This window comes from Streptomyces sp. NPDC005574 (assembly GCF_040605435.1).
Lineage (GTDB): Bacteria > Actinomycetota > Actinomycetes > Streptomycetales > Streptomycetaceae > Streptomyces.
The window spans coordinates 115,344-159,491 of sequence record NZ_JBEXCW010000010.1; the positions used below are offsets into that span (position 1 = coordinate 115,344).

A 44,148-nucleotide genomic window follows, 5' to 3' on the forward strand; every position below is an offset into this window, starting at 1 on the left:
GCCCGCCTGCGCGGCGTCGGAGCCGACGAACGCCTTCGGGTCGAGGTTGTCGATCGCCTTCATGGCGTCCAGACCGCCCTTCTTGGCGATCATGTCCATGATGGCGACGTTGATGTAGTACGGGTACTTGCCCTGGTGGGCGAGGCCGCCGATGCCCTGGGACTTGGCGTCCTTGCAGATGGTGAGGAAGTCGGCCCAGGTCTTGGGTTCCTCCCAGCCCTTGTCCTTGAAGAGCTTGCCGGAGTACCACAGGCCCCACACCGTGTAGATGTAGTTGAGGGCGACGACCTTGCCCTCCTGCAGGCCCGGGTCGAGGGTGCCGGTGATCAGGGTGTCGCGGACCTTCTTGGAGGGGTCGTCGACGGACGGCGAGTCGAGGACCGCGGCCAGGTCGAGCAACTGGCCGTTCTTGTAGAGGACGTCGACCTTGATCTGCTGGGCGCCTGAGTCGTCGACGATGTCCGGCGGGTTGCCGGCGTTGAAGCGCGGCTGGAGCTTGCCGGTGATCTCCTGGGTGCCGGTGTGGGTGGAGGTGACGCCGAGCTTCTTGTGGAAGTCGGCCTCCCACGCCTTGGCGTAGGAGTCGCCGTAGCCGCCCTTGAAGATGACGACGTCGAGCTTGCCGCCCTTCTCCACGCCGAAGGGGTTGTCCTTGGTCGCCTTGCCCTTGGGCGTGTCGCCGCCGGAGTCGTCGTCCCCGCCGCCGCTGGCACACGCGGACAGGAAGCTCATCGTCGGTACGGCGATCAGCCCGAGGGCGGCCGACCGCTTGATCAGATCTCGGCGGCCGACACCTGACCAGCCGTTGTTCTCGAAGCTGTCGTGCTCGGAGGTGGATCCCATGCTCAAGTCCTCGCCTTCTCCAGGACTCAGGCGGTGAACCGGATCTCCGGGCACCGCGAACGGGTCGAGCTGGGTCGTGCAGGAAATGCGAATCGGGTGAATTGCCGACAGGTATAGTCCACTTCCCGCCGACGGAGCAAGATCGAATGCAAGGTTGGCCGTTTGTCTTATCCGAGTTGAGACCTCGCGGAAATATGAGCCGACTGTGGGCGTCCTGTCGGACATATCCCGGACATTGGGCCCGAATGCCGCAGCCAACACCCTTGACACAACTGAGTACTTGGGCCACAACTGATCCTTGCGCCACGAAGCTGACAACGTTGTCCCGCGCAGGAGGGTGCTCCCAGATGCAGCACGGAGCTCGGCACAGATCGGTGGTCGTGTTCGCGGCCGCCTTCGCTTTGACGATGGGCTCGACCGGGGCGGCGATCGCGCTGCCGGAGGCCGGCGCGACCGCGGACCGGGGGTTCGCCTCCTCGTTCGAGGCGGGTGATCCCGCACCCGACTGGCTCAGCACCGTCGATACCGCGCCGGACGGCGGCAAGGCCGCCTCGGGCGTCGACGGCGGCTACAGCAGCGGTATCCCGGGCAACGTCACCGACCACGTCACCGACGTACGGGCCGAGGGCGAGAACACGGCCGGCGGGGAGGTGAAGGAGAACCTCGTCGACAGCGAACCGGGCACCAAGTGGCTGATCTTCGCTCCCACCGGGTGGGCCGAATTCGACCTGGACAAACCCGTCAAACTAGCGACATACGCACTCACTTCGGCCAACGATCACGACGAACGCGACCCGGCGGACTGGACGCTCCAGGGCTCCACCGACGGCAAGGACTGGAAGAGCCTGGACACCCGCTCCGGGGAGACCTTCGCCGAACGCTTCCAGACCCGGTCCTACGACCTCGCCGAGCCGGCCGAGTACCAGCACTTCCGGCTCGACATCACGAAGAACAACGGCGCCCCGGACATCCTCCAGCTCGCGGACATCCAGTTCTCCACGGGCGGCGGCAACGGCCCCGTACCCGAGGACATGCTGTCCCTGGTGGACCGGGGACCGAGCGGCTCGCCCACCGCGAAGTCGGGCGCCGGCTTCACCGGGAAGCGCGCCCTGCGCTACGCCGGCCGGCACACCGCGGACGGCCGGGCCTACTCGTACAACAAGGTCTTCGACGTCAACGTGGCGGTGACCGGGGACACCGAACTGTCGTACCGGATCTACCCGTCGATGGCCGACGGCGACCGGGACTACGACGCCACGAACGTGGCGGTGGACCTCGCCTTCACCGACGGCACCCGGCTGAGCGACCTCGGCGCGAGGGACCAGCACGGCTTCGGGCTGAGCCCGCGCGGCCAGGGCGATTCCAAGGCGCTCTACGTCAACCAGTGGAACAACGTGGTCGCGCGGATCGGGTCGGTCGCGGCCGGCCGGACCGTCGACCGCGTCCTGGTCGCCTACGACTCCCCCGGCGGCCCGGCGAAGTTCCGCGGCTGGCTGGACGACGTGACGCTGAAGGCGGCCCCGCCCCAGAAGCCGAAGGCCCACCTGTCGGACTACGCGCTCACCACCCGCGGCACCAACTCCAGCGGCAGCTTCTCGCGCGGCAACGACTTCCCCGCGACCGCCGTGCCGCACGGCTTCAACTTCTGGACGCCGGTCACCAACGCCTCCTCGCTGAGCTGGCTCTACGACTACGCGCGCGGCAACAACGCGGACAACCTGCCCACCATCCAGGCGTTCAGCGCCAGCCACGAGCCCAGCCCCTGGATGGGCGACCGGCAGACCTTCCAGGTCATGCCGTCCGCCGCGGCCGGCACCCCGCCCACCGGCCGGGAGGCGCGGGAACTCGCCTTCCGGCACGAGAACGAGACCGCCCGGCCGTACTACTACGGCGTGCGCTTCGAGAACGGTCTGCGGGCGGAGATGGCGCCGACCGACCACGCGGCCGCCCTGCGCTTCACCTTCCCCGGTGACGACGCGAGCGTCCTGTTCGACAACGTGACGGACCAGGCGGGTCTGACCCTCGACAAGTCGGCCGGCGTGGTCACCGGCTACTCGGACGTGAAGTCGGGACTGTCGACCGGAGCCACCCGGCTCTTCGTGTACGGGGTGTTCGACAAGCCCGTGACGGACGGTGACTCCGCCGGGGTCAAGGGGTATCTGCGGTTCGACGCCGGCAAGGACCGCACGGTCACCCTGCGGCTGGCGACCTCCCTCATCAGCCTGGACCAGGCGAAGGACAACCTGCGCCAGGAGATCCCGGACGGCGCCTCCTTCGACTCGGTGCGCTCGCAGGCGCAGCGGGCCTGGGACCGCGTCCTCGGCAAGGTCGAGGTGAAGGGCGCCACCCCGGACCAGCTGACGACCCTGTACTCCAGCATGTACCGGTTGTACCTGTACCCCAACTCCGGTTTCGAGAAGGTGGGTTCGAAGTACCAGTACGCGTCCCCGTTCTCACCGATGCCGGGCCCCGACACCCCGACGCACACCGGCGCGAAGATCGTGGACGGCAAGGTGTACGTCAACAACGGTTTCTGGGACACCTATCGGACCACCTGGCCGGCGTACTCACTGCTGACGCCCTCTCAGGCGGGCACCATGGTCGACGGGTTCGTGCAGCAGTACAAGGACGGCGGCTGGACCTCCCGCTGGTCCTCCCCCGGGTACGCGGACCTGATGACGGGCACCTCCTCCGACGTCGCCTTCGCGGACGCGTACGTCAAGGGCGTCGGATTCGACGCCAGGTCGGCGTACGAGGCGGCCCTGAAGAACGCCACCGTCGTCCCGCCCATGTCGGGAGTCGGCCGCAAGGGCATGGCGACCTCGCCCTTCCTCGGCTACACCAGCACGGACACCCATGAGGGCCTGTCCTGGGCACTGGAGGGCTACCTCAACGACTACGGCATCTCCCGGATGGGCAAGGCCCTCTACGAGAAGACCGGCGAGCGGCGCTACAAGGAGGAGTCGCAGTACTTCCTCAACCGCGCCCAGGACTACGTCAACCTCTTCGACCCGAAGGCCGGCTTCTTCCAGGGTCGCGACGCGAAGGGCGACTGGCGGGTCGACTCGGCCAAGTTCGACCCGCGCGTGTGGGGTTACGACTACACGGAGACCAACGGCTGGGGCTACGCCTTCACCGCGCCGCAGGACTCGCGGGGTCTGGCGAACCTGTACGGCGGCCGCAAGGGCCTCGCGGACAAGCTCGACGCGTACTTCGGGACGCCCGAGACCGCCTCGCCCGACTTCGTCGGCTCCTACGGCGGCGTCATCCACGAGATGACGGAGGCCCGGGACGTACGGATGGGCATGTACGGCCACTCCAACCAGGTCGCGCACCACGTCACCTACATGTACGACGCGGCCGGCCAGCCCTGGAAGACGCAGGCCGACGTCCGCGAGGTCCTGTCGCGGCTGTACTCCGGCAGCGAGATCGGGCAGGGCTACCACGGCGACGAGGACAACGGCGAGCAGTCGGCCTGGTACCTGTTCTCCGCGCTGGGCTTCTACCCGCTGGTGCTGGGCAGCGGTGACTACGCCGTGGGCTCGCCGCTGTTCACCCAGGCGACGGTCCATCTGGAGAACGGCCGGGACCTGGTCGTCCGGGCGCCGAAGAACAGCACGCGCAACGTCTACGTGCAGGGCCTGAAGGTCAACGGCCGTACCTGGACGTCGACCTCGCTGCCCCACTCGCTGCTCGCTAAGGGCGGGGTGCTGGACTTCGACATGGGCTCCAAGCCCTCCTCGTGGGGCACCGGCCGGAACGCGGCGCCCCCGTCCATCACCACGGACGACCGGGTGCCGACGCCCCGGGCGGACGTCCTGAAGGGCGACGGACCGCTCTTCGACAACACCTCGGCGACGGACGCCGAGGTCACCTCGGTGGACCTGCCGGTCGGAGGCCGCACCAAGGCCGTCCAGTACACGCTGACGTCGCCCTCGGACCACACGAAGGCGCCGACGGGCTGGATCCTTCAGGGCTCGCCGGACGGCACCGACTGGAAGACCCTGGACCGGCGCACCGCCGAGTCGTTCCCGTGGGACCGGCAGACGCGGGCGTTCTCGGTCGGCAAGGCGGGGTCGTACGCGCACTACCGGCTGGTCCTCGACACCCCGGGCACGCTGGCGGAGGTGGAGTTGCTGGGCTGAGGCGGACGCCGTCGTGAACGAGGGGCGGGCGCGGAGATGATCTCCGCACCCGCCCTTTTCCGTCGCCCGGAGGCCGGGTGCGCTCAGTCCACCGCGACCGTGAACACGTGCAGGTCCGCGTCGTCCGACAGGGTCACGGCGGAGACCGTCCGCCCGGCCGGGGCCGTGAACGGCTTCGTGGCGAAGACGTACGTCGCCACCGGATCCTTGTCGGCGCCCGCGACGTTGCGGTACGCCGTCCTGGCGACGACCTCGTTGCCGTACTGCACGGTGCCGCCGCCTCCGCCCACCGTCCAGTCGGTGAACGACAGGTCGACGACCTCGGTCGAGCCGTCGGAGTACGTCACCGTCGCCTTGGTCTGCTGGTTGCCGTTGACCGCGCTGCCGACGAAGCTCAACCGGCGTGTGGGCGCGTCCAGTTGAATGGTCTGGCCGGTCGCCGAGGCGTTGTCGGGGCGGCCCGCGGGAGAGTCCGGCCAGGTGAAGGAGAGACCGCCGGCCGTGGTGCGCCGACCTGGGGTGAGGCCGGCGTCCGCGAGTGCCTGGCGCGAGTAACTCCAGCCGCCGCCGTCGAAGTCGGCCTCGTCGTGGTCGCCGGAGTCGTCGGAGATCCCGGTGCTGTTGTAGGCCGCGAGGAGGGATCCGGGCGCGGCGACCGTCAGGGCCACCGGCTGTTCGTACGACGTGCCGTCCGAGGTGACCGTGACGGTGACGTCGTGGAAGCCCTGCTCGATGTCGTCGGCCGCGGACAGGGTGATCTCCCGCGACCCGTCGGTGACCGTCCCGGAGGCGGGGGTCGCCCGGATCCCGGCGGGGGTGTCGACCCGGAAGCGGACCTCGGGCCCCGGGCCGTCACCGCTCAGCGCCAGCGCCCGGATGCCGACCTCCGTCGACTCCCCCGGCGCCAGGGTGGCCGTGGTCGGGCCCACGCCGATCTGGTACGGCTGCTCGCCGGCCCGGAAGGACGGCGGCGCGTCCGTGGCGCCCCAGGCGGGGTCGGGCGTGCCGGAGAGCGTGTAGTCGAGCCGGCCGCCGTCCCGCACGAAGGAGGCGGGCAACCAGGCCCGGTCGCTCGACCGGCCGTCGACCTTCAGGGAGTGCACGTAGGGGGCGTCGGCCGCGGCGCCCCGGGCCCGCACGGAGATGTCGTCGCCGTGCGGCCGGTCGATCTCGATCCTCGGGAACAGCGGTGAGGCGAGGACCAGTTCGGCACGCGAGGGCACCTGCGGGTACATGCCGAGCGCGGAGAAGACGTACCAGGACGACATCGCGCCGAGGTCGTCGTTGCCGGGGATGCCGCCCGGCTCGGTGGACCACAGCCGGGTCATCGCGGCCCGGACCGTCTCCTGCGTCCGGTAGGGCGCGCCCGCGTAGGCGTACAGGTAGGGCACGTTGGTGGACGGCTCGTTGTCCAGCTCCGACTTGTCGCCGCCGCTGCCGGTGAACGCCCAGCTGCCGTCCGCGTTGTGGAAGAAGGCGTCCAGGCGCTTCAGGGCCTTGTCCCGGCCGCCCATCGCCGCGAACAGCCCGGCCGGGTCGTGCTGCACCATCCAGGTGTACTGGGCTGCCGTGCCCTCCACGAAGCCGTTGCCGGTGGCCGGGGTGAAGCCGGTGACCCAACTGCCGTCGGCCTTGCGGTTGGCGACGTAGCCGCCGGTCTCGTCGGCCGCGATGTTGAAGTTGTTCTGCCACCACTGGGAGCGGTGCGCGAAGATGTCGGCTGTCTTCTTCTCCCCCGCCGCCGAAGCGAGTTGGGACAGCGCGAAGTCCGCGCCCGACATCTCCAGCGTCTCGGCCGCGCCGCCCCAGGCGTTGGAGACGGACGGCATGTAGTGCCGGTCCAGGTACTTGTCCAGGGAGGGTCGCTGTCCCACGGACAGCACGGGCTTGCCGGCCGCCGACAGGTCGCCCTCGGTGGGCACGGTCGCCGCCTCGACCAGGGAGCGCAGTGCGCCGCGGAGGTCGAAGTCGGTGCCGCCGAACGCGCGGATGCCGGCCAGGGCGGCGGGCGAGGGGTCCCCGTTCATGACGTGCGTGCCGCTCGCCCCGTGCAGCCAGCGGTCCCACACCCCGCCGTTCTGGCGGGCGAGTTCGTACAGCGACTGGGCGATGTCCGAGCCGGTGCGGGGGTTGAGCAGCGTGAGCAGCTGGACCTGCGAGCGGTAGACGTCCCAGCCGGAGAAGGTGCCGTACTGGGCCTGGTGACCGGCCCGCACGGTGTGCACCTCGCCGTCGCTCCCCCGGTATCTGCGGTCGGCGTCACTGATGACGTTCGGGTGCAGCAGGGCGTGGTAGAGCGCGGTGTAGAAGGTGGTGCGCTCCGCGTCGGTGCCGCCGCCGACCCGGACGGCGTCGAGCCGGTCGCTCCAGGCCCGGCGGGCCGCGTCGCGCACGGAGTCGAAGGAACGGCGGCCGGGGTTCTCCGTCCGGAGGTTGGCCTCGGCGCCCGCCCTGCTGACGTAGGAGATGCCGACCTTGACGTTCACCGGGTCCGTGCCGGGCGCGAACTCGACGTAGCCGCCGGCGCCCTTGCCCGCGGTGGGCCGTCCACCGTCGGAGAAGCCACCGGTGCCGCCGGACGCCGAGGTGGAGCCGGGGCTGAGCCGGTCGTCCTGCCAGGTCCCGGTCTGCTGGAACGCGCGGTCGAAGTGGGCGGTGAAGTGCAGCGTGTAGTAGGCCCGTCGGCCCTCGGGGTCGAGGTAGCCGCAGAAGTTGCCGGAGGTGACCGAACCGGAGATCGTGCGGGTGGCCGGGTCGATCTCGATCGACGAGTCGGTGGAGCCCACCTCGGAGTTGGCGGTGCGGATCAGCAGCGAGGCGGGCTTGCCGGCCGGGAAGGTGAAGCGGCCCGAGCCGGTACGGGCGGTGGCCGCGAGGTCGGCCGTGACGCCGGAGGCGAGACCCACCTTGTAGTGGCCGGGCTCGGCGGTCTCGTCGGTGTGGCTGAAGTCGGACGCGTACACGGCGTCCTTGGTGTCGCTCGCCGGGGACGAGGTGACCTCTCCGGCGTACGGGAGGAACGGGATGTCGCCGCTGCCGCCGGCGCAGCCCGTGCCGGACATGTGGGTGAGGCTGAAGCCCCGGATGCGGGTGGCGCCGTACTGGTAACCGCCGGGCGCGGCGGTGCGGGTGGCGTCGCCGCGGGTGTTCTCGGGGCTCCAGGAGAGCATGCCGAACGGGACGACGGCACCCGGGAAGACGTTGCCGCCGTTGCTGGTGCCGATGAGCGGGTCCACGTAGGCGGCGGGATCGTCGACGAGACCGGGCGGGGCGGCCGAGGCCGCCAGGGCGGGGGTGGCGCCGGTGGCCGCGAGAACGGCCGCCAGCAGCAGGGACACAGGACGGAAACGCATGACGCGGCCCCTCCTCCTTCGGACGGGTCGCGCACCACAGGTCGCACAAGCCGCAGGGACAGTAGCGTGCGCCAGCGGTACCACGGAAGGGCGCCTGCGGGGCGGAGGGCTCGCGGGGGGGCGCGCGGGGGCCGGACGGGCGAGCGGGGGGCGGGTACGTGGGCGGCGGGGCGCGGCTGTCCGTGGCTCCGGCTGTCCGGTGGTCCGGTGGTCCGGTGGTGGGCGAGGGGCTTCCGTCTCCGTCCACGCCACCGGTGCTGGCGCTGTCGGCGACCCCTGTCGTCACCCAACAGGGTTGACATCGTTGTCGGTTGACGCGGTAGAGTCATGTACAGACCATTAGACAACGTTGTCGCACCGCCGATCGCCACAAGCCATGCACTCCCTCGGGCCGGCACCCCCCTTTGCCGGCCCGCTCGCGGACCCGGTGGCCCACCCCCCACCGGGTCCGCCCCGAGCGACGGTTCAGCCGACCCGGCAGGGCAGGGCCGTCGCCGTGTCACCTCCGGAGCCCGAGACGACATAGCCGAACGTGGCGCTCTGCCCCGGACTCAGCGAACCGTTCCAGTCCGCGTTGTGCACCATCACGTCCTGCCCGCTGTAGGTCGCGTTGCCGCTCCAGAGGCTGTCGACCTTCTGGCCGCCCGGCAGCGTCCAGTCGACCATCCAGCCCAGCATCGGGACGTCACCGGAGTTGGTGACGGTCACCTCGGACTGGTAGCCGCCCGACCAGCTGTTGGTCGTACGGCGGGTGGCGGAGCACGTGCCCGGCACCGGGTCGGTCGGGTTGCCCGGGTCGTGGATCCCCGTCACCTCGCCGTTGCCGCCGTCGAAGGTGACGTCCGAGCAGGAGTAGAAGGTCTCGGCGCTGTCCGAGCGCTGCCAGACCATGTAGATGATGTTGCGCCCCGACTTGTTCGCCGGCAGCTTGCCGGACCAGGAGTAGTTGGCCTCGACCGTGCCCGGGGAGCCGTTGAGCGGCGGGTGGTCGACGCTCAGGAACGGCTGCGCCTCCATGTCGTTCCAGGTGAGCGTCCTGGTCGGGTCGAAGCCGTCCTTCGTGACGTAGACGTAGAACCAACCCGGGTGCGCCGCCCAGGCGTTGTACGAGAAGTCGACGGTCGCGCCCGAGGTCAGGTGGGTCAGCGGCCAGTCGGCGCGGGCCGCGTCGAAGCCGGTGAAGTTCGGGTTGCCGCCGCTGCACAGACTGCCGTCGGGCACGAAGCCGCGGGTGCGGCCGGCACCGTCCGAGCGGAGCACCGAGAACCAGTTGTAGAACGGTGTGGTGCCACTGACCTGCCGCGCGTTCCGGCACGCCGGATTGACCGGCTTGATCTCACCGGTGTCGGTCAGCGCGTCCCGCCAGCACAGGAAGGTACGGCTGGCGGGCTTCATGGGGGTGCCGTGGGCCTCGGCCGGGCCACCGGCCGTCACGACCAGGCCGACGGCCGGGATCGTGGCGAGCAGGGACACCAGCACGAGGAGGAGGGCCCGGGTGCGGGTGGGGGCGGTTAATCGGGCGAGGAGGTTGGGTGGGCTGTCGGTCGCTGTTGCGGTTGCGGTCGAGGTCGAGGTCGCTTCCGTTTCTGGAGTGGTCATGACGGGTTGATCCATCCTTTCGGGTAGGGCCGCGCGGATGGGGTGTGCGGGGGTGCCGGGGGTGGGGGGCGCTAGGTGCGGGGTGCCGGGACTTGGGGGCGCGAGATGCGGGGGTGCGAAATGCGGTGTTCTTTGCGCGGTGTTCGTTACACGATGTCGGGTATGCAGTGTTCGGTATGCGATGTGCTGCATGTGGTCCGGTTGCGGCGCGGCGCATCGCACTGACGTGCTCCGTGCCCGGGTCGCCGCGCCCGGCGCCTCAATTGCCATGTGCGGTTCGCGATAAGCGGGGTGCGATACACCGTGTGCGGTATGCAATGTGCGGTGGACAGTGTGCGCTGCGCGCTGCGCGTTGTGCGATCTACCGGCGGGGCGGCCGGCCGAACCGGGTACGCAGGCTGTCGCGGAAGTGCTCCCCCCGCGAGCGCGCGTACTCGGGGGCGTGCGGAGGTGCGGACGTGCCGGCCGAGCACCGCGGCGTGGCGCGGCCCGGGCCGTGTGGACGGCGGGATGGGAGCGTCGTGACAGGCGGGTTCCGGTCCGCCCGAATGGGAGCGCTCCCATCCCACCTCTGTCGGAAGGTAGCGTCGAGCGGCCCAGTTGTAAACGCCTGGCGCGTCACACAGACGCCGGCCGGCCCCTCGGCTCCCTCGGCGAACGAGGTTCCACTTGCGTCAACGAGGGCGTCGCGGACGGCAGTTCGACGCTGAACTCGGTGCACCCCGGGACGCTGCTCACGTCGATCCGGCCCCCGTGCGCCCGCGTGATCGCCGCCACGACGGCCAGGCCCAGCCCGGAACCTCCTGGGCTGCCGTGGGCGCGGGCGCGGGAGGCGTCCGCCCGGGTGAAGCGTTCGAAGACGGTGGGGAGAAGGGCCGGCGGGATGCCGGGGCCGTCGTCGCGGACGCGGATGACGCAGGAGGCCGGCCCGGTCTCCAGCGCGGCGACCACACGGGTTCCGGCGGGTGTGTGCGCACGCGCGTTGGCCAGCAGGTTGGCGAACGCCTGACGCAGGCGGGTCTCGTCGCCGGTGACCAGCGCGGGGGCGTCGAGGCGCAGTTCCAGCTGCCAGTCGTGGCCGCCGGCCGCCGCTCGCGCTTCCCACACCGCCTCGGCGACCAGGGCGGCGAGGTCCACCTCGGCCGACGGCAACGGGCGGCCCTCGTCGAGCCGGGCCAGCAGGAGCAGGTCCTCGACCAGGGCGGTCATACGGGCCGACTCGGCCGAGACGCGGCGCCAGGCCAGCATCGGTTCGACCCGGTCGGCACCCCGGTTCATCAGCTCGGCGTATCCGGCGATCGAGGCGAGCGGGGTGCGCAGTTCGTGGCCGGCGTCGGCGAGGAAGCGCCGCATGCGTTCCTCGCTGTGCCGGACCCGCTCCTCGCTGCGCCGGCCTTCGGCGTGCGCGGACTCGACGTGGTCGATCATCCGGTTGAGCGCGGCGCCGAACCGGCCCGCCTCGGTGCCGGGGTCGGCGTCGCGTTCGGGCACCCGGGTCAGCGCGGTGACCTCGCCGGGGTCGAGGGGGGCGCTGGAGACCTCGGCGGCGGTGGCGGCGACACGGCCCAGGGGGCGCAGTTGCCGTCGTATGAACACGGCGCACACGCAGCCCGCCACGGCCAGGCCGGCCGCCGTGGCCGCCGCCTCGACCAGGACCAGGCCGCCGATCATGCCCTGGACGCCGCCCATGGGGAGTCCGGTGAGGATCCGTGTCCCGTCGCTGTCCAGCGCCATGACCCGGTAGGCGCCCAGCCCGGGGACGTCCCGGGTGTGCGGTGTGCCGTCGTCCGCGACGCCCCGCAGCGCGGCGCGCTGGGCGGGGCCGAGGGCCCGCGGTGTGGAGCCCTGGAGCGTCGCCGCGGCGAGGACGCCTCCACCGGCGTCGACGCGGGCGCCGAGCAGGCCGGCGGGGTGTCCGTTCCCGGTGAGGAACGACAGGTCGCTGTCGTCGTCCGGGTGGAGCCCGGCGCCGCTCAGGCTGCCCTCGGCGGCGTCGGCGACCCGGTTGTCGAGGTCGTCCATCACGTAGGCGCGCTGGACGAGGGCGGTGGTCAGCGCCGTCGCGGTGCAGACCGCGACGAGTGTGGCACTGACGAACAGCAGCAGACGGCCCCGCAGGGAGCGCGTGCGCGGCAACCGCGGCCAGGACCGAGGGCCGTGGGAGGTGGCCGGGGTGTGGGCTCGGGTGGCCGGCGAGGAAGACCGCGCGGTCGGGGCGGGGGTGGGGGTCCGGGTGGTCATCTGCCGTCCTCCACAGACCCGTTGACCTGCACCTTCGTCCGGGTGGCGTGGCCCGGCGACGCCGGACCGCGGGTCCGCGTGCGGCGGGCGGTCGCGCGTTCGGCGGCCCCGGTGGGGTCCTGGTGGCGCCGTCGGTGGGCCACCGGGGCGGCTGAGGACGGCACTTGGGCGGGGACGGCGTGGACGCCGGCGTCGATGTCGATGTCGGCGTCGATGTCGATGTCGGCGTCGATGTCGGCGTCGGTGGTCGCCACGCGGAGGCGGCCGGTGCGGGTCCCGGGGGTGCCAGTCATGTCCCGATCCTGTCCCGGTCCGCTGGGGGAACCCTGTGTCCGGGCTGAGGACCGGCGATGTCTTCGCCCCCGTACGACAGCGGGCCGCACCCCCGTCACCGGGGATGCGGCCCTCAACTGCCGCGTACTGCCGCCTGGTTGGCGGGAGACGGACCCTTACTTGCGGATCAGGCTGCGCAGCACGTACTGCATGATGCCGCCGTTGCGGTAGTAGTCGGCCTCACCGGGGGTGTCGATGCGGACGACCGCGTCGAACTCGACGCCCGTGTCAGTGGTGACCTTGACCGTGCGGGGCGTGGTGCCGTTGTTCAGCTCCTCGACACCGGTGAAGGAGAAGGTCTCCTCGCCGGTCAGGCCGAGGGACTCGGCGGTCGCGCCCTCCGGGTACTGGAGCGGGAGGACGCCCATGCCGATGAGGTTCGAGCGGTGGATACGCTCGTACGACTCGGCGATGACGGCCTTGACGCCGAGCAGCGCGGTGCCCTTGGCGGCCCAGTCGCGGGACGAGCCGGAGCCGTACTCCTTGCCCGCGAGGACGACCAGCGGGATGCCCTGCTCGATGTAGTTGCGCGAGGCGTCGTAGATGAACGCCACCGGGGCGTCCGCCTGCGTGAAGTCGCGGGTGTAGCCGCCCTCGGTGCCCGGCGCGATCTGGTTGCGCAGGCGGATGTTGGCGAACGTACCGCGGATCATGACCTCGTGGTTGCCGCGGCGGGAGCCGTAGCTGTTGAAGTCGCGGCGCTCCACACCGTGTTCGGTGAGGTACGTGCCGGCCGGGGTGTCAGCCTTGATGGCGCCGGCCGGGGAGATGTGGTCGGTGGTGACCGAGTCGCCCAGCTTGGCCAGCACGCGGGCGCCGGAGATGTCGGAGACCGGGGTGGTCTCCATCGTCATGCCCTCGAAGTACGGGGGCTTGCGGACGTAGGTGGACTGCGGGTCCCACTCGAAGGTGTTGCCGGTGGGGATCGACAGTGCCTGCCACTGGGCGTCGCCCGCGAAGACGTCCTGGTAGGACTTGTTGAACATGTCCTCGCCGATGGCGTTCGCCACGACGTCGTTGACCTCGGCCTCGGAGGGCCAGACGTCCGCGAGGTAGACGGGGTTGCCGTCCTGGTCGGTGCCCAGGGCGTCCTTGGTGATGTCCACCTTCATGGAGCCGGCGAGGGCGTACGCGACGACCAGCGGCGGGGACGCCAGGTAGTTCATCTTGACGTCGGGGTTGATCCGGCCCTCGAAGTTCCGGTTGCCGGAGAGGACCGAGGTGACCGCGAGGTCGTGCTCGTTGACCGCCTGGGAGACCTCCTCCGGCAGCGGGCCGGAGTTGCCGATGCAGGTGGTGCAGCCGTAGCCGACGAGGTTGAAGCCGACCTTGTCGAGGTAGGGGGTGAGCCCCGCCTTGTCGAAGTAGTCGGTGACGACCTTGGAGCCCGGGGCGAGGGTGGTCTTGACCCACGGCTTGCGGGTTAGGCCCTTCTCCACGGCCTTCTTCGCGACGAGCGCGGCGGCGACCATGACGTACGGGTTCGAGGTGTTGGTGCAGGAGGTGATCGCGGCGACGGTGACGGCGCCGTGGTCGATCTCGTACGTGGAGCCGTCGGGCGCCGTCACGGTGACCGGGCTGGACGGGCCGGCGCCCGGGACGACGGCCGAGTGCTGCGGCGCGCCGGAGCCGTTGTCGTCGTGGCCGTAGGCCGGGGCGTCGCTGGCCGGGAAGGACTCGGCGCTCGCCTCGTCCACCGGGGAGGCCACGCCGTGCGGCTTCTCCTGCGCGGGGACGCCGGACTTGCGGTCGTCGCCGCCGGTGACACCGGCTTCGACGTAGTTGAGGACGTCGGCGCCGAACTGCTCGGCCGCCCGGGCGAGGACGATGCGGTCCTGCGGGCGCTTCGGTCCGGCGATCGAGGGGACGACCGTGGAGAGGTCCAGTTCGAGCTTCTCGGAGAAGTCGGGCTCCGCGGCGGGGTCGAGCCAGAGGCCCTGCTCCTTGGCGTACGCCTCGACGAGCGCGACCTGCTGCGCGTCACGGCCGGTCAGGCGCAGGTACTTCAGCGTCTCGTCGTCGATCGGGAAGATCGCGGCGGTGGAGCCGAACTCCGGCGACATGTTGCCGATGGTGGCGCGGTTGGCGAGGGAGGTCGCGGCCACGCCCTCGCCGTAGAACTCGACGAACTTGCCGACCACGCCGTGCTTGCGCAGCATCTCGGTGATCGTGAGGACCAGGTCGGTGGCGGTGGTGCCGGCCGGCAGCTCACCGGTGAGCTTGAAGCCGACGACGCGCGGGATCAGCATGGAGACCGGCTGGCCGAGCATCGCGGCCTCGGCCTCGATGCCGCCGACGCCCCAGCCGAGCACGCCGAGGCCGTTGACCATCGTGGTGTGCGAGTCGGTGCCGACGAGGGTGTCGGGGTACGCCTGGCCGCCGCGGACCATGACCGTGCGGGCCAGGTGCTCGATGTTGACCTGGTGGACGATGCCGGTGCCCGGCGGGACGACCTTGAACTCGTCGAACGCGGTCTGGCCCCAGCGCAGGAACTGGTAGCGCTCCTTGTTGCGGCCGTACTCCAGCTCGACGTTCTGCGCGAAGGCGTCGCGGGTGCCGAACTTGTCGGCGATGACGGAGTGGTCGATGACCAGCTCGGCCGGGGCCAGCGGGTTGATCTTCGCCGGGTCGCCGCCGAGCTCCTTCACGGCCTCGCGCATGGTGGCGAGGTCCACGACACAGGGCACGCCGGTGAAGTCCTGCATGATCACGCGGGCCGGTGTGAACTGGATCTCCTGCGCGGGCTGGGCCTGCGAGTCCCAGTCGCCGAGGGCACGGATGTGGTCGGCGGTGATGTTCGCGCCGTCCTCGGTGCGGAGCAGGTTCTCCAGCAGGACCTTAAGGCTGTAGGGGAGCCGGGCCGAGCCCTTCACCTTGTCCAGGCGGAAGATCTCGTACGACTCGTCGCCCACCTGCAGCGTGCTGCGGGCGTCGAAGCTGTTCGCCGACACGACAGTCTCCTTCATTGATGTGCGCGTTCCACCACGATCCTGCCGCCACGGCTGGTTGGCCGATCCGGTGAGGTCAGGCTAAGTTAGGCAAGCCTTACCGGGTGGCGGCTGCGGTGCACCTCGGCAGATATCTCGATGTCGAGATAACTCTAGTACACGAGGGCCGACTGGTCATGCCCGGACCCCACCTGTCCGCCGCCGTCCCATCGAACGTCGAACAGCGGACCCGGCCGATTCTCGCGACCGGACCGGTCAGGGCGTGCGGTGCGGACAGCCGCACCGACCGGCCGGAACGGCGCGGGCCGCGACCCGCCCGCGCCCGGCCGGGACTCCGCGCGGCGGGGTCAGAACCGCTTCTCGCCGCCGTCGACGTACAAGGTGGCGCCGACCACGAAGCTGCCGTCCGCGGAGGCGAGGAAGGCCACGGCGACGGCGACCCCCCTCGGGGCGCCCCATCCGGCCGATGGGCACGCCCGCCACGAGGCCCGCCTTGACGGCGGCCGCGTTCGACGCGGCCCGGCGGCACTGGCCGCCCTACTGACAGCAGGTGCCCGCGGAGGCGCGGCTCGCCGCGACTCCCGATCGGTGAACCCGGCCGCCGTCAGCGCCACTTGCCCTGGGGATGAAGCCGGTCGCCGCGCCGGTCAAGGAACTCCCCCGCGAATGGGTGGGGTTCAGTCATCGGTTCGCCAACTCGGGGTAGACGAGGGCGGAAAGCAGGTACCGGCCCCCCGAAAGGCGACCCGACATGGCCCTCACCTTCCGCAAGAGCTTCCGCATCCTCCCCGGCGTGCGCCTGAACATCAACCGGCACTCCTGGTCCATCACGACCGGCGGCAGCGGCGGCCCCCGGCACACCCACAGCAGCACGGGACGGCGTACGACGTCGATGGACCTGCCGGGGCCCTTCGGGTGGCGCCGCACCCGTACCGCCAAGCGCCACTGAGGACATGTCGGCCTCGTCGCCCGAACGGACCTTCCAAGAGGCGCCATCTCATATCTGAGATAACCTCAGTCCCATGGCAGACGACTACCTCGTACGCATCGGCAAGCTCATCCGTGACGCCCGGCAGCATCGCGGCTGGACACAGTCACAACTCGCCGAGGCGCTCGGCACCAGCCAGAGTGCCGTGAACCGCATCGAGCGCGGCAACCAAAACATCAGCCTTGAGATGATCGCTCGAATCGGTGAAGCGCTGGACAGCGAGATCGTCTCCCTGGGCTATGCGGGACCGATGCATCTGCGGGTGGTCGGCGGCCGCCGGCTGTCCGGCGCCATCGACGTGAAGACCAGCAAGAACGCCTGCGTGGCACTGCTGTGCGCCTCCCTGCTCAACCGGGGGCGCACAGTGCTGCGCCGGGTGGCCCGCATCGAGGAGGTGTACCGCCTTCTGGAGGTACTCGGCTCCATCGGCGTACGCACCCGCTGGATCAACGACGGGGTCGACCTGGAGATCGTGCCGCCGACCGAGCTGGAGCTGACGGCGATCGACGCCGACGCGGCCCGCCGTACGCGCTCGATCATCATGTTCCTCGGCCCGCTGCTGCACCGCCTGGACCACTTCACACTCCCCTACGCGGGCGGCTGCGACCTCGGCACCCGGACCATCGAGCCGCACATGATCGCGCTGCGCCGGTTCGGCCTCGACATCGCCGCGACCGAGGGGCTGTACCACGCGCGGGTGGACCGGTCCGTCGCCCCCGACCGCCCCATCGTGCTGACCGAGCGTGGCGACACGGTCACCGAGAACGCGCTGCTCGCGGCCGCCCGGCACGACGGCGTGACGGTCATCCGCAACGCGTCCTCGAACTACATGGTTCAGGACCTCTGCTTCTTCCTGGAGGCGCTCGGCGTCGAGGTCGAGGGCATCGGCACCACCACGCTCACCGTGCACGGCGTGCCGACCATCGACGTCGACGTGGACTACAGCCCCTCCGAGGACCCGGTCGAGGCGATGAGCCTGCTGGCCGCAGCCGTGGTCACCGAGTCGGAACTGACCGTGCGCCGGGTGCCGATCGAGTTCCTGGAGATCGAGCTCGCGGTGCTGGAGGAGATGGGACTCGACCACGACCGTACGCCCGAGTACTGGGCCGACAACGGCCGAACCCGCCTGGTCGACCTCACCGTCCGGCCCTCCAAGCTGGAGGCGCCGATCGACAAGATCCACCCGATGCCCTTCCCTGGCCTGAACATCGACAACGTCCCGTTCTTCGCCGCCATCGCGGCGGCCGCGCAGGGCAAGACCCTCATCCACGACTGGGTCTACGACAACCGCGCGATCTACCTCACGGACCTCAACCGCCTCGGCGGCCGGCTCCAGCTCCTCGACCCGCACCGCGTCCTGGTCGAGGGCCCCACCCGCTGGCGCGCCGCCGAGATGATGTGCCCGCCCGCCCTGCGCCCCGCCGTCGTCGTCCTGCTGGCCATGATGGCGGCCGAGGGCACGTCGGTCCTGCGCAACGTGTACGTCATCAACCGGGGCTACGAGGACCTGGCCGAACGCCTGAACTCGGTGGGGGCGCAGATCGAGATCTTCCGGGACATCTGAGGACGGTGCTCGGGGCCCCATCCTGCACCCCTCCGAAGGGGGCGCCCGCGCAGGGCGTTCGTTCCCTGCCGGGCGCCCCCGCGGCCGGTGTCAGCTGTCGGTCAGGGTGATGTCCTGCTGCTGGGCCGCGTGGAAGAGGGGGAGGGGGAGGCCGCCCTGGGGGCGGAGTTCCACCAGGGTGGCCTCCACGTGGGCCGTGCCCGGCTTGAGCGTCTCCGAGGAGACCTTGCCCGTGTTCGTCCACGCGTGCTCGGCGCCGTCGCACAGGGCGCGGGTGCCGCCGATGCCGTGCTGGACGGTCGGGGAGCTCTGGGTGACGGAGGAGCTGACGAACACGGGGCCCGAGCCGGCGGTGCAGCGGTAGGTGCCGGACAGGGTGACGGTGCCGTCGGGTGCGATGCCGCCGGTCGGGGCGACCGTCACCGTCTCGCCCGGGGCCGCGGCCGCGAGCGTGGACGGGGCGGTGGCGAGCAGGAGGAGCGCGGCGACGGTGGCGCCGAGGGCGGGGCGCAGGGCCATGGACATGGGGGTATCTCCCGGTCGGACGGAAAGAGGGGGTTCCACTGGTACCGGTCCCGGGGCCCGGAAGGCGTGACCGTCACTCCTTCGGTGGCGAGTCCGCACCGACCGTCGTGGATCCGTCCGGGTCATGTCCGCGTGTTGTCACGCTTGGCCGAGGACTGTTCCGGTGTGTCCGCTCGGGGCGCATGGTTTCTTCATGGAGACCCATACGGGTTCTCCCACCGACGTGGAGGTGCGCCATGTGTGCCCACCAGCCTTTGTGCCCCGCAGCCGCAGCCGACGCGAGCGCTCCGCACGTCGTGGCCGCTCACCCCGAGCAGGGCTGGAGCCTGCTGTGCGACGGGGCGATCGTCTTCGACGACACCGGTGAGCTGCTGCCGGACGGACGGATCGTCGCGCCGCACCGGGCGCCCGCCGAACGGCCGCTGTCGATCGCCGCCTGATCCGCCTGATCCGACCGAGCGGTCCTACGGCAGCACGGCGAAGCCGTCGAGTTCGATCATCGCCCGCTCGTCCCACAGGCGTACGACTCCCACGACCGCCATGGCCGGGTAGTCCCGTCCCGCCAACCGGCGCCAGATACGGCCGAGTTCCGGAGCGTGGACGCGGTAGGCGGCGACATCCGTGGCGTAGACGGTGACGCGGGCGAGGTCGGCGGGGGTGCCGCCGGCCGCACGCAGGGCCGTGAGGAGATTGCCGAGCGCCCGCTCGAACTGCAGGGGAAGTGTCGTGTCCGCCACCTCGCCGTGGGCGTCCAGGGCGGTCTGGCCGGCCAGGAACACCACGCGGGAACCGGTGGCGACGACCGCGTGCGAGAAGCCGGTGGGTGGCGCGAGTTCCGGCGGGTTCACCCGCTCCGCGGTCACGCCCCCGCCTCCTGTTCCGCGTACAACTGCCGCGCGATGATGCTCCGTTGGATTTCGCTGGCCCCTTCGTAGATGCGGGGGGCGCGTACCTCCCGGTAGAGGTGTTCCAGGAGGTGGCCGCGCCGCAGGGCGCGGGCGCCGTGCAGTTGGACGGCCGCGTCCACGACGTACTGCGCGGTCTCGGTGGCCAGGAGTTTCGCCATCGCGGCCCGCCGGGGGACGTCGGGTGCCCCTTCGTCGTACGCCGCCGCCGCCGCGTACACCATGAGCCGGGCCGCCTCCGTGCGCAGCGCCATCTCGGCGACCTGGTGGGCGACGGCCTGCTGGTCCTTCAGCTTGCCGCCGAACGCGTCCCGGCCGGCGGTGTGGGCGAGGGTCGCGTCCAGCGCCGCCTGCGCCATGCCGACCGCGAAGGCGCCGACGCTGGGGCGGAACAGGTCGAGGGTGCCCATGGCGACCCGGAAACCCCGGTCGACCTCGCCGAGGACGTCGTCGGCCGTCACCGGTACGGCGTCGAGGTCGAGGGCGCCGATGGGGTGCGGGGAGAGCATGTCGAGGGGCCGGCCGCTGAGGCCGGGGCGGTCGGCGGGCAGGAGGAAGGCGGTCACGCCGCGCGCGCCCGCGCCGGGGGTCGTACGGGCGAAGACGGTGTAGAAGTCGGCCTCGGGGGCGTTGGAGATCCAGCACTTCTCGCCGGTCAGCCGCCAGCGGGCCGAGCCGTCGGGCTCGGCGCCCAGGGGGGCGGCCGGTTCCGGCGCGTCCACTTCCGCCCGCAGCGCCAGCGCCGCGGCGTCCGACCCCGCGCCCGGCTCACTCAGCGCGAACGCGGCCACCGCGGTGCCGTCCGTCACGCGCGGCAGCCAGCGGGCGCGCTGCGCCGGAGTGCCGTGCGCGTGCACCGGATGGGCACCGAGGCCCTGGAGGGCGAGGGCGGTCTCGGCCTCGGTGCAGGTGTACGCGAGGGACTCGCGCAGCAGGCACAGGTCGACCGCGCCGGCGGTGAACAGCCCCTCCAGCAGGCCGAGTCGGCCGAGTTCGGCGACGAGCGGGCGGTTGACGTGCCCCGGTTCGCCCTTGTCGGCGAGCGGGCGGAGCCGGTCGGCGGCCAGCGTGCGCAGCCGGTCACGCCGGTCGGTCTGTTCCGGTTCGAGCGAGAATGCGGGCATCGCCGGTCCTCTCTCCGGGTGGCGGTACGGCCACTCCCCCGACGATATCGCGTACCGTTGACGTCCGTCACCAACGCGATACGCTGCTTGCGCGAGCCCACCATGACGCCACCAGGCAAGGGGGCGCACCGCCATGAACGTCTCGGCCCACGTCGACACCTTCGCGCGCGACCACCTCCCGCCCCCGGACCAGTGGCCCGAACTCCGCTTCGACCTGCCGGAGCTGCGTTACCCGGACCGGCTGAACTGCGCCGCCGAACTGCTGCACGGCCCGCCCGACGACCGGCCCGCGTTCCTCACCCCCTCCGGCCCCACATGGACGTACGGCACACTCCGCGCCCAGGTCGACCGTGTGGCGCACGTGCTCGCCGGCGACCTCGGCGTCGTGCCCGGCAACCGGGTGCTGCTGCGCGGGCCCACCACTCCCTGGCTGGCGGCCTGCTGGCTGGCGGTGCTCAAGGTGGGCGCGGTCGCCGTCACCGTGCTGGCCGGGCAGCGCCCGCACGAGCTGAGCACGATGTGCGAGATCGCCCGTGTCCGGCACGCCCTGTGCGACGTCCGGGCCGTCGACGACCTCGCGAAGGCCGAGATACCGGGGCTGCGGATCACGACGTACGGCGGTGACGCCCCCGACGACCTGCTGCGCCGCCCGGCGCCCGACACGCCGTTCCCCGCCGTGGCCACCGCGTCCGACGACGTGGCGCTGATCGCGTTCACCTCCGGCACGACCGGCCGCCCGAAGGGCTGCATGCACTTTCACCGGGATGTGCTCGCGACCGCCGACACCTTCTCCACCCATGTGCTCGCACCCCATGTGGACGATGTGTTCACCGGCAGCCCCCCGCTCGGCTTCACCTTCGGCCTGGGCGGCCTGGTGATCTTCCCGCTGCGGGCCGGCGCCAGCGCTCTGCTCCTCGAGCAGGCGGGCCCCGACCGGCTGTTGCCCGCGATCGCGGAGCACCGGGTGTCCGTGCTGTTCACCGCGCCGACCGCGTACCGCGCGATGCTCGACCGACTGGACGCCCACGACACCTCCTCGCTGCGCCGCTGTGTGTCCGCCGGCGAGAACCTGCCCGCCGCCACCTGGCGGGCCTGGCACGAGCGGACCGGGCTGCGCATCATCAACGGCATCGGCGCCACCGAGCTGCTGCACATCTTCATCTCCGCCGCGGACGAACGCGTCCGACCCGGGACGACGGGCGTTCCCGTACCCGGGTGGGAGGCGCGGGTGCAGGACGCGGACGGCGCGCCGGTGCCCGACGGCCGGCCCGGGCTGCTCGCCGTGCGCGGGCCCGTCGGCTGCCGGTATCTCGCCGATCCCCGACAGCGCGTCTACGTCCGCGACGGCTGGAACATCACCGGGGACACCTACGTCCGGGAGGGCGACGGCTACTTCCGCTACGTGGCCCGTGCCGACGACATGATCATCTCGGCCGGGTACAACATCGCGGGCCCGGAGGTCGAGGACGCGCTGCTGCGCCACCCGGACGTGGTCGAGGCGGCGGTGGTGGGCCGGCCCGACGAGGCGCGCGGCCACGTGGTCGTGGCCTTCGCGGTGCTGCGGGCGGGCGCGCGCCGGGACGCCGAGGCGCTGCGGGCCTTCGTGAAGGCGGAGTTGGCGCCCTACAAGTGTCCCCGCGAGATCGTGTTCCTGGACGCGCTGCCGCGCACGGCGACCGGCAAGCTGCAGCGGTTCAGGTTGCGGACCGGTGTGACCAGCAGTGATGCCGACGACCTAAGATGATCAATGTGTCCGACCAGCATGCACCACGGTCTCTCATCGTCACGCTCTACGGCGCGTACGGCCGCTTCGTGCCCGGCCCGGTGCCCGTCGCCGAGCTGATCCGACTGCTGGCCGCGGTCGGGGTGGACGCGCCCTCCGTCCGTTCGTCGGTGTCCCGGCTGAAACGGCGCGGGCTGCTCACGCCGGCCCGTACGGCTCAGGGCGCGGCCGGCTACGAACTGTCGTCGGACGCCCGCCAGTTGCTGGAGGACGGTGACCGGCGCGTCTACGCCACGGCGGCGCCCGCGGACGAGGGCTGGGTGCTCGCGGTGTTCTCCGTGCCGGAGTCCGAGCGGCAGAAACGGCACGTGCTGCGCTCGCGTCTGGCGGGGCTCGGCTTCGGCACGGCGGCGCCCGGCGTGTGGATCGCCCCGGCCCGGCTGTACGAGGAGACCCGGCACACCCTTCAGCGGTTGCGGCTCGACCCGTACGTCGACCTCTTCCGCGGTGAACACCTCGGGTTCGCGGCGACCGCGGAGGCGGTCGCCCGCTGGTGGGACCTGGCCTCGATCGCCAAGGAGCACGAGGCGTTCCTCGACCGTCACGCGCGGGTGCTGAGCGACTGGGAGCGGCGGCCGGACACCCCGCCCGAGGACGCCTACCGCGACTACCTCCTCGCCCTGGACTCCTGGCGCCATCTCCCCTACACCGACCCGGGCCTGCCCGCTCACCTCCTGCCCCGGGACTGGCCGGGCGCCCGCTCGGCCGCCGTGTTCCGGGGGCTGCACGAGCGGCTGCGGGACGCGGGAGCGGCCTTCATGGAGTGCTGAGCGCGGGCGTCACCGAGCGGCCCCGACCGTCGTGACGTGGCTGCGTACGACTTCAAGTGCCCAGCGTGAGACGGGGTTTGGGCGCGTCCGTGCGTCCGGTCGGCGGGCGGCGGCTGCCCGCCCGGTACGGCACCGGCCAGACGACGCCCGGCCCGTCGTAGCCCTGCTCGGCCGCCGCGTGCAGCGTCCACTGCGGGTCGTAGAGGTGGGGGCGGCCGAGCGCGCACAGGTCGGCGCGGCCGGCCAGGATCAGCGAGTTGACGTCGTCCCAGGAGGAGATCGCGCCGACCGTGATCACCGGTGTGCCCGTGGCCTGCCGGATGCGGTCCGCGAAGGGCGCCTGGTACGACCGCCCGAACTCGGGGCGTTCCCCGGCCACGACCTGTCCGGTGGACACGTCGATCGCGTCGGCGCCGTGCGCGGCGAACGCCCGGGCGATCCCGACGGCGTCCTCGGCGCTGGTTCCTCCGTCGGCCCAGTCGGTGGCGGAGACGCGGACCGTCATCGGCCGCTCCCGCGGCCAGACTTCGCGGACGGCGTCGAAGACCTCCAGCGGGAAGCGGAGCCGGTTGGACAGCGGGCCGCCGTAGGCGTCGGTGCGCCGGTTGGTCAGCGGGGAGAGGAAGCCGGACAGCAAGTAGCCGTGGGCGCAGTGCAGTTCGAGCAGGTCGAAGCCGGCCCGCGCCGCCCGTTCCGCCGCCGCCGTGAACTGCTCTCGTATTTCGGCGAGTTGGGAGCGGGTCAGCTCGCGCGGGGTCGGGCTCCCCGGCTTGTACGGGATCGGGGAGGCGGCCACGAGCGGCCACGCGCCCTCGGTGAGCGGCTCGTCCATGCCCTCCCACATCAGCCTGGTGGAGCCCTTGCGTCCGCTGTGGCCGAGCTGCACACCGATCGCGGTGCCCGGCGCCCGCTCGTGCACGAAGCCGGTGATCCGTTCCCACGCCGTTGTCTGCTCAGCGGTGTAGAGGCCGGTGCAGCCGGGGGTGATCCGGCCGTGCGCGCTCACGCACACCATCTCGGTCATCACCAGTCCGGCGCCGCCGAGGGCCCGGGCGCCCAGGTGCACGAGGTGGAAGTCGCCGGGCACACCGTCCGTGGCCGAGTACATGTCCATCGGGGAGACCACGACCCGGTTGCGCAGCGTCAGTCCGCGCAGGCGCAGCGGCGTGAACATCGGGGGCGTGCCGGGCGGGCAGCCGAACTCCCGCTCCACGGCCTCGGTGAAGTGCGGGTCGCGCAGCCGCAGGTTGTCGTGGGTCACGCGGCGGCTGCGGGTGAGCAGGTCGAAGGCGAACTGGCGCGGTGGCCGGTCCAGATACGTCTCCAGGTCCTCGAACCACTCCAGGCTGGCGCGGGCGGCACGCTGCGTGGAGGCGACGACCGGGCGCCGCTCGGCCTCGTAGGCGGCCGCGGCCGCTTCCAGGGACGGCTGCTCCTCAAGACAGGCGGCCAGGGCGAGGGCGTCCTCGACGGCGAGCTTGGTGCCGGAGCCGATGGAGAAGTGGGCGGTGTGGGCGGCGTCGCCGAGCAGCACGACGTTGCCGTGCGACCAGCGTTCGTTGACCACCGTGCGGAAGGTGGTCCAGGCCGACCGGTGGGTGCGCAGGGGCCGGCCGCCGAGCGCGTCCTCGAAGATCTTGGCGCAGCGTTCGACGGACTCCCGCAGGGCGCCGGACCACACCCCCGGCTCCCGCTCACCGGATGCCGGTTCCTCCGGGGCCGCGAAGCCGGCCGCGCGCCACACCTCCTCCCGCATCTCGATGATCACGGTCGACGCGGCGGATCGAGGCGGCGGCTCGGACAGCCCCACGGAAGAGGAGGAGGAAGAGGAGGTGGGAGGGGCGCCGGTCGACGGGCGGGCGTACGGGTAGCCGTGCAGCTGCATCACGCCGTACTCGGTCTCGGCGATCTCGAACCGGAAGGCGTCGAAGGCGAAGTCCGCGGCCAGCCAGATGTAGCGGCAGCGGTGGGTGGCCACATGGGGCCGGAACACATGGGCGTACGCCTCACGGGTTGCGCTGTGCACACCGTCGGCGGCGACGACGAGGTCGTACGTCTCGGCGAGTGAGGCCGGGCGGGGCGCCTCCGAGCGGAAGCGCAGCTCGACACCGAGGGAGCGGCAGCGTTCATGCAGGATCTCCAGGAGCCGTCGCCGGCCGAGGGCGGCGAAGCCGTGACCGCCGGAGGTGTGTCGGACACCGCGGTGCACGACGTCGATGTCGTCCCAGCGCACGAACTCGGCGCGCAGTGCCTCGTACACCACCGGGTCGGCGTGCTCGATGCCGCCGAGGGTCTCGTCGGACAGCACGACACCGAACCCGAAGGTGTCGTCGGGTGCGTTGCGCTCCCAGACGGTGATCCGGCGGGCCGGGTCCAGGCGTTTGAGGAGGGCGGCGGCGTACAGGCCGCCGGGGCCGCCGCCGACGACCGCCACCCGCAGGGGCCGCCCGCCCCGGTCACCGGCCGCGCCGGCGCTCCGCACGGCTACCTCCCCCGCCACTTCGGCGGCCGCTTCGCCGTGAACGCCGCGTGGAACTCGGCGTAGTCCTCACCGTTCATGAGCAGGGCCTGGGTCGCGGCGTCCAGTTCGACCGCGGCCGCGAGCGGCATGTCCAGCTCCGCGGTGAGCAGCGCCTTGGTCTGGGCGTGTGCGAGGGCCGGGCCCTCGGCGAGGCGGCGGGCCAGTTCCCGGGAGCGTTCGTCGGCGCGGCCCTCCTCGGTGAGTTCGCTGATCAGGCCGATCCGCTCGGCCTCGGGCGCCCGGACCGGCTCGCCCAGCATCAGGAGCCGGGTGGCGTGTCCCAGGCCGACGACCCGGGGCAGCAGGTAGGCGGCGCCCATGTCGCCTCCGGACAGGCCGACGCGGGTGAACAGGAAGGCGAAGCGCGCGCTGGGGTCCGCCACCCGGAAGTCGGCGGCCAGGGCGAGGACCGCGCCCGCGCCGGCCGCCACCCCGTGCACCGCGGCGATCACCGGGAACGGACACTCCCGTACGGCCCGTACGACCTGCCCGGTCATCCGGTTGAAGTCGAGGAGCTGGGCGGTGTCCATGGACAGGGTGGCGCCGATGATCTCGTCCACGTCGCCGCCGGAGCAGAAGCCGCGCCCCTCGCCGGCCAGCACGAGGGCCCGTACGGCCCGCTCGCGGGACAGCTCGGCGAGCAGGTCGCGCAGGTCGGCGTAGGCGCCGAAGGTGAGGGCGTTGAGCTTGTCGGGGCGGGCGAGGGTGACCGTGGCGACACCGTCGGCGAGATCGAGGCGCAGGTGGCGCCAGCGCGGGGTGCGGGCGGCGGAACCGGCGAAGGGACTCATGACGTGCGGCCTCCTCGTGCGAGTGGCGGGCACTGCCGCACCGAGCCGTCGGTGCGGTGCGATGCGTTGCGCTGTTACCGCGCTGCGTTGCGTTGTGTCGTGGGGCGCTGTGTCGCCGTGTCGCGTTCCGTGCGCGGTCGAGCCTGGCTGAAGGCCCACCACCGGACTCGACTCCACGTCGAAGCTATCACTCATCCGTGACTGTCGTCACGAGTGCGCGATAAGTCTACGGATGCGGTGCACATGTCCGGCGACCCCACAGGGTGTCGGCGCATGTAGCCGGCGACCGCACGGGGGTCGGCGCACATGGGCGGCGGTTACACACCGTGGCCGCGCCGATGGGCGGAGGGCAGACACCCTGTCGGCGCACATGGACGGCGGCAACCTAGGGTCTCGGCGCACATGGACGGCAGCCACACAGTCCCGAGCGGCGGCCACGCGGTCCCGAGCGGCGTGAGCAGCGGCCACGCGGTCTCGGCGCACATGGACGGACGCCACACACACCGCATCCCGCCGCGGCGGAGACCGCGCCCGCGCGTGGTGTCTCGACGGGATCGCGCTCGGTCACATCCGTCACGGCTCGGCGATAGACCCGTAACGGCGGGAGCATCCGTGGGAGGCCGGTCGTTCACCCGGGTATGCCGCCTGCAACGGGGCCGACGGCCCCCGCGGCGCCCCTCCGACGTCCCCGCCGGACAGCGCCGTACCATTCATACGGTGGAAAGCAGGACAGCCTGCTCATGAACGGAACCGCCTTGCACGAACGCCCCTCCGCCTCCGCCTCCTGGCGCATCGCGCTGCCGCACACCGCCGCGGCCGTGCCCGTGGCGCGCGCTCTGGTGCGGACGGCGCTGGCCGAGCTGGAGCACGGCTCCGACTGCGACACCGCGGAACTGCTCACGGCGGAACTGGTCGCGAACGCCGTGGAGCACACCCACGGTGACACGCCGATAGAGCTCGTGGTGGAGCTGCTGCCGTCCGGTTGCCAGGTCGAGGTGCACGACGGTGACCCGCAGCCGCCCGGCAACCTCACGCGTCCGGCGGGCGGAGAGCCCGACCCCTGGCAGGAGCACGGCCGGGGCCTGTTGCTGATCCGCGCCCTCAGCTCGTCCTGCGGACACCGCCCCACCGGCACCGGCAAGGCGGTGTGGTTCCGTCTTCCGGTGGTCCCGCCGCAGCGCCACCCGGCGTGAACCCGCCGGTCAGCGGGCGAGGGTCGCGACGAGGATCGCCTTGATGGTGTGCAGCCGGTTCTCCGCCTCGTCGAAGACGACCGAGTGGGCCGACTCGAAGACCTCGTCCGTCACTTCCAGTGAGTCCAGGCCGTGGGTCTCGTGTATCTCGCGGCCGACCTTGGTGCCGAGGTCGTGGAAGGCCGGCAGGCAGTGCAGGAACTTCACGTCCGGGTTGCCGGTGGCGCGCAGGACGTCCATGGTCACGGCGTAGGGGCCGAGGGCCTTGATCCGCTCGTCCCAGACGGTCTTGGGCTCCCCCATCGAGACCCAGACGTCGGTGGCGACGAAGTCGGCGCCGTGCACCCCGTCCGCCACCGACTCGGTGAGCGTGATGACGGCACCGCTGTCCTCGGCCAGTGCGCGCGCCCTCGCGACGATCCCGGCGTCCGGCCAGTACGACTCGGGGCCGACGACGCGCACGTCCATGCCGAGCAGCGCGCCGGTGATCAGGTACGAGTTGCCCATGTTGAAGCGGGCGTCACCGAGGTAGGCGAGGGTGACGCCGTCCCGGTCGATGTCCTTGCCCGCGTGCTCGGCCATCGTGAGCACGTCGGCCAGCATCTGGGTGGGGTGCCAGTCGTCGGTGAGGCCGTTGTAGACGGGCACACCGGCGTGGGCCGCGAGCTCCTCGACCGCCGCCTGACTGTCCCCGCGGTACTCGATCGCGTCGAACATCCGGCCGAGGACCCGCGCGGTGTCGCGGACGGACTCCTTGTGCCCGATCTGCGAGCCGGAGGGATCGAGGTAGGTCGTCGAGGCGCCCTGGTCGGCGGCGGCGACCTCGAACGCGCAGCGCGTGCGGGTGGAAGTCTTCTCGAAGATCAGCGCGATGTTCCTGCCCCGCAGGTACTGCGTCTCGGTCCCGGCCTTCTTGGCGGCCTTCAGCTCGGCGGCCAGCGCGACCAGTCCGCGGAACTCGTCCGCGGTGAAGTCCAGCTCCTTGAGGAAGTGGCGGCCGGCGAGGGCGGTCGGGACAGTCGCCATGGGGGCGCTCCAGAGGTACAGGGACGAGGACGCTTGGAAGTCTATACGACCTCCAGAATTTCTATACACCCCCATGTCGGCGTGGGCGCCACCCCCCTCAGCCGTACGGGCCGTACGGCTACACGGCGTCCCGTTCCACCGGACAGCTCATGCAGCGCGGTCCGCCGCGGCCCCGGCCGAGTTCGCTGCCGGGGATCTCGATCACCTCGATGCCCTGCTTGCGCAGGTGCGTGTTGGTGGTGGCGTTGCGCTCGTAGGCGATGACGACGCCCGGTTCGACGGCCAGGACGTTGCAGCCGTCGTCCCACTGCTCCCGCTCGGCCGCGTGCACGTCCTGGGTCGCGGTCAGCACCCGGATCTCGTTCAGCCCGAGGGCGGCGGCGATCGCCCGGTGCATGTGCTCCGGCGGGTGGTCGGTGACCTTCAGCTCCTTCTCGCCGACGCCCGGTTCGATGGTGTACGAGCGGAGCATGCCGAGCCCGGCGTACTGGGTGAAGGTGTCGCCGTCGACCATGGTCATCACGGTGTCGAGGTGCATGAAGGCGCGCCGCTTGGGCATGTCGAGGGCCACGATCGTCCGCGCGGACCCGGCGGCGAAGAGCTTGTGCGCGAGCATCTCGACGGCCTGGGGGGTGGTGCGCTCGCTCATGCCGATGAGGACCGCGCCACTGCCGATGACGAGCACGTCCCCGCCCTCGATGGTCGAGGGGTAAACCGCCTGCCCCTCCGACCACACGTTGAAGGAGTCGTCGCGGAACAGGGGATGGTGCCGGTAGATCGCCTCGAAGTGGACGGTCTCGCGCTGCCGGGCCGGCCACCGCATCGCGTTGATCGAGACGCCGTCGTATATCCAGGCGGAGGTGTCACGGGTGAAGAGGTGGTTGGGGAGCGGGCCGAGCAGGAAGTCGTCGAGGTCCATGACGTGGAAGCGCACGGAGGTCGGCTCGGGGTGCGCGTCGAGGAACTCGCGCTTGGTCATCCCGCCGATCAGCGCCTCGGCGAGCTCCGCCGCGGGCAGGGTCTCGAACGCGGCCCGGAGGTGGTCGGTGGCGAGCGGGCCGTACTCCTTCTCGTCGAAGACGTGACCCAGGACGAGTGAACGGGCCGCCGGGACCTCCATGGCCTCGGCGAGCAGGTCGCCGAAGAGGTGGACGGCGACCCCGCGGTCGCGCAGCACGTCGGCGAACCCGTCGTGCTCGGCGCGCGCCCGGCGCACCCACAGCACGTCGTCAAAGAGCAGGGCGTCCTTGTTGCTGGGGGTGAGCCTCTTGAGCTCGAGGTCCGGCCGGTGCAGGATGACGCGGCGCAGCCGCCCGGTCTCGGAGTCGACGTGGAATCCCATGCCTCCATCCTGACCACCGATGCCCGGATTCACCCCCTGCTCTGGCGTTTCGCTTCTCTCTTCTTTTCGCACCCCCGCTTCTCGTCCTCTTGACGAGAAACAGCCCCCTCCGTTATCGTCGCGATGACGAAAAAGGGGAGAGGATCATGGCAGACATCACCCGGCGCCTGGGCCGGCGCCACCTGCGCGGCGCTCCGACGGCACACATCCGGCACCACCGCTCGGGCACACTCGTCCACGACGGCCCGGGGCTCAGTTTCTGGTTCCGGGCGCTGACCGCCGCCCTGTCCGAAGTGCCGGTCGACGACCGCGAGTTGGCGATGACCTTCCACGCCCGCACCTCCGACTTCCAGGACGTGGCGGTGCAGGCGACCGTCACCTACCGCATCGCGGACCCGGCGTTGGCCGCCGCCCGGCTGGACTTCTCCATCGACCCCGACACCGGGGTGTGGCGGGGCGCGCCGCTGGAGCAACTCGGCACCCTGCTCACCGAGACGGCGCAGCAGCACGCCCTGGACGTCCTCGCCCGGACACCGCTGGCGGCCGCCCTGGTCGACGGGGTGGCGGCGGTGCGCGAGCGCGTCGCGGCGGGTCTCGCGGCGGAACCCCGGCTGCCGGCCACCGGCATCGAGGTGGTGGCCGTACGGGTCGTGGCGCTGCGGCCCGAGCCGGAGGTGGAGCGGGCGCTGCGCACCCCGGCGCGCGAACAGATCCAGCAGGAGGCCGACCGGGCGACGTACGAGCGGCGGGCCGTGGCGGTCGAGCGGGAGCGGACGATCGCCGAGAACGAACTGGCCAGCCAGATCGAACTCGCCCGCCGCGAGGAGCAGTTGGTCGACCAGCGCGGTACCAACGCCCGGCGCGAGGCGGAGGAGCACGCGGCGGCCGACGCGGTCCGGGCCGAGGCGGAGGCGGCGCGCACGGTACGGCTGGCGGAGGCCGAGGCGGCCCGCGCCCTCGGTCTGCACCGCGCGGAGGCCGAGGGTGCGCGCGAACTCGGCGAGGCACGCGCCCAGGCCCAGGCGGCCTGGCTGCGGGTGCACGCGGACGCCGGGGTGGACGGCCTGGCCACGCTGCACGCGCTCACCGGGACCCGTCTGGCGGAGAATCTGCCGAACATCGACAGCGTGACCATCTCCCCCGACGTGCTGACCGGACTGCTCGCACGGCTGGGCGCGGGAGAGCGGACGTGAGTCTCGCCCCGCGGGTCGTCCTGGTCCATCGCACCACCGAGTACGAGGAGTTGGTGGCCCGGCACGGCACCCACGGACAGGCCGCCTTCTTCCTGTCCAGCCGCGGCCGGGACATCGAGGAGATCGCCGACCGGCACCGGCGGACCCGGCGGGCCCTGGCCGAGGTCGCCTCGGCCGTCCCGCTGACCTGGCGGCAGAGCCGGGTGGAACGGGCCGACCTCGACCGGTTCCTGTTCGCGCCGGAGGACGTGGTGGTCGTGGTGGGCCAGGACGGGCTGGTGGCCAACGCCGCCAAGTACCTCGCGGGGCAGCCGGTGGTGGGCATCGACACGGAGCCCGGCCGCAATCCGGGCGTGCTGGTGCGGCACCGGCCGGCGGACGCGGCGCGTCTGCTGCCGGCGGCGCACGCGTCCGGCACGCCGGTCGACGAACTCACCATGGTCGAGGCCGTCGCCGACGACACGCAGCGGCTGGTCGCGCTGAACGAGATCTACCTGGGCGCCCCCGGTCACCAGACCGCCAGATACCGCCTGGGCCTCGAGGGCGACGGGGGTGTCGTCGAGGCCCAGGCATCGTCCGGGGTGCTGGTGGGGACGGGCACGGGGGCCACGGGCTGGATCAGGTCCGTGTGGCAGGAGCGGGCCAGCGCCCTGCCGCTGCCCCGCCCCGCCGAGGCCCGCCTCCTGTGGTTCGTCCGCGAGGCCTGGCCGTCCCCGGCCACCGGCACGTCCCTGGTCGCGGGCGATCTGCCGGCCCGGGCGTCCCTCCACCTCACCGTCGAGTCCGAACGGCTCATCGCCTTCGGGGACGGCATGGAGCGGGACGCCCTGGAGCTGACCTGGGGCCAGACCATCCGGGTGGGGGTCTGCGGGGAGCGGCTACGGCTGGTGGGGTGAGGCGGGGGCGGGGGCGGGGGCGGGAGGCCCGTCGGTGACGGGACTCCCGCGCGAACTACCGCTCGCGGCCGTGCCTCCCGTAGGAACCACCCGTCACAGTCGGGGGTCCACCGGTTCGGATTCCAGGGCCAGCACCCCGAACACCGCCTCGTGCACCCGCCACAGCGGCTCACCCTCGGCCAGGCGGTCCAGTGCCTCCAGGCCGAGCGCGTACTCACGGATCGCGAGCGACCGCTTGTGGTTGAGGAACCGCTGCCGCAGCCGGGCCAGGTTGTCGGGGCGCGTGTACTCGGGACCGTAGATGATCCGCAGGTACTCGCGGCCCCGGCACTTGATGCCGGGCTGCACCAGGCGGCTCTGCCCTCCCCCACTCTCGGCTTCGCTCGAGCGGGGGGACCCCCGTCGCACCACCGCGCCGAGCGGCTTGACGACCATGCCCTCGCCGCCGCGGCCGGTCATCTCCAGCCACCAGTCGACGCCGGCCCGCACCGACTCTGGGTCGGCGGTGTCGACGTACAGGCGCCGGGTGGTGTGCAGCAGGCCGCTGCCGTCGTGCTCGACGAGCCGGTCGAGCAGCGCGAGTTGTTCGTCGTGGGGCACTGCGGCGAGGCTGCGGCCCTCGACCGCGAGGAGCTGGAACGGTGCCAGGCGCACGCCGTCCAGGCCGTCCGTGGGCCAGCAGTACCGGCGGTAGGCGTCGGTGAACGCGGCCGCCGCAGCGGCCCGTTCGCGCTGGCGTGCCAGCAGGTCCGACACGTCGACGCCGCGTGCCGCCGCGCCCTCCAGCGCGGCCAGGGCACCCGGGAACACCGCCCGGGAGGCGGCACCCACCGCGGCGTACTGACTGCGCAGCAGACCGGACGCCTTCAGCGACCACGGCATCAACTCGGCGTCCAGCAACAGCCATTCGGTGGCGAGTTCCTCCCACAGACCGGCTTCGCCGATCGCCGTGCGCAGGCGGCCGAGGATCTCCTCCGTCACGGCGTGGTCGTCGAAGAACGGCCGGCCGGTACGGGTGTACAGCGACCCGGTGACCCCTCCCCCGGCTCCGAACCGCCTGCGGGCCGTGTCCGCGTCCCGGCACACCAGGGCCACCGCCCGCGACCCCATGTGCTTCTCCTCGCACACCACCCGCGCCACCCCGTCCTCCCGGTACTGCGCGAAGGCCTCGGCGGGGTGCTCCAGGTAGCCCTCGACGCGTGAGGTGGCGGTCGGCGCCATGGTGGGCGGGAGGTACGGCAGCAGCCGCGGGTCCACCGCGAAGCGGCTCATGACCTCCAGGGCCGCCGCCGCGTTCTCCTCGCGGACCGACACCCGGCCCGCGTGCCGGGTCTCCACCACCCTGCGGCCGTGCACGTCGGCGAGGTCCAGCGGACGCCCGTCATGGCCGCCGGGCGCCTCGGACCGCAGCGGCCTCGCCGGTTCGTACCACACGCGCTGCGCCGGTACGTCGACCAGCTCGCGCTCCGGCCAGCGCAGCGCGGTGAGCTTGCCGCCGAAGACGGCGCCCGTGTCCAGGCAGATGGTGTTGTTGAGCCAGGTGGCCTCGGGGACGGGGGTGTGGCCGTAGACCACGGCGGCCCGGCCCCGGTAGTCCTCCGCCCACGGGTAGCGCACCGGCAGGCCGAACTCGTCGGTCTCGCCGGTCGTCTCGCCGTACAGCGCGTGCGAACGGACCCGGCCCGAGGTACGGCCGTGGTACTTCTCCGGCAGACCCGCGTGGCAGACGACCAGGCGGCCGCCGTCCAGGACGTAGTGGCTGACGAGTCCGTCGATGAACTCCCCGACCTGCTTGGTGAACTCCTCGCTCTCGCCCTCCATCTGCTCGATGGTCTCGGCGAGGCCGTGCGTGGGCTGGACCTTGCGGCCGCGCAGGTGACGCCCGTACTTGTTCTCGTGGTTGCCGGGCACGCACAGCGCGTCACCCGACCCGACCATCGACATCACACGGCGCAGCACACCGGGGCTGTCCGGGCCGCGGTCGACGAGGTCACCGACGAACACGGCGGTGCGCCCGGCCGGGTGGGTGCCGTCGACGTAGCCCAACCCGGCCAGCAGCGACTCCAGTTCGGCGGAGCAGCCGTGGATGTCGCCGATGATGTCGAAGGGACCGGTGAGGTGGGTCAGGTCGTTGAAGCGCTTCTCGGTGACGACGGTGGCGTCGTCCACGTCCGCCACCCCGCGCAGCACGTGCACCTTGCGGAAGCCCTCGCGCTCCAGGTGCCGGAGGGAGCGGCGCAGTTCGCGGATGTGGCGCTGGATGACCCGGCGCGGCATGCCGGCCCGGTCGGCGCGGGCCGCGTTGCGTTCGGCGCACACCTCCTCGGGCACGTCGAGCACGATGGCTATGGGCAGCACGTCGTGCTCCCTGGCCAGCTCGACCAACTGCCGCCGGGAGTCCTGCTGCACGCTGGTCGCGTCGATGACGGTACGGCGGCCGGCGGCCAGGCGCTTGCCGGCGATGTAGTGCAGGACGTCGAAGGCGTCCTTCGTCGCGCTCTGGTCGTTCTCGTCGTCCGAGACGAGACCCCGGCAGAAGTCGGAGGAGATGATCTCGGTGGGCTTGAAGTGCCGGTGGGCGAACGTGGACTTGCCGGACCCGGAGGCCCCGACGAGCACCACGAGGGAGAGGTCGGTGACGGGCAGGACCCGTCCGTTCCGCGTCTCGGTCATGCCGCCTTCGCCTCCTTCACAGAGAAAACCGCCATCTGGGTGGGCGGCCCCACCTCCGGGTCGTCCGGGCCGACGGGCACGAACTCCACGCCGTAGCCGTGCCGTTCGGCCACCGGTCGGGCCCACCCCTGGAACTCCTCGCGGGTCCACTCGAAACGGTGGTCGCCGTGCCGGACGTGCCCGGCCGGCAGGCTCTCCCAGCGGACGTTGTACTCGACGTTCGGTGTGGTCACCAGCACCGTCCGGGGGCGGGCCGCGCCGAACACGGCGTACTCCAGGGCGGGCAGCCGGGGCAGGTCGAGGTGCTCGATCACCTCGCTGAGCACAGCGGCGTCGTAACCCCCCAGCCGTTTGTCGGTGTACGCCAGGGAGCCCTGGAGGAGCTTGACGCGGGACGCCTGCCGCTCGCCCATGCGGTCCAGCTTCAGCCGCCGGGAGGCGATGGTGAGCGCGCGCATCGACACGTCGAGACCCACGATCTCGGTGAACCGCGGGTCCTTCAGCAGCGCCTGCACCAACTGGCCCTGTCCGCATCCGAGATCGAGGACACGGGCGGCGCCCGACGCGGTGAGCGCGGCGACGATCGCCTCCCGGCGCTGCACGGCGAGCGGGGTGGGCCTCTCCTCCGCCTCGGTCTCCGGCGCGACCGCGTTGTCGATCTCCTCGACCGCGCTGTCGTCGGCCTCGGCCAGCCGCACCAGTTCCAGGCGTTCCATGGCCTGCCGGGTCAGCGACCAGCGGCGGGACAGGAAACGGCTGGTGATCAGCTTCTGCTCCGGGTGGCCGGGCAGCCAGCCCTCACCGGCCCGCAGCAGCTTGTCGACCTCGTCGGGGGCGACCCAGTAGTGCTTGGCGTCGTCGAGGACGGGCAGCAGTACGTACAGGTGGCGCAGGGCCTCGGCGAGGGTCAGCGTCCCGGACTCCAGCACGAGGGACACGTACCGCGAGTCGCCCCACTCCGGGAACGCGGTGTCCAGCGCGACCGGTTCGGCCTCCACCGCCCAGCCGAGCGGTTCGAAGAGGCGCTGGACGAGCGCCGGGCCGCCGCGGGCGGGCAGCACGGGCACCTCGATGCGCAGCGGCAGCGGCCGCGCGGCCCGCTCGGGCCGGGAGGCGCACACCCCGCGCATCGCGCTGGAGAAGACAGCGCTCAAAGCCACGGCGAGCAGTGAAGAGGCCGCGTAGGGGCGGTCGTTGACGTACTGCGCGAGCGCCGCGTCGGGTGCGCCGCCGCGGCCCTTGCCCTTGCCCCGCCGGACCAGCGCCACCGGATCGACCTCCAGCAGCATTCCCGCGGTGCAGCGCTCGGCGTGGGCCTCGGGGTACAACACGTGAGCCGTGCCGTACGACGTCGAGAACGCCTGCGATTTGTCGGGATGCTTGTGCAGGAGAAACCCCAGGTCGGTCGCGGGACTCTCCGGGGTGCCGGTGGTCGAGATCGTCAGGAACATGTCCTGAGTCTCCCGGCGGACGTGCGCCATGACCAGTGGTTTTCACCGCGAGGTGGGGGTGTGGTGCGGCTCGGGTGGGGGCGGGGGCGAGCGGGCCCTGCGGGGCCGACGGTGGGCCCACCGGACCTGAGCTGGACCCGTACCGGACCGGGCGGCCGGACCGGAGGGAGCCGAGGACCGGCTCGCCGGACCCAGCCAGTGGGCCCGGCGGGGCCGAGGACCGGCTCGGGTCCGGTTCGCCGGACCCAGCCAGTGGGGCCGAGGACCGGCTCGCCGGACCCAGCCGGTGGGCCCGGCGGGGCCGTCGCGTCCGCCCGGCGTCCGCTACGACAGCTGGGACTGGACCTGGGAGGAGATCAGCTCCAGGTGGTCCAGGTCGTGCAGGTCGAGGATCTGGAGGTAGAACCGCCGGGAGCCGATCGCCGCGTACCGGCCGATCTTGTCCACGACCTCGGACGGCGTGCCGGCCAGCCCGTTGGCCTTGAGCTCGTCGACCTCGCGGCCGATCGCGGCGGCGCGGCGGGCGACCTCCTGGTCGTCCTTGCCGACGCAGACGACGAGCGCGTTGGAGTACGTCATCTCGTCGGCCCCGCGGCCGGCCTGCTCGACCGCGGCGCGGACCCGGCCGAACTGACGCTCGCTGTCCTCGACCGAGCCGAACGGCATGTTGAACTCGTCGGCGTACCGTGCCGCGAGCCGGGGGGTGCGGGTCGCGCCGTGGCCGCCGACGAGCACCGGGATCCTCGCCTGCGCGGGCTTGGGCAGCGCGGGCGAGCCGGTGAGGTCGTAGTGGGTGCCGTGGAAGTCGAACGTCTCGCCGGCCTTCGTCCCCCACAGACCGGTCACGATCGCCAGCTGCTCCTCCAGGCGGCCGAACTTCTCCTTCGGGAAGGGGATGCCGTACGCCTTGTGCTCGTCCTCGAACCAGCCGGCGCCCAGGCCGAACTCGATCCGGCCGCCCGACATCTGGTCGACCTGCGCGACCTGGATGGCGAGCACGCCGGGCAGCCGGAAGGTGCCGGCGGTCATCAGCGTGCCGAGCCGGATACGCCGGGTCTCGCGGGCCAGGCCGGCGAGGGTGATCCAGGCGTCGGTGGGACCGGGCAGGCCGTCACCGGACCCCATCGCGAGGTAGTGGTCGGAGCGGAAGAAGGCGTCGAACCCGAGGTCCTCGGTCGCCTTCGCCACGGCGAGCAGGGTGTCGTAGGTGGCCCCTTGCTGGGGCTCGGTGAAGATTCGAAAATCCATGCTTCCATCCTGCACGCCGCGGCCCCGGAGGGCCTCACCGGACCCTCCGGCCGCAGCGCGTCGCGCCCGGCTGGGCCGGGGGCGGCTGAGAGTCAGGGCCGCCCACCCACGTCCGGTCCCCGCGGGGCAGGCCGAGGAGACGAGGGCCGGGGCGGCCGGGCGTACGCCGGTGGTGGAGGCCGCCGAGAGCCCCGAGGCCCGCGGAGGCCGCCGGTGCGGATGGGGCGCGCGGGGGCCTAGCCGGCTTCCCGCTCCGGTAACACGGGCTGCGCGTCCGCCAGTTTGCGCAGCATCTCGCGGACCCGGTCCCTGGACTCGTCGGCCGCGTCGATGGCCTCCATGCACTGCCAGTACGTGCCCTCGTCGTCCACGGCGCAGGCCAGACCGACGAGGGCGATACCCACCTCGCCCAGCAGCCCGCCGAGGTACATGAGGGCCTGGCGGGCGTCGCCCAGGTCGGTCAGCTGGGCCGCGAGCAGGTCCTCGGTGTCCAGGTCCGGCCTGTCCAGCACACCGCAGCCCCTGCCCGCCAGCTCGGTCAACCCCAGTGCCTCACCGCGCAGTTCGGGCGGCCCGAAGACCGCCAGGCGACTGCCTATCGCTTGCGCGAGGGCCTGCGCCTGCCACACCTGGGTCATGACCTCCGGCGCGTCACTGGTGCCCACCAGCGCGCGTCTGCTCGTCACGATGAGCCGCACCGCATCCATGCGCTGCCCCCGTCTGTCGCGACGCGCCCACGGCACGTCCGCCCGAACTCCCGTGTTCACTACCCAGAGTGAGCTTCCGCACAGCGAAAAGCCAGAGGAAGACGGAAATTAACGGACAACAATTCGGTTTCGCCTCACGGTTCGACTGCGGAGAGTGAAAACGGAACGAATAGCTCCCTACGGCGCCGGAAACCGCCGCTCGTTCCGGTCGATCTTCGCGTCCAGCGCCGCGAGCGGATCGACCCCGAGCACGTCGCACAGTTGCAGCAGATACGCGAGCACGTCGGCGACCTCGTCCGCGACCCGGTGCGCGGTGTCCGGGTCGTCCATCACCCGGGCCGACTCCTCGGGCGTCAACCACTGGAAGATCTCGACCAGTTCGGAGGCCTCCACGCTGAGCGCGGAGGCCAGGTTCTTGGGGGTGTGGAACGGCTGCCAGTTCCGGGCCGCCGCGAACTCGGTCAGCCTGCGCTGGAGCTTCGCCACATCGAGAGGTTCGGTCACGGTTCCAGGTCTACCACCGTGATCCCGTCCGCCGCGGCGGCCCACGACGCGTCGCTCACCGTACCGGCGAGACGGATGTGCCCGCGTTCGCACATCCGGGCCGCGAGCCGCAGCAGTTCACCCCGCTGACCCGGGTCCAGCCCCCGGTCGAGCCCGTCGGCGAGGACGGTGAGCGTCTGCAGCGCGGCCGGCACCTCGCCCGCCGGGTCGACGTCCAGCACTCCAGGACCGGTGAGCAGGACGAGCGACAGCGCCAGGTACCTCAACTCGCCCTCGCCGAGCCGCCCCAGCGCCGTACGCACGCCGTCGCCGCGGTCGAGGACCGCCCGTACCGTCCCGTCGCCGAGCGGTTCCGCACGCACGTCGGTGACCGGCCCCGCGCAGCCGGCGCGGACCGCGGCGACCAGCACGGCGTGCCGGCGGCCGCACTCCGCGCGGGTGCGCCACAGGACGTCGGCAAGGTTGTCGCAGCCGCCGAGCAGCCGGCCGGACCCCGACGGCACGGGAGCGCGCATGCGTTCCGGCCGCGGATCGCAGGGGAACACGGACCGCAGGGCGACCACCATCTGTTCCGCCGCGGCCAGTACCCGCCGTTGCCCCTCCGTCTTCCCCGCCACGCGCAGCGGGAGCAGCGGGGTGCCGAGGCGGTCGTCCGGCAGCGGGGCGCGGGTGACCGGTGACGATCCGGCGGTGTACCAGGCCGCCTGGACGCTGCGGCGGCCCGGATCACGCAGGGCGGTCTCCAGGAGCACCAGGCCGTCGACCGTCAACCGCTCCCCCACCACCCGCAGTTCGGGTTCGGCCTGGACGGCGACGTCGAGCCGGACCGAGCCCTCGGGGCCGTCGGCCGTGCAGCCGATGCGGAAGCCGCGGCGGCGCTGGACGTCGGGCCGGGCGCGTTCGGGCACGCAGGCGCCGGGATCGGGGAACACCTCGGCGAGGGCCGCGCCGCCCCCGAGTCGGGCGAGTGCCTCGTACGCCGTGAGCGCGGTCGTCTTGCCGGAGCCGCTGGGTCCGGCGAAGAGGGTGAGCGGCCCGAGCGGGAACCGGGCACCCCGGTGCGCGGCGAAGGCGGACAGCCGCAGCTCGGTGAGCCGCGGCAGCACGGGCCGCCTGGTCGTCCCCGGAGGCGGCGAGGCACCGGCGGGACCGGGTGGGGGGCCGGCGAGGTGCGGAAGGCCGGGGGAAGCGGACGTGGCGTCGTCGTCCGCCGCGGCGCCGGTTGAAACGGCGCGGCCAGCCAGCGGGGAGCCGTCCGTGGCGGGGGCAGCCACCGGGAGTCGGTCCATGGCGGGGGCAGCCACCGCGAGTCGGTCCATGGCGGGGGCAGCCACCGCGAGTCGGTCCATGGCGGGGGCAGCCGCCGCGGGGCCGTCGGTGGCAAAGCTGGACGCTGAGGATCCGGACGCCGCGGGAGCGGACGGGGAGGAGAAGGCGGAGGACACGGTCATATCCGGACGGTAGGACTCCGCCGCCGGACGAACCGTTCCTCCCCGGAGACCTTCCTACGATCGGGGGACCGGTCTCACACGCCGGGCACGCCCGCTCCCTCCATCAGCCCCGTCACCTCGGTGTCGGAGGGCGTCAGCAGGAACACGTTGCGGTCGACGCGGTGCATCCCGCTCGCCAGGCCGAAGACGACGCCCGTACTGAAGTCCAGGACCCGCTTGGCGACCTCGGTCTCCGCGGTGGTCAGGTCGAGCAGCACGGGGATGCCCGCCATCAGCGTCTCGGCGACCTCGCGGGCATCCGCGAACACGTTGATCCTCAGCACGACGAAACGGCGCCGGGTCTCGGTCTCCGCGTCCGGCAGCGCGCGGTGGCCCACCGCGGACGGCCAGGCGTCCCGGCCCCGCAACGGAACGACCTGGGCGAGTCCCTCCCACTGCTCGTCGGTGACGTCGTAGCTGTTCACCGGTTTCCCCCGACCTGACTCGCGTTCATTGCCTGCACCGGGCAATTCTTACGCCAAGTCACCCGTTCAGCCCAACACCGACACGGTCGGCCACCGTCACAACGACGGGAACCCCGCCCGGTTCCAGCCGGTACAGCCCCCTTCTTACCCCTCTCACACCGGACTCTTCTCCTCCCCCGACAGCCCGCTCACCCCACCCGCCTACGGTCCGGAGTCGTGCACGTGGCGAAAACGCAGCCGGTGACACCCGGCAGGCGCACCCAGTCGGCGGTGTCCGCCGACCCGGAACCCCCCGCCCAGTGGCATCGCGTCCTGACCCTGCTCGCCGACATCAGTCTCTTCATCGGGACACGGTCGGTGTGGGCCCGGGCCGCCGAACACCGGCTGCCCGTGGCCGCGGTCATCTCGGTCTGCTATGCCTCGATCCTGGTCTGCGGGGTGCTCGCGCTCGTGGTGCGCCGGACCCGGTCGCTCGCGCGGCTCGACCTGTGCGTGCTGATCACCGCCCTGACGCTCGCGCTGTGCGCCTGGGTGCTCTACCACAAGGGCTCCGACGAGGCGCTCCTCACCACCCAGGCCGCCCGGGAACTCGCCGCCGGGCACGCCGTCTACGGGCATCCCTGGCCCTGGCTGTTCGGGCACGGGGTCGCCGTCACACCCACGGTCAGCGGCGGCTACGACTACACCTACGGCTATCCGCCCCTCGCACCGCTGCTGACCGCGCCCCTGCTGTGGCTGGGCCACGGCGCCACCCCGGCCACGGCGGTGAGCACGGGCGCGCTCCTGGCCGGCACGGTCGTGCTGTGGCGCCTGCTGCCCGTGCCGTGGCGGCCGGCGGCGACCATGGTGTGCCTGGGCTTCGCGATGCTGCCCACCTACGGCCGGCTCGGCTACCCGGCGATCCTCGCGATGGCCCTGCTGGTGCCGGTGGTGGTGCGCTGGCCGCGGATCGGGCGGGGCGGGCGGCTCGGCCCGGCGGGTGTCGCGCGGGCCGCCTGCCTGGGCGCCGCGTGCGCCGCGCAGCAACTGCCGTGGTTCCTCGCGCCGTTCCTGCTGGCCGGCGTCTACGCGGTGCGCCGCGGCGAACTGGGCGGACGGGCCGCGGCGGGGGTCCTCGGGCGGCTGGCCGGTGTCGCCGGTCTCGTCTGGCTGCTGATCAACACCTATTTCGTCGTCAGTGAGCCCGGCCGCTGGCTCGGCGGCGTCGCCCTGCCGCTCACGCAGGGCGCGACGCTGCACGGACAGGGCCTGATCGGCGTCTCGCTCTACTACACGAACGGCAGCGACCGGCTCGACTGGTACGGACACGCGAGCCTGCTGCTGGCCGCCGGTCTCCTCGCGGTCTTCGTGCTGTTCGTACGGCGGTTGGGGCCGGCGGCGACCGTGCTGCCCTGGTGCGCCTTCTATCTGGCGACCCGTTCCCAGGACGGGTACTACCTGATGATGACGCCCCTGTGGCTGGCGGCCGGCATCACCGCGCCCCCGGCGGAGTTCGCCGGCGCGTGGCAGCCGCGGTTCCGCCGGCTGTCCGGCCCGCACGGCCGACCGGCGCGGGTCGCCGCCGTAGTGCTCCTGCTCCTGCCCGCGCTGGCGAGCGCGGCCCTGGCGGCGTCGGGGACACCGCCTCTGCGCATGCGGGTCCTCGCGGTACGACGGGTTTCGGCGACCGCGGTCTCCCGGCTGACCCTGCGGGTCACCAACACCGTCGGCAGCACCCTGACGCCCCACTTCACGCTCACCGCCGGGCAGGGCATGGACCCGTACTGGTCGGTGCTTCGGGGCCCTGCCGCGCTGCCCGCCCACAGCACGGCCCTGTACGAACTCCGGCCGCCCGACGGCAGATACCACGTTCCCCGGGCCGGCGCCCGGGTGCGGCTCCGTGCCTTCACCCCGGCACCGCAGACGCTGTCGAGCGCCTACGTGCGGTTCCGGCCCGACGATTCGCACCGCAGCACCGGGTGAGGCCAGGCCGGGGTACGTCGGCGCAGGTCGGCGTGGGTGTCGGGTGCCCGGGGGCCGGGTGGGCACTGGTCCGGGGGCCGGGTCCGGGGACCCGGGGTTGGGGGGCGGGTCAGGGCACCCGGGGCCCGGGGGGCGGGTCAGGGCACCCGGGGGCGTGGGGGGCGGGTCAGGGCACCCGGGGGCGTGGGGGGCGGGTCAGGGCACCCGGGGGCGTGGGCTTCGGGTCGGCTCAGGCGGCCGTCTTGGTGAAGCGGAGGGTCGTGGCGACCGTCGTCAGCCCGCGGATCATGCCCAGTTGGTTCCAGTTCAGACCGAACTGCTCCCGGTCCACCGTCACTTCGGCCTCCAGGGTGAAGCCATTTGCGTCGGCCGCGCCCAGTCGGCCGGTGAAGGAGAGTGGCCTGCCGACGCCACGCACGGTCAGCTGACCGACGACGTGCACGGCGTCCCCGTCCCGGAGTTCGGCACTGCCGACCGCGAAGGTGATCTCGGGGTGGTGGTCGGCATCGAAGAAGTCGGCGGAGCGCAGGTGCTTGTCGCGCTTGGCGTTGCCGGTGTCCAGGGAGGCGACATCCAGGGTCACGGTGCCCACGGCGGACCCGTCGGGGCGGACCTCGCCCTGGCCGGCGATCGCGGCGAACGCGCCCTTCACGGTGACGAGACCCCACATCGTCCGGTGCCTCAGGGCGACCGTGGACGCGCTCGGGTCGAGCTGCCACAGGCCGGTTTCCACAGCGACGGTCATGATCTTTCTCCTGCTCTCGTTCTTCGTACAAATTTGGATGACCTCACGCTAGTGCGTCATCCAAATCTGGACAACCCCCTCATCCAAAATTGAACAACAGGTACACTCGAACCATGGCTGATCCCGACGAGCACGCCACCGACCTGCCCGAATGTCCTTCCGCGCAGGGCGGCGGACTCCTGCCGCCGGAACTGCGGGCGTGGATGCTGCTGGTGGGTGCCACGGGGGCGGTGGAACAGCAGCTGCGTTCCGTGGTCAAGGAACGGCTCGACGTCTCCCACGACGAGTTCCTGATCCTGTGCCTTCTGGCCGAGCAGCCCGGAGCGGGCCTGCGCATGACCCGGGTCGCCGAACTCCTGGGCCGCCCCAAGACCCGGCTCACCTACCAGATCGCCTGCCTCCAGCACGCCGGGCTCGTCACCCGCAGGTCGGTGTGCGGCGACAAGCGGGGCGTCGAGGTGGCCCTCACCGACAAGGCACGCCGGCTGCTCACCGACGCCTCCGGTGCCCTCGCCGAGACGGTCACCCGCGCCCTGGCCCAGTCCGTCGGCCCCGCCCAACGCGAGGCGGTCTGCGGCCTGTTGCCGGACCTGGCCGGGGAGAACAGCGGGGCGTGAGGGGCCGGGTGTTCCGGTCCCGTCAGCCGTCGCGGGCGGTGCGGGTGTACGACGGCGACGGTCTCGGTGGCGGCGGTGAGGGTGGCGGCGGCCGGTCAGGGCGTGGGCGTGGGCTTCGGCAGGGTCGTGAGCGCGGGCGTCGGCTTCGGCCAGTGCAGCAGGCCCTCCGCGAGGACGAGCCCGCGACGGGCGGTGCGAAGTGAGCACGCCCACGCAGGACCTCGCTGACTGGTTCGCGGCCGT

At 72.1% G+C, this 44,148-nt stretch carries 33 protein-coding genes (1 of these 33 cut by a window edge); 11 read left to right on the plus strand and 22 right to left on the minus strand.

Features of this window, described 5'->3' with window-relative positions; translation table 11 throughout:
* A protein-coding gene (gene ngcE, locus ABZT03_RS10200; protein WP_356036215.1) for an N-acetylglucosamine/diacetylchitobiose ABC transporter substrate-binding protein crosses the window boundary here: on the minus strand, positions 1–843 show its 5' portion. The gene continues 618 nt to the left of window position 1, outside the view; only the first 843 of its 1,461 coding nucleotides appear in the window; it begins with the start codon at positions 841–843; the stop codon falls past the left edge of the window.
* Positions 844–1,190: 347 nt separating this feature from the next.
* Here ngcE and ABZT03_RS10205 point away from each other — a divergent pair, with 347 nt between their 5' ends.
* Positions 1,191–4,988, plus strand: a complete 3,798-nt coding sequence (locus tag ABZT03_RS10205; protein ID WP_356036218.1) for a GH92 family glycosyl hydrolase — start codon at positions 1,191–1,193, stop codon at positions 4,986–4,988.
* 83 nt (positions 4,989–5,071) lie between these two features.
* Here the strand turns inward: ABZT03_RS10205 and ABZT03_RS10210 are convergent, their stop codons facing one another.
* The 6 genes from ABZT03_RS10210 to ABZT03_RS10235 form a co-directional block, all read right to left on the minus strand.
* Entirely contained in the window at positions 5,072–8,341 is a 3,270-nt protein-coding gene (locus ABZT03_RS10210; protein ID WP_356036221.1) for a GH92 family glycosyl hydrolase, read from the minus strand.
* A 465-nt stretch (positions 8,342–8,806) separates the two neighbouring features.
* A complete protein-coding gene (locus ABZT03_RS10215; RefSeq protein ID WP_356036300.1) occupies positions 8,807–9,814 on the minus strand; it encodes a lytic polysaccharide monooxygenase in 1,008 nt (335 codons plus the stop codon).
* A 744-nt stretch (positions 9,815–10,558) separates the two neighbouring features.
* Entirely contained in the window at positions 10,559–12,181 is a 1,623-nt protein-coding gene (locus ABZT03_RS10220; protein WP_356036224.1) for an ATP-binding protein, read from the minus strand.
* Positions 12,178–12,474, minus strand: a complete 297-nt coding sequence (locus tag ABZT03_RS10225) for a hypothetical protein (RefSeq protein ID WP_356036226.1) — start codon at positions 12,472–12,474, stop codon at positions 12,178–12,180. The genes ABZT03_RS10220 and ABZT03_RS10225 overlap by 4 nt, the downstream gene beginning before the upstream one ends.
* 156 nt (positions 12,475–12,630) lie before the next feature.
* Positions 12,631–15,465 (minus strand): aconitate hydratase, encoded by a 2,835-nt coding sequence (locus ABZT03_RS10230; RefSeq protein ID WP_356036229.1) that lies wholly within the window; start codon positions 15,463–15,465, stop codon positions 12,631–12,633.
* A 344-nt stretch (positions 15,466–15,809) separates the two neighbouring features.
* Positions 15,810–16,076, minus strand: a complete 267-nt coding sequence (locus ABZT03_RS10235) for an SDR family oxidoreductase (protein WP_356036232.1) — start codon at positions 16,074–16,076, stop codon at positions 15,810–15,812.
* Between the two features lie 137 nt (positions 16,077–16,213).
* Here ABZT03_RS10235 and ABZT03_RS10240 point away from each other — a divergent pair, with 137 nt between their 5' ends.
* The gene (locus tag ABZT03_RS10240; RefSeq protein ID WP_356036235.1) at positions 16,214–16,411 is read left to right on the plus strand and encodes a DUF4236 domain-containing protein; all 198 of its coding nucleotides are present in this window, start codon (positions 16,214–16,216) and stop codon (positions 16,409–16,411) included.
* Positions 16,412–16,484: 73 nt separating this feature from the next.
* Positions 16,485–18,014, plus strand: coding sequence for a UDP-N-acetylglucosamine 1-carboxyvinyltransferase (locus ABZT03_RS10245; RefSeq protein WP_356036237.1), 1,530 nt, complete (start codon positions 16,485–16,487; stop codon positions 18,012–18,014).
* 90 nt (positions 18,015–18,104) lie between these two features.
* Here ABZT03_RS10245 and ABZT03_RS10250 read toward each other — a convergent pair whose 3' ends face one another.
* Positions 18,105–18,533, minus strand: coding sequence for a DUF6299 family protein (locus tag ABZT03_RS10250; protein WP_356036304.1), 429 nt, complete (start codon positions 18,531–18,533; stop codon positions 18,105–18,107).
* Between the two features lie 242 nt (positions 18,534–18,775).
* Here ABZT03_RS10250 and ABZT03_RS10255 point away from each other — a divergent pair, with 242 nt between their 5' ends.
* Positions 18,776–18,979 (plus strand): DUF5999 family protein, encoded by a 204-nt coding sequence (locus ABZT03_RS10255; protein WP_356036240.1) that lies wholly within the window; start codon positions 18,776–18,778, stop codon positions 18,977–18,979.
* Between the two features lie 24 nt (positions 18,980–19,003).
* Here the strand turns inward: ABZT03_RS10255 and ABZT03_RS10260 are convergent, their stop codons facing one another.
* Positions 19,004–19,402, minus strand: coding sequence for a RidA family protein (locus ABZT03_RS10260; protein ID WP_356036243.1), 399 nt, complete (start codon positions 19,400–19,402; stop codon positions 19,004–19,006).
* On the minus strand, positions 19,399–20,568 hold the full coding sequence (locus tag ABZT03_RS10265; protein WP_356036247.1) for an acyl-CoA dehydrogenase family protein: 1,170 nt from the start codon (positions 20,566–20,568) through the stop codon (positions 19,399–19,401). Before ABZT03_RS10265 ends, ABZT03_RS10260 begins: the two co-directional genes overlap by 4 nt.
* A gap of 133 nt (positions 20,569–20,701) precedes the next feature.
* On the opposite strand from ABZT03_RS10265, the gene ABZT03_RS10270 reads away from it, so the two are divergent.
* Together ABZT03_RS10270 and ABZT03_RS10275 are read left to right on the plus strand one after the other, a co-directional pair.
* Positions 20,702–22,312, plus strand: coding sequence for an AMP-binding protein (locus ABZT03_RS10270; RefSeq protein ID WP_356036250.1), 1,611 nt, complete (start codon positions 20,702–20,704; stop codon positions 22,310–22,312).
* Positions 22,309–23,121, plus strand: coding sequence for a PaaX family transcriptional regulator C-terminal domain-containing protein (locus ABZT03_RS10275; RefSeq protein ID WP_356036253.1), 813 nt, complete (start codon positions 22,309–22,311; stop codon positions 23,119–23,121). The genes ABZT03_RS10270 and ABZT03_RS10275 overlap by 4 nt, the downstream gene beginning before the upstream one ends.
* A gap of 52 nt (positions 23,122–23,173) precedes the next feature.
* On the opposite strand, the gene ABZT03_RS10280 is transcribed toward ABZT03_RS10275, so the two are convergent.
* On the minus strand, positions 23,174–25,603 hold the full coding sequence (locus ABZT03_RS10280) for an FAD-dependent monooxygenase (protein ID WP_356036256.1): 2,430 nt from the start codon (positions 25,601–25,603) through the stop codon (positions 23,174–23,176).
* 2 nt (positions 25,604–25,605) lie between these two features.
* The gene (locus ABZT03_RS10285; RefSeq protein ID WP_356036259.1) at positions 25,606–26,433 is read right to left on the minus strand and encodes an enoyl-CoA hydratase family protein; all 828 of its coding nucleotides are present in this window, start codon (positions 26,431–26,433) and stop codon (positions 25,606–25,608) included.
* A gap of 740 nt (positions 26,434–27,173) precedes the next feature.
* On the opposite strand from ABZT03_RS10285, the gene ABZT03_RS10290 reads away from it, so the two are divergent.
* Positions 27,174–27,626 carry an ATP-binding protein gene (locus tag ABZT03_RS10290; RefSeq protein WP_356036261.1) on the plus strand — a complete coding sequence of 151 codons (453 nt, stop codon included), beginning with the start codon at positions 27,174–27,176 and terminating at the stop codon, positions 27,624–27,626.
* Between the two features lie 9 nt (positions 27,627–27,635).
* Here ABZT03_RS10290 and argF read toward each other — a convergent pair whose 3' ends face one another.
* Both argF and ABZT03_RS10300 read right to left on the minus strand, forming a co-directional pair.
* Positions 27,636–28,652, minus strand: a complete 1,017-nt coding sequence (gene argF / locus ABZT03_RS10295; protein ID WP_356036264.1) for an ornithine carbamoyltransferase — start codon at positions 28,650–28,652, stop codon at positions 27,636–27,638.
* 118 nt (positions 28,653–28,770) lie between these two features.
* Positions 28,771–29,994 carry an arginine deiminase gene (locus ABZT03_RS10300; protein ID WP_356036267.1) on the minus strand — a complete coding sequence of 408 codons (1,224 nt, stop codon included), beginning with the start codon at positions 29,992–29,994 and terminating at the stop codon, positions 28,771–28,773.
* Positions 29,995–30,140: 146 nt separating this feature from the next.
* Here ABZT03_RS10300 and ABZT03_RS10305 point away from each other — a divergent pair, with 146 nt between their 5' ends.
* Together ABZT03_RS10305 and ABZT03_RS10310 are read left to right on the plus strand one after the other, a co-directional pair.
* A complete protein-coding gene (locus ABZT03_RS10305; protein WP_356036270.1) occupies positions 30,141–31,187 on the plus strand; it encodes an SPFH domain-containing protein in 1,047 nt (348 codons plus the stop codon).
* A complete protein-coding gene (locus tag ABZT03_RS10310; RefSeq protein ID WP_356036273.1) occupies positions 31,184–32,083 on the plus strand; it encodes a hypothetical protein in 900 nt (299 codons plus the stop codon). The genes ABZT03_RS10305 and ABZT03_RS10310 overlap by 4 nt, the downstream gene beginning before the upstream one ends.
* Before the next feature lie 93 nt (positions 32,084–32,176).
* Here ABZT03_RS10310 and ABZT03_RS10315 read toward each other — a convergent pair whose 3' ends face one another.
* The 7 genes from ABZT03_RS10315 to ABZT03_RS10345 all read right to left on the minus strand — a co-directional run bounded on the left by ABZT03_RS10315 (position 32,177) and on the right by ABZT03_RS10345 (position 40,581).
* Complete coding sequence (locus tag ABZT03_RS10315) at positions 32,177–34,756, minus strand: polynucleotide kinase-phosphatase (protein WP_356036275.1); 2,580 nt, start codon at positions 34,754–34,756, stop codon at positions 32,177–32,179.
* A complete protein-coding gene (locus ABZT03_RS10320; protein ID WP_356036278.1) occupies positions 34,753–36,207 on the minus strand; it encodes a 3' terminal RNA ribose 2'-O-methyltransferase Hen1 in 1,455 nt (484 codons plus the stop codon). The genes ABZT03_RS10315 and ABZT03_RS10320 overlap by 4 nt, the downstream gene beginning before the upstream one ends.
* A 324-nt stretch (positions 36,208–36,531) precedes the next feature.
* On the minus strand, positions 36,532–37,455 hold the full coding sequence (locus ABZT03_RS10325; protein ID WP_356036281.1) for an LLM class F420-dependent oxidoreductase: 924 nt from the start codon (positions 37,453–37,455) through the stop codon (positions 36,532–36,534).
* Positions 37,456–37,691: 236 nt separating this feature from the next.
* The gene (locus ABZT03_RS10330) at positions 37,692–38,162 is read right to left on the minus strand and encodes a DUF6099 family protein (RefSeq protein WP_356036284.1); all 471 of its coding nucleotides are present in this window, start codon (positions 38,160–38,162) and stop codon (positions 37,692–37,694) included.
* 177 nt (positions 38,163–38,339) lie between these two features.
* Positions 38,340–38,666, minus strand: a complete 327-nt coding sequence (locus ABZT03_RS10335) for a nucleotide pyrophosphohydrolase (RefSeq protein WP_356036287.1) — start codon at positions 38,664–38,666, stop codon at positions 38,340–38,342.
* The gene (locus ABZT03_RS10340) at positions 38,663–39,955 is read right to left on the minus strand and encodes an ATP-binding protein (RefSeq protein ID WP_356036307.1); all 1,293 of its coding nucleotides are present in this window, start codon (positions 39,953–39,955) and stop codon (positions 38,663–38,665) included. Before ABZT03_RS10340 ends, ABZT03_RS10335 begins: the two co-directional genes overlap by 4 nt.
* 236 nt (positions 39,956–40,191) lie before the next feature.
* A complete protein-coding gene (locus tag ABZT03_RS10345; RefSeq protein WP_356036289.1) occupies positions 40,192–40,581 on the minus strand; it encodes a cell division protein SepF in 390 nt (129 codons plus the stop codon).
* A 270-nt stretch (positions 40,582–40,851) separates the two neighbouring features.
* On the opposite strand from ABZT03_RS10345, the gene ABZT03_RS10350 reads away from it, so the two are divergent.
* Positions 40,852–42,543, plus strand: a complete 1,692-nt coding sequence (locus tag ABZT03_RS10350; protein ID WP_356036310.1) for a hypothetical protein — start codon at positions 40,852–40,854, stop codon at positions 42,541–42,543.
* Positions 42,544–42,772: 229 nt separating this feature from the next.
* On the opposite strand, the gene ABZT03_RS10355 is transcribed toward ABZT03_RS10350, so the two are convergent.
* Positions 42,773–43,288, minus strand: coding sequence for a YceI family protein (locus ABZT03_RS10355; RefSeq protein WP_356036292.1), 516 nt, complete (start codon positions 43,286–43,288; stop codon positions 42,773–42,775).
* A gap of 113 nt (positions 43,289–43,401) precedes the next feature.
* Between ABZT03_RS10355 and ABZT03_RS10360 the strand changes: the two genes are divergently transcribed.
* On the plus strand, positions 43,402–43,905 hold the full coding sequence (locus ABZT03_RS10360) for a MarR family transcriptional regulator (RefSeq protein ID WP_356036294.1): 504 nt from the start codon (positions 43,402–43,404) through the stop codon (positions 43,903–43,905).
* The last annotated feature ends 243 nt before the right edge of the window (positions 43,906–44,148 follow it).

Coding starts and splice junctions, on each gene's coding strand:
- ABZT03_RS10205 (WP_356036218.1), top strand. CDS start 1,191: ATGCAGCACGGAGCTCGGCACAGATCGGTGGTCGTGTTCGCGGCCGCC.
- ABZT03_RS10210 (WP_356036221.1), bottom strand. CDS start 8,341: ATGCGTTTCCGTCCTGTGTCCCTGCTGCTGGCGGCCGTTCTCGCGGCC.
- ABZT03_RS10220 (WP_356036224.1), bottom strand. CDS start 12,181: ATGACCACCCGGACCCCCACCCCCGCCCCGACCGCGCGGTCTTCCTCG.
- ABZT03_RS10225 (WP_356036226.1), bottom strand. CDS start 12,474: ATGACTGGCACCCCCGGGACCCGCACCGGCCGCCTCCGCGTGGCGACC.
- ABZT03_RS10240 (WP_356036235.1), top strand. CDS start 16,214: ATGGCCCTCACCTTCCGCAAGAGCTTCCGCATCCTCCCCGGCGTGCGC.
- ABZT03_RS10245 (WP_356036237.1), top strand. CDS start 16,485: ATGGCAGACGACTACCTCGTACGCATCGGCAAGCTCATCCGTGACGCC.
- ABZT03_RS10250 (WP_356036304.1), bottom strand. CDS start 18,533: ATGGCCCTGCGCCCCGCCCTCGGCGCCACCGTCGCCGCGCTCCTCCTG.
- ABZT03_RS10255 (WP_356036240.1), top strand. CDS start 18,776: ATGTGTGCCCACCAGCCTTTGTGCCCCGCAGCCGCAGCCGACGCGAGC.
- ABZT03_RS10265 (WP_356036247.1), bottom strand. CDS start 20,568: ATGCCCGCATTCTCGCTCGAACCGGAACAGACCGACCGGCGTGACCGG.
- ABZT03_RS10270 (WP_356036250.1), top strand. CDS start 20,702: ATGAACGTCTCGGCCCACGTCGACACCTTCGCGCGCGACCACCTCCCG.
- ABZT03_RS10275 (WP_356036253.1), top strand. CDS start 22,309: ATGATCAATGTGTCCGACCAGCATGCACCACGGTCTCTCATCGTCACG.
- ABZT03_RS10285 (WP_356036259.1), bottom strand. CDS start 26,433: ATGAGTCCCTTCGCCGGTTCCGCCGCCCGCACCCCGCGCTGGCGCCAC.
- ABZT03_RS10290 (WP_356036261.1), top strand. CDS start 27,174: ATGAACGGAACCGCCTTGCACGAACGCCCCTCCGCCTCCGCCTCCTGG.
- argF (WP_356036264.1), bottom strand. CDS start 28,652: ATGGCGACTGTCCCGACCGCCCTCGCCGGCCGCCACTTCCTCAAGGAG.
- ABZT03_RS10300 (WP_356036267.1), bottom strand. CDS start 29,994: ATGGGATTCCACGTCGACTCCGAGACCGGGCGGCTGCGCCGCGTCATC.
- ABZT03_RS10305 (WP_356036270.1), top strand. CDS start 30,141: ATGGCAGACATCACCCGGCGCCTGGGCCGGCGCCACCTGCGCGGCGCT.
- ABZT03_RS10315 (WP_356036275.1), bottom strand. CDS start 34,756: ATGACCGAGACGCGGAACGGACGGGTCCTGCCCGTCACCGACCTCTCC.
- ABZT03_RS10320 (WP_356036278.1), bottom strand. CDS start 36,207: ATGTTCCTGACGATCTCGACCACCGGCACCCCGGAGAGTCCCGCGACC.
- ABZT03_RS10325 (WP_356036281.1), bottom strand. CDS start 37,455: ATGGATTTTCGAATCTTCACCGAGCCCCAGCAAGGGGCCACCTACGAC.
- ABZT03_RS10330 (WP_356036284.1), bottom strand. CDS start 38,162: ATGGATGCGGTGCGGCTCATCGTGACGAGCAGACGCGCGCTGGTGGGC.
- ABZT03_RS10340 (WP_356036307.1), bottom strand. CDS start 39,955: ATGGACCGACTCCCGGTGGCTGCCCCCGCCACGGACGGCTCCCCGCTG.
- ABZT03_RS10355 (WP_356036292.1), bottom strand. CDS start 43,288: ATGACCGTCGCTGTGGAAACCGGCCTGTGGCAGCTCGACCCGAGCGCG.
- ABZT03_RS10360 (WP_356036294.1), top strand. CDS start 43,402: ATGGCTGATCCCGACGAGCACGCCACCGACCTGCCCGAATGTCCTTCC.